Below are 54453 nucleotides of genomic sequence, written 5' to 3' on the forward strand. Positions count from 1 at the left end.
CCGAGCGCCTTGGCCCGTTCGGCTTTCTCGGCCGATCCGACCGTGCCGATCAGCTTGGCCCCCAGCGCCTTGGCCCACTGGCAGGCCAGCGAGCCGACGCCGCCGGCAGCGGCATGGAACAGCACGAAGTCACCGGGCTGCACGGCGTAGGTCTGCTTGAGCAGGTACTGGGTGGTGAGCCCTTTTAGCATCACCGCGGCCGCCTGTTCGAAGCTGATGCTCTCGGGCAGCTTCACCAGGTTGGCCTGGGGCAGCGTGTGGTACTCGCCGTAGGCGCCCAGCGGCCCGCCTGCGTAGGCGACACGGTCGCCCACGCTCAGGCGGGTCACCCCCTCGCCTACTGCGTCGACCACACCCGCGCCTTCGGTGCCCAGGCCGGACGGCAGCGACGGCGGCGCGTAGAGCCCGCCACGGAAATAGGTGTCGATGAAGTTCAGGCCGATCGCCTGGTTGCGTACCCGCACTTGGCCGGCGCCCGGTGGGGCCGGGTCGAACTCCACCCACCGCAGGACTTCCGGGCCGCCATGCTGGCTGAACTCGATTCGCTTGGCCATCGCACACTCCTGTCATGATCGTCGCAAGGCCCTCCATCGGACGCCTTTGCTTGACGGCCGTCAACTGCGGCGTAGCGTTGCCCGATGGTATGCTACGCCGTCCATGCCACCCTGCCCCTTCCAGGTGAACCGATGACCAGCCGTACCGAGGCCGTGAAGGCCTACCTGCTCGACCTGCAAGACCGCATCTGCGCTGCCCTCCAAGCCGAAGACGGCGGCGCCCGCTTCGTCGAGGACGCCTGGGTACGCGAGGCCGGTGGCGGTGGCCGCACGCGGGTGGTCGGCGATGGCCAGGTGATCGAGAAAGGCGGCGTGAATTTTTCCCATGTGTTCGGGGCCGGGCTGCCGCCTTCGGCCAGCGCCCATCGTCCGGAACTGGCCGGGCGCGGCTTCCAGGCGCTGGGCGTGTCGCTGGTGATCCACCCGCACAACCCGCATGTGCCGACGTCCCACGCCAACGTGCGCTTCTTCAGCGCCGAGAAGGAAGGCGAAGAGCCAGTGTGGTGGTTCGGGGGCGGCTTCGACCTCACGCCCTACTACGGCAACGAAGAAGACTGCATCCACTGGCACCGCGTGGCCGAGCAGGCCTGCGCGCCGTTCGGCGCGGACGTCTACCCACGCTACAAGGCCTGGTGCGACCGCTATTTCCACCTCAAGCACCGCGGCGAGCCACGGGGTATCGGCGGGCTGTTCTTCGACGACCTGAACGAATGGGACTTCGACACCTGTTTCGCCTTCATCCGCGCCATCGGGGACGCCTACATCGACGCCTACCTGCCCATCGTGCAGCGGCGCAAGGCGCTGCCCTGGACGCCCGAACAACGTGAGTTCCAGGAGTTTCGTCGGGGCCGCTACGTGGAGTTCAACCTGGTCTATGACCGTGGCACCCTGTTCGGCCTGCAATCGGGCGGGCGTACCGAGTCGATCCTGATGTCGCTGCCACCGCAGGTGCGCTGGGGCTACGACTGGAAGCCGGCGCCCGGCAGCGAGGAAGCGCGGCTGACCGACTATTTCCTGCAAGACCGCGACTGGCTCGGCCAGGCACATTGTGGATAAGCGAGGACAGCCCATGGACCAGTACGTGGTATTCGGCAATCCCATCGGCCACAGCAAGTCGCCGTTGATCCACCGCCTGTTCGCCGACCAGACCGGCCAGGCCCTGGAGTACAGCACCTTGCTGGCGCCGCTGGATGAATTCAGCGACTGCGCGCGAGGCTTCTTCAAGCAGGGCAGCGGCGCCAACGTCACCGTGCCGTTCAAGGAAGAGGCCTATCGCCTGTGCGACAGCCTCACGCCCCGGGCGCAGCGCGCGGGCGCGGTGAACACGCTGAGCAAGTTGGCCGATGGCCGCCTGCTGGGCGACAACACCGACGGCGCGGGCCTGGTGCGCGACCTCACGGTCAACGCGGGGGCAAGCCTGGCCGGTAAACGCGTGCTCATCCTGGGCGCTGGTGGGGCTGTGCGCGGCGTGCTGGAGCCGATTCTCGTCCATCGCCCGCAGTCGCTGGTCATCGCCAACCGCACGGTGGAAAAGGCCGAGCAGCTGGCCCGTGAGTTCGATGAGCTCGGCCCGGTGGTCGCCAGCGGTTTCGCCTGGCTGCAGGAGCCGGTGGACGTGATCGTCAACGCGACCTCGGCGAGCCTGGCCGGCGAGCTGCCACCGATTGCCGAGAGCCTGATCGAAGCCGGCCGCACCGTGTGCTACGACATGATGTACGGCAAGCAGCCCACGCCGTTCTGCCGCTGGGCGAGCGACCTGGGTGCGGCCCAGGTGCTGGACGGGCTGGGCATGCTCGCCGAACAGGCGGCCGAGGCCTTTCACCTCTGGCGCGGCGTTCGCCCCGATACCGTCCCCGTGCTGGACGAGTTGCGCAGGCAGTTGGCCCGCGGCTGAGCGCAGGCGGGGCGTCAGTCTTGGAAGTGGATCGGGCAGCCCGACGCGCCTTCGAGCTTCTCCAGTTCTTCCCGGACCTGGGGCCGGGCACCGCGCAGGGTCAGGCTGGCGCCGCTGCGCGCCAGGCGCCGCGCCTCGCGGTGGAGCATGTCCACGCCGGAATAATCGATGAAGTTGATCTGCCGCGCGTCGATCACCACCTGCGGCCCTTCGCAGCGTTGCAGACGCACTTGCAGGTAGTGGGCCGCGCCGAAGAAGATCGAGCCGCCCACCCGCAGCACGTCCGCCTGCCCTTCGCGGCTCTGCACCACCCGGGGGCGCGAGGTGCGCTTGAGGTAGAAGAACAGCGAGGCCAGCACGCCAGCATAGATGGCGGTCTGCAACTCCAGCAGCAGCGTCGCCGTGGCGGTCAGCGCCATGACCGCGAATTCGGCGCGGCTCACCCGGAACAAGGCGCCGATCGCGCGCCGATCCACCAGCCCCCAGCAGATCAGCAGAATGCTGCCGGCCATCGCAGGGATGGGCAGGTGCGCGATCAGGCCGGCGCCCAGTACGGCGAACAGCGCCAGCCACAGCGCCGAGAACACCCCGGCCATCGGCGAGCGGGCCCCGGCCTCGAAGTTCAGCCCCGAGCGGGTGAACGAGCCCGATGACAGGTAGCCCGAAAACAGCGCACCAGCCATGTTCGACAGGCCCTGGGCGCGGATCTCCTGGTCGGCGTCGATCAACTGCTCGGAGCGCGCCGACAGCGAGCGGGCGATGGAAAGGCTGGTGACCAGCCCGAGCATGCCCACCGCCACGGCACTGGGCAGCAGGCGAAGGACGAGTTCGACGTCCAGCAGCGGCAAGGGGCTCAGCGGCGGCAGTCGTCCAATGAAGGCCGGTACGCGTGGCACGTGGGCGAAGTAGCCTGGCAGCGCCCAGGCCACCAGGCTCACCAGCGCCAGGCTGAGCAACAGCGCTGGCCAGCGTGGGCGCCACAGTTTGAGGGCGACACCGAACGCCAGTGTCGACAGGCCCAGGACCAGCGACGGCAGATCGACTTCGCGCAGGTGCTCGAACAGGTCCAGTGCGGTCTTGAGCGCCGTCGCCTGGCTGGGCAGGTGCATGCCCATCAGGCTGGGCAACTGACCGAGGGCGATGACGATGGCAGCGCCGAGGGTGAAGCCCAGCACCACGGAATGGGAGACGAAGTTCACCAGGGTGCCGAAGCGCAACAGGCCCAGCAGCCACTGGAACACGCCGCCCAGGAAAGTCAGCAGCAACACCAGGGTGATGTAGTCGTCACTGCCGGCCACTGCCAGCGGGCTGATACTGGCGTATAGCACGATGGAAATGGCGGCGGTGGGGCCGCAGATCAGGTGCCAGGAGGAACCCCACAGACACGCGATCAGCACCGGAACGATGGCTGCGTAAAGGCCGTACTCGGCGGGCAGCCCTGCGATCAGCGCATAGGCGATCGACTGCGGCAGCGCCAGGATCGCTCCACTGAGCCCCACCAGCAGGTCCTGACGCAGGCTGCGACCGCTCAGCCGAGGCAGCCAGGCCAGAAACGGCAGAAAAAGGCTCAAGCGACGCATGGCATATCGGCAACTCCGAAGTTTCGTTGACGCCTGCACGAACGACAGACGCTACAGTATTCCCGCTTTCACCGCCTCCAGTGCCGCACCGCCGTCCTTGCGGCTCACGCCGGCGAGCCAGGCGTCGAGCACCTCAGGGTGCGCCTTCACCCAGTGCTTGGCGGCCTGGTCGAAGCTGATCTTCTTGTCCACCACCTCGGCCATGATCGCGTTTTCCATGTCCAGGGTGAAACTGAGGTTCGTCAGCAGCTTCGCTGCATTCGGGCACGCCTGTGGATAACCATTGCGCACCAGTGTGAAGACTTCGCCATCGTTGCCGAACCATTTCTCGCCGCCGGTCAGGTAGTGCATCTTGAGCTTCACGTTCATCGGGTGAGGCGTCCAGCCGAGAAACACGATGAACTTGTCATTCTTCACCGCCCTGTCGACCTGGGCCAGCATGCCTTGCTCGCTGGATTCGACCAGTTTCCACTGACCCAGGTCGAAGGCGTTCTGTTCGATGATTTCCTTGAGCGACAGGTTGGCCGGCGCGCCCGCGGAGATGCCGTAGAGTTTCCTGTCGAACTGCGCGGCGTGTGCGTTCAGGTCGGCGAAATCCTTTACGCCCGCCTTGTACACGTAGTCGGGTACGGCGAGGGTGAACTGGGTGCCTTCGAGATTGCGCGCCCACCGTTTCACCTCGCCGCTGGCGACGAATTTGTCATGGAAGCCCTGCTGGGCCGGCATCCAGTTACCCAGGAACGCGTCTATCTTGCCGTCCTTGAGCCCCCCGTAGATGATCGGCACCGCCAGGCTCTCGATCTTCACGGCATAGCCCAACGGCTCGAACAGCAGGCGAGCGATGGCGTTGGTGGAGGCGATGTCGCTCCAGCCGGGATCGGCCAGGCGCACGGTGCTGCATTGGGCATCGGAGTCTGCCGCCTGGGCGGTCAGGGGGCCCAGGCTCAGGGCTAGGGCGAGCATGGCGGGGGAGAACATCTGCATGGCGGCCTCTTGTCTCAATCCAGGGGGGCGGGTTGTGGATAACGTGCCTTGCGCTCGAGGTCGTCGAGATCGATGTGGTTGCGCATGTACTGTTGGCTGGCATCGACCACCGGCTGATGGTCCCAGCTTTCCAGCTTGCCGATGGCCAGCGCCCTGGACACCAGGCGGCGGCGGCGCTGGCTGGCCAGCACCTGTTGGCGCAGGGTGGGAATGTCCCAGCGCCGACGCGCTTCATCGACCAATGCCTGCAGCAGCGCCTGGTGATCCGGGCTGCCGGCGAGGTTCTCCCGCTCGTGCGGGTCGTGGCTCAGGTCATAGAGTAGACACGGGTCGTCTTCGCTGTACACGAACTTGTAGGCGCCGCGGCGAATCATCATCAGCGGTCCGACCGTGCCTTCGGCCATGTATTCGCCGATCACCTCGTCATGGCCGCCCTGCCCTTGCAAATGGCCGAGCAGCGAACGGCCATCCAGGTGCAGCTGGTTGTCCACAGCACCACCGGCCAGCTCGACCAGGGTAGGCAGCAGGTCGCAGGTGGACACGCTGGCGCTCACCCGCGCCGCCGCGAAGCGTGCCGGTGCGTGCACCAGCAGCGGCACCCGCGCCGCCATCTCGAACCAGTGCATCTTGTACCAGAGGCCACGCTCGCCGAGCATGTCGCCGTGATCGCCCGAGAAGATGATCACCGTGTCCTCGGCCAGCCCGCATTCTTCCAGGGTATGCAGCAGCTTGCCGATGTTGTCGTCGATGTAGCTGCACGCGCCGAAGTAGGCACGACGGGCATCGCGGATCTTGTCCACAGGCAGGGGTCTGTCCCACAGGTCGTAGACCTTTAGCAGGCGCTGGGCGTGTGGGTCCTGCTCGTGCTGGGCGTACACGTCGCGAGGCATGGGGATATCCACACCCTCGTAGCGATCCCAGTAGGCCTTGGGAATGGTGTAGGGGTCGTGGGGGTGGGTCATCGATACGGTCAGGCAGAACGGGCGGTCATCGTCCTCGCGCACGTGGTCGTAGAGATACTGACGCGCCTTGAACACCACCTCTTCGTCGAAATCAAGCTGGTTGGTGCGCACGCATGGTCCGGCTTGCAGCACCGAAGACATGTTGTGGTACCAGCTGGGACGCTCGTCAGGGGCGTCCCAGTTCACCGCCCAGCCGTAGTCGGCGGGGTAGATGTCGCTGGTCAGGCGCTCCTCGTAGCCGTGCAACTGGTCCGGCCCGCAGAAATGCATCTTGCCCGACAGCGCCGTGCGATAGCCGAGGCGACGCAGGTAGTGAGCGTAGGTGGGCACGTCGGCCGGAAAGTTCGCCGCGTTATCGTAGGCGCCGATACGGCTGGGCAACTGGCCGCTGACCAGGGTGAAGCGCGACGGTGCACACAATGGACTGTTGCAGTAGGCGGAATCGAATACCACGGCCTGCTCGGCCAGGCGCACCAGGTTGGGCATCTTGATCGGCGACGGGCCATGGATCGGCAGCAAGGGGGCTGCCATCTGGTCGGCCATGATGAAGAGGATGTTGGGTCGTTTCATGGGCGCTTCCATCGTTGAACGTTATGTGTAAGCTCTTCGATAGAGAGTGGGATCCTGCCCACGCTGGGTAAACCCCATGGCGCACAATGACTGGGATTAGCTGAGCTTATGTTCGAGCACCTCGCTGGACTGACCCTGGAAAGCCTTCGCGTATTCGAGGCCGCCGCGCGCCTGGGCGGTTTCACTGCGGCGGCGCTGGAGCTGGGCACCACGCAACCGGCCGTGAGCCAGCAGATCAAGCGGCTCGAAGGGCAGATCGGTGCAAGGCTGTTCGACCGCATCTACCGCGGCATCGAGCTGACTGAAGCAGGTCGCACGCTGTTCGAGCAGACTCACCTGGCGCTTCAGGCCATGGACGATGGGGTGGCCGAGGCCAGTGGGCGCCGACAACGCGAAGTGTTGCAGGTGGCCACCGACTTCGCCTTCGCCTCGTTCTGGCTGATGCCTCGGCTGCAACGCTTCCACGCCCTTTATCCACAGGTAGACGTGAGCCTGGTGACGGGTGAGCGTGGCCTGGCGATGCTGCGTCCGGACATCGATGTGGCGGTGCTGTTCGGCGATGGGCGCTTGCCTCAGGGCGAAAGCCGCCGACTGTTCGACGAAGAAGTGTTCCCCGTGTGCAGTCCACGTCTCGTGCCGGATGGCCCGCAGGGGGTCGAGGCGCTGCAGCATCTGCCCTTGCTGCATCTGCGCGGTGAGCAGACCAGCCGCTGGTTCGACTGGACCGGTGTTTTCCAGGGCCTGGGCCTGACCAGCCCGCCCCCGCCCGGGCAGCTGCGTTTCGACAACTACACCCTGCTGGTCCAGGCGGCCATCGCCGGCCAGGGCGTTGCGATCGGCTGGAGCCATCTGGTCGATGACCTGGTGGAACAAGGGTTGCTGTGCCGACCGTGGACCGCAACCCTGCGCTCGACACGCGGGTACCACTTGATGCTGCCGCCGCGCAAACGGCGCGGGGCACTGATCGAACGCTTCGTGCAGTGGGTGCAAGCCGAGCTCGGCAGCGGCGAGCCGCTTGCCGACGAAGCGGCCTCGCCACTTTCGGGGCTGGGGTTCGGTCAGTAGCCCCACGACGCCGTCACTTGCGTCCCGAAATACTCAGCGCCCCGCCCTTGGCGTCCTGATACCGGCAGATGACGGACTTGTCGCCTTCCCGGGAGTTTTGCAGCGTCAGGGTTTCGAGCTGGATTTCCTTGGTGCCCTGGTCATCGGCGTTGGGCGCGAAGCCTTTCCACTTACCTTTGTCGGCGCTGTACTCGTAACCCTCGAAGCCATCCTGGGTGCTTTGCTGCGCAGCCTCCTGAATGTCCTTGGGTTCCGGGCAGGTAGCAGCCAGTGCCGAGCCAGACATGAGCAGAGCCAGCAGTGCGGATGAGATAAGACGCATGGCAGCGGTTCCTTTGACGAGATGGACATTCATCGTGCAAAAGACGCGGCCGGAGTGCTACTGGCAGAATTGTCAGTAAGCGACCCCGGCCCCGCAGCAAGCCTTGGCTCACCTCAGCGCCGAGCGCCGCGCACGCCATCGGCCAGCGCCGAGCACAGACTCAACACTTCGCTGACGGCCTGACCCGGGTGCTTGGCCTGGGCGATCTTGTCGACCAGCGCCGAACCCACCACCACGCCATCGGCCAGCCTGGCGATGGCTGCTGCCTGCTCGGGGGTACGGATGCCGAAGCCGACACTGATCGGCAGGTCGGTATGGCGACGCAGACGGGCGATGGCGTCCTGCACGTGCTCGGTGGTCGCCGAGCCGGCACCGGTCACACCGGCCACCGACACGTAGTAGACGAAGCCGGAGCTGCGTTCGAGTACGCGAGGCAGGCGTGCGTCGTCGGTGGTGGGCGTGGTCAGGCGAATGAAGTCGATGCCGGCGGCCTGGGCCGGGGAGGCCAGTTCGGTGTCGTGCTCCGGGGGCAGGTCGACGATGATCAGGCCGTCGACGCCGGCGGCCTGGGCCTGGGCCACGAACTGCTCGACGCCATAGCGGTGGATGGGGTTGTAATAGCCCATCAGCACGATCGGCGTGGTCTGGTCGCCGATGCGGAACTCGCGGACCATCTGCAAGGTTTTCGCCAGGGTCTGCCCGGCCTCCAAAGCGCGCAGGGTCGCGAGCTGGATCGCCACGCCGTCGGCCATGGGGTCGGTGAACGGCATGCCCAGCTCGATGACATCGGCCCCGGCAGCCGGCAGGCCCTTGAGGATTTCCAGCGAGGCGTCGTAGCCAGGGTCGCCTGCAGTGACGAAGGTGACCAGTGCCGCGCGACCTTCGGCCTGGAGTTCGGCGAAGCGGTGTTGAAGACGGCTCATGCCTGTTTCTCCTGGGCGGCCATGTGGTTCATCACGGTGTGCATGTCCTTGTCGCCTCGGCCCGAGAGGCAGACCACCATCAGGTGATCCTTGGGCAGGGACGGCGCGCGCTTGAGCGCTTCGGCCAGGGCGTGGGCACTTTCCAGGGCCGGAATGATGCCCTCCAGGCGGCAGGTGGCGTGGAACGCGTCCAGCGCCTCGTCGTCGGTGATGCTCACGTATTCGACGCGTTTGACCTCATGCAGGTAGGCATGCTCGGGACCGATGCCCGGGTAGTCCAGGCCCGCCGAGATGGAGTGGGCGTCGGTGATCTGGCCGTCGTCGTCCTGCAGCAGGTAGGTGCGGTTGCCGTGCAGCACGCCAGGCACACCGCCGTTCAGGCTGGCAGCGTGCTTGTCGGTGTGCACGCCGTGACCGCCGGCCTCCACGCCGATGATCTGCACGCTGGCATCCTGGAGGAAGTCGTGGAACAGGCCCATGGCATTGGAGCCGCCACCCACGCAGGCCACCAGGCTGTCGGGCAGGCGCCCTTCCTTCTCCTGCAGCTGGGCGCGGGTTTCCTTGCCGATGATCGACTGGAAGTCGCGGACCATAGCTGGGTACGGATGCGGGCCAGCGACGGTGCCAATCAGGTAGAAGGTGTCCTCGACATTGGTGACCCAGTCGCGCAGGGCCTCGTTCATGGCATCCTTGAGCGTGCCGGTTCCGGCCGTGACCGGGACGATCTCGGCGCCCAGCAGCTTCATGCGGAACACGTTGGCCTGTTGGCGTTCGATGTCGGTGGCGCCCATGTAGATCACGCATGGCAGACCGAAACGTGCGGCCACGGTGGCCGTGGCCACGCCGTGCATGCCGGCGCCGGTTTCGGCGATCAGGCGCTTCTTGCCCATGCGCTTGGCCAGCAGCACCTGGCCGATGCAGTTGTTCACCTTGTGCGCGCCGGTGTGGTTGAGCTCTTCGCGCTTGAGGAAGATCTTCGCGCCCCCGCAGTGTTCGGTCAGGCGCTCGGCGAAGTACAGCGGGTTTGGTCGACCGATGTAGTCGCGCTGAAAGTACGCCAGCTGTTCGAGAAATTCGGGGTCGGCCTTGGCCGCTTCGTACTCGCGGGCCAGGTCCAGCACCAGGGGCATCAGGGTTTCGGCCACGTAGCGGCCGCCGAACGAGCCGAACAGGCCGTTGGCGTCGGGGCCGGGGCGGTAGTGGGACTGGGTCATGGGACGCTCCGCAGGCAAGTGAAGGGTGGGATCGGGCAAGCGCCGCGCTGGCCGTCGATCGATGGAGCTACTCTACCCAGCGCAACGGTGGATGAAAACCGATAAGATTGCGCCAACATGTCAGGAAAACTCACTCATCATGTCCTTGGACCTGCCACCGCTCAATGCCCTGCGCGCCTTCGAGGCCACTGCTCGACTCAACAGTGTCAGTCAGGCGGCCGAGCAGCTGCACGTCACTCATGGCGCCGTCAGCCGGCAGATCAAGGTGCTGGAGACGCATCTTGGAGTGGCGTTGTTCGTCAAGGATGGACGAGGCGTCAAACTCACAGATGCCGGGGTCCGGCTGCGTGACGCCAGCGTCGATGCCTTCGACCGGTTGCGCAGCGTCTGCGGCGAGCTCGCGCGCGACCTCGACCAGGCGCCATTCGTGCTGGGTTGCTCCGGCAGCCTGCTGGCACGTTGGTTCATTCCGCGCCTAGGCCGGCTGCAGGCTGACCTGCCTGAACTGCGCCTGCACCTGTCGGCCGGCGAAGGTGACCTGGACCCACGACGCCCGGGGCTCGATGCGCTGCTGGTCTACGCCGAGCCACCCTGGCCGGCCGACATGCAAGTGCACGTGCTGGCGCAAGAATCGATCGGCCCCGTGGTGAGCCCGCATTTCCCAAGTTTCCAGCGGCTGCGTGAAGCGCCCGTGCATGCCTTGTGCGAGGAGCGGCTGCTGGGCACGGCGTCGCGACCTCAGGCCTGGCCCACCTGGGCGACTGAAAATGCCGTGCAGCCGGACGACCTGAGCTACGGCCAGACGTTCGAGCACCTGTACTATCTGTTGGAGGCAGCGGCGGCAGGTCTGGGGGTGGCCATCGCCCCGCAGCACCTGGTGGCGGACGACCTCGAGGCGGGACGCCTGGCGGCGCCGTGGGGCTTCACGCCCACCTCGGCGACGCTGGCGCTCTGGGTGCCGCGCCGCTCCGCTGATGGGCGCGCCGAGCAGCTGGCGCAGTGGCTGCGCCAGGAATTACGAAGAAGCGATTAGTTGCGACGGCACAGCAGAACGGCGGCCAGCAGGCCCAGCGCACCGACAGCCACGCCAGCGGTGGTCCACGGGTGCTCTTGGGCATAGTCGCGGGTGGCGATGCCGGTTTCCTTGGTGCGGGTCTTCACTTCCTCGTAGGCATCGGAAATCAGGCTACGAGAGTGCTTCAGCGCGTTCTGGGCGTTGCCGCGCAGGGCCTTCATGGTTTTCTGGGTTTCTTCCGAAGCGTCACCCTTGAGCTCTTCCAGGGTCTTGAGCAGGCTCTCGATCTCCGCTTCCATGCTTTCCAGGGAAGTCTTGCGCAGTGAATTACGGGCCATGTGGCGTCTCCTTCATGGGTAGGGATGATAACTGTGCGACTGCAACGCAGCGGGAAAGTGCGATCGAACTTTTCGACGTGTTGACCCCTCGCAGGTAGACCAGGCCGGGGTGTTCACCTCGGCCATACCTTTGATTCGAGGAGAGCTTCCATGTCCGAGCACCACACCTACAAGAAGGTCGAAATCGTCGGTTCCTCGACCACCAGCATCGAAGACGCCATCAACAATGCCTTGGCCGAAGCTTCCCAGAGCATCCAGCACATGCAGTGGTTCGAAGTCGTCGAAACCCGTGGCCACATCGAGAATGCCAAGGTGGCGCACTACCAGGTCACCTTGAAGGTCGGTTTTCGCATCGCGAACAGTTGAAACAGCACGGCGCTAGCATCGAACGGCGCCGTGAGGTATGTATTTCCAGGGGCACCCACTCACCGGGTTGCCCTACCCTGCTTTTTTGATCCGCACAAGGAACGATGACGATGAAGAAAGTGTTTCTGGCCGCAGGCCTGATGATGTTCGCTGGCGTCACCCTCGCAGCAGGCAAGCCCTGTGAAGAGCTCAAGAGCGAGATTGCGAGCAAGCTCGATGCCAAGGGCGTTCAGGGCTATACCCTGGATGTCGTCGACCGGAACGATTCGGCTGGCAAGGAAGTGGGCACCTGCGAAGGTGGCACCAAGAAGATCGTCTATACCCGCCATTGATCTGGCCGGGCCAAGTGCCGATGCGGGTCCCGACCCATAGCAGTTCATGAAAAGGCCGCTACGCCCTCGTAGCGGCCTTTTCAATTGCGCCCTGTTCAGCCTTTGAGCGCGTGAGCCAACAGCTCGTACGAACGCAGCCGGTCGCTGTGCTCGTACAGGTCGCAGGTGAAGATCAGCTCGTGCGCCCCGGTCTGCTCCAGCAGAACCTCCACCTTGGCCCTGACCTTCTCGGGGCTGCCGATCATCGCCAGGCCCAGGAAATTGCCCACTGCGTCGCGCTCGTGTGGCAGCCACAGGCCATCCATGCTGGCAACGGGCGGTCGCTGCATCAGGCTCTGCCCGCGCATCAGCGCCAGAATGCGCTGGTACACCGAGGTGGCCAGGTAGTCGGCCTGCTCGTCGGTGTCCGCCACTACCATGGGCACACCCAGCATCACATAAGGCTTGTCCAGGGTGGTCGAGGGCTTGAAGTGGTCACGGTAGACCCGTATGGCCTGGTGCATGTAGTGAGGGGCGAAGTGCGACGCGAACGCGTAGGGCATGCCGCGCATGCCTGCGAGCTGGGCACTGAACAGGCTCGAACCGAGCAGCCACAGGGGCACGTCGGTGTCGTGACCCGGCACGGCGATGACCTTCTGGTCATCGGTGCGTGGGCCCAGATAGCGTGACAGCTCCTCGACGTCGTCGGGGAAGTCGTCGGCGCTGCCGGAGCGTTCGCGGCGCAGCGCACGGGCGGTCATCTGGTCGGAGCCCGGCGCACGGCCCAGGCCCAGGTCGATCCGACCGGGGTAGAGGCTGGCCAGGGTGCCGAACTGTTCGGCGATCACCAGCGGTGCATGGTTGGGCAGCATCACGCCACCGGAGCCGATGCGGATGCGTGAAGTACCGCCGGCCAGGTAGCCGATCAACACGGCAGTCGCCGAACTGGCGATGCCGTCCATGTTGTGGTGCTCGGCGACCCAGAAGCGGTGATAGCCCAGGCGTTCGACATGTTGGGCGAGGTCGAGCGAGTTGCGCAGGGACTGGGCCGGGCCGCTGTCGGCGCGTACCGGTACCAGGTCGAGGGTGGAGATTTTCAGGTCGTGCAACTGCGTCATCGCAACCTCCGCAGGCAGTGGGTTGGCCCTGGGGCCTTGAGGTCTCTGTATGGGCGAAGCGCTGGAGATTCAATGGCAGCCGTCGGATTGCTCTGAACTTGCCGTAGAGCCAAGCCTCAGAAAATCTGTAGACCTTAACCGTACGACCAGGAGGCAACATGAAAAAGACAGCATCGGCGATCTGGGAAGGTGGTATCAAGGATGGCAAGGGCCGACTGTCCACCGAGAGTGGTGCGCTCAAGCAGAACCCCTACGGTTTCAACACGCGTTTCGAGGGTTCGCCCGGTACCAACCCCGAAGAACTGATCGGTGCCGCACACGCCGGCTGCTTCTCCATGGCGCTGTCGATGATGCTGGGCCAGGAAAACCTCACTCCCGAGCGCATCGACACCATCGCCGAAGTGACGCTGGACAAGCAGGGCGATGGCTTCGCGATCACCGCCGTGCACCTGACGCTCAAGGCCAAGGTGCCGGGCGCCACTGAAGAGCAGTTCAAGGAAATCGCCAACAAGGCCAAGGCCGGTTGTCCGGTATCCAAGGTGTTGAATGCCGACATCACCCTGGACGCGACGCTGCTCTCGTAACACGGTCTTTGCAGTAAACTGAAGGGGTCGGCAGATTGCCTGCCCTTTCAGGAGTCTCACCATGATCCGCGTAGCATCCGTCGTTCTGGGCTCGGTGCTGGCCACCTCGGTCGTCGCTGAGCCCCTGCCCTGCGAAAAGCTCAAGGCCGAAATCGAAGCCAAGATCCAGGCCGCTGCCGTCCCTTCCTACACCCTGGAAATCGTAGCCAATCAGGATGTCACCGACCAGAACATGGTCGTGGGTAGTTGCGACAACGGCTCGCGCAAGATCATCTATCAGAAGAACGACCAGTAGCGATCTGGTTCAGCTGCCTGCCAAGCCTTGCAGGCCTTACGGAATGCAGAAGACGTTGCTGGGTTCGTCGACCAGCACTGCGCGCCTGGCGTCATAGAGGTGGACCTGTGGCTGCATGGCCGGCGCCCTCGCCTCCAGGCGGTAATGTCCGCCAGCTTCGAAATGATCGAAGCGCACGGTCAGGTAGCAGGTGCGATCGGTTGGGCTGGTGGTGAACAGGCCAGCGGTGAGCTCATAGTCGAAGCGCACCACCAGTTCGTGTGCACCCGGGCTGACCTGGAAGTAGCGCCCATCGTCCAGCCGCTCGCCGTCCAGCTTGTCGGCCATGATCACCCGACCTGGGGTGACGGTATAGAGGTCGACCCACGCCTGGGCCGGATCTTTTGGAGGCAAGGGGCTGGCGCAGGCCCCCAGTGCACTGAGGGCGATCAGCATCATGGGCTGGCGCATAGGGAACTCCACTGGCCTTTTCAAGGCTCAAGCATAGCGTCGATCAGCTGTGCTGGCACCCTGCTGGCTCTCCTTGGCTCATGAGTTTTCGCTGTTCGTCGTACAGCTTCACCCAGGGCCTGAAGCCGATGGTCCCGGCCTGCAGGCTGTAGCGTTGACCGGCGTTGAAATCCTTGAAGCTGAGGTTGAGCTGGCAATCTCGCCACAGCGGTTCGTCCACTGCGCCAATGTTGCTGGGTGCCACGGGGAAACGGTAGCGCACGGTCAATTCATGGTTGCCTGGAGGCACTTCGAAATAGCGCTCGTCGGCCCAGTCACGCTCGTCCACCTGCACCGCGTGCAGGGAGGTGGCGTCGCCGGGCGCGAGGTCCACCCACGCCTGGCTGGGGTCCGGGTCGGGCAAGGTGGAACAGGCAGCGAGCAGTGCGCAGGCGCCTAGGGCGAGCAGTGTACGCATGGCGAAGGGGTCCTCTGGCAAGATAGTCTTGGTACGCACTTGGCCCTGCGCAGGATGAACAGCCCTGATGATTCGACGTTTTCGTATACAGCGCTCAGGCCACGCGCCTCTGGACCGCATTTTCACGGTCTTTGTTCCCCTGCTGGCTGTCGTGCTGCTCGGTGGTTGCAGCACGCTCGGCTACTATGGCCAGCTCGCCGAAGGGCAATGGCAGCTGCTGCGCTCGCGCCAGCCGGTCGCCCAGGTACTGGACGATCCTGCCACCGATCCGCAACTGCGCCAGCGCTTGCAACGGGCCGAGCGCGCTCGCGCGTTCGCCAGCACGCAGTTGAAGCTTCCGGACAACCGCAGCTACCGGCTCTACGCCGAACTTGGCCGTCCCTATGTGGTGTGGAACCTGTTCGCCACCCCGGCATTGTCCCTGCAACCAGTTACCCACTGTTTTCCCATCGCCGGATGCGTGGCGTATCGCGGTTACTACCGCCAGGGCGATGCACGAGGTGCGGCGGCGCTGATGCGAGCACAGGGGCTGGATGTCTATGTCAGTGGCGTAGAGGCCTACTCGACGCTGGGCTGGTTCGACGATCCCATTCTGTCGTCCATGCTCGGCTGGAGCGATGAGCGCCTGGCCACGCTGATCTTTCACGAACTGGCGCACCAGCGGTTCTACGTGAAGGATGACACGGCCTTCAACGAGTCATTCGCCACCTTCGTCGAGCAGGAGGGGACGCGCCAGTGGCGGGCAGCGCGTGGGCTGCCCGTGCTGCACGAAGCAGGGGCTGGGCAGCGCGAGCAGTTCGTGAACCTGGTGCTGGCCACTCGTGAACGGTTGCAGGCCGTGTACGCCGGGCCGCTGAGCCCTGCCGACAAGCTCAGGGCCAAACAGGCGCAATTCCAGCGGATGCGCGAAGACTACCGGCAGCTGCGCGACACCCAGTGGGCGGGCGACCGACGCTACGACGCCTGGATGTACAGCCCGATGAGCAACGCCAAGCTGCTGCCTTTCGGCCTTTACGACCAGTGGGTACCTGCATTCGCGGCGCTGTATCGCGAAGTGGGTGGAGACTGGGACGCGTTCTATGCGCGGGTCGAGGCATTGGGGCATCTGCCTGCGGAGCGGCGACACGCGGCGTTGCAGCGGCTGCTGTAACGCGAGCGCCAGAACGCGCTCGGGTCATCACGCCAACTCGAACGCCCGATGCAGACTGGCCACGGTGTCGAAGTGAAACGCCGGCGCCTGGGCCTTCAGTTCCTCGCGGCTGCCGAACCCGTAGCCCACCGCGACCGCCTGCAAGCCGTTGCTGTGGGCGCCGATCAGGTCGTGCTTGCGGTCGCCGATCATCAGCGTCTGGGTCGGATCCAGGCGTTCCTCGTGCAGCAAGTGGGCGATCAGTTCGACCTTGTTGGTCCGGGTGCCATCCAGTTCGCTGCCATAGATCACCTTGAAATAGCGGTCGAAGGCAAAATGCCGGGCGATTTCACGGGCGAACTCCCAGGGCTTGGAAGTGGCGACGTACAAGGTACGGCCCTGCTCGTTCAAGGCCTGGAGCAATGCCGGAATGCCCTCGAACACCTGGTTCTCGTACAGCCCGGTCACCCGGAACCGTTCGCGGTAGAAGTTCACCGCCTGCCAGGCTTTGGCTTCGTCGAAACCATAGAACTGCATGAAGGCTTGCAGCAGGGGTGGACCGATGAAGTGCTCGAGGCGGGTCAGATCCGGCTCGTCGATGCCCAGCTTGGCCAGGGCGTACTGGATCGAGCGGGTGATGCCAAGGCGCGGGTCGGTGAGGGTGCCGTCGAGGTCGAAGAGGATGGTGCTCTGATGCATGGGGAAGTCCGTTGGGCAGTGGGGCGCGCGAGGCGCTCATTCGGGGCGGTCGTAGCCTTCGGCCAGGTGCTGGTCCTTGAGCTTCACGTAGTTGCCCGCGCTGTAGGCGAAGAAGGCGCGTTCCCTGTCGGTGAGCGGGCGCACCTGTTTCACCGGGCTGCCGACGTACAGGTAGCCGCTGGTCAGGCGCTTGCCCGGCGGCACCAGGCTGCCGGCGCCGATGATCACCTCGTCCTCGACGATGGCGCCATCCATGAGCGTGCTGCCCATCCCGACCAGAATGCGGTTGCCCAGGGTGCAGCCGTGCAACAGGACCTTGTGGCCGAGGGTCACCTCGTCGCCGATGGTCAGGGCGAAACCCTCCGGGTTGAACGGCCCGGCATGGGTGATGTGCAGCACGCTGCCGTCCTGCACGCTGGTGCGTGCACCGATGCGGATGCGGTGCATGTCGCCACGGATCACCGTGAGCGGCCAGACCGAGCTGTCCTCGCCGATAGTCACGTCGCCGATGACCACCGCCGAACGGTCGACGAAGGCGCGCGGGCCGAGGCTCGGCGTGTGCTCGCCGAAGGTGCGGATGGCCATGATCGTGTTCCTCTACTGTGCCGATAGGCGGGCTGCCTGCTGCGGTCGGCGTCGATTGTAATTAAGATGGTCAGGTGTTTCTCCTGCCAAGGTATCCAAACCGTGAGTGCGAACAACCCGCTTCTGCAGTCCCATGACCTGCCACCCTTCTCCGCGATCCGTGCCGAACACGTGCTGCCGGCGGTCGAGCAGATCCTGGCCGACAACCGCAAGGCCATCGCCGATATCCTCGAGCAGCAGGGCAAGAACCCCTCCTGGGCCGGCCTGGTGCTGGCGATGGACGAACTCAATGATCGCCTGGGTGCCGCCTGGAGCCCGGTGAGCCACCTCAACGCGGTGTGCAACAGCCAGGCGCTGCGCGAGGCCTACGAGTCGTGCCTGCCGGCCCTGAGCGCCTACTCCACCGAACTGGGCCAGAACCGTGCGCTGTTCGAAGCTTACCAGGCACTGGCCGCCAGCCCTGAAGCGGCGAGCTTCGACGTGGCGCAGAAGACCCTCCTCGAACACGCCCTGCGCGACTTCCGCCTCTCGGGCATCGACCTGCCGGCCGATCAGCAGCAGCGCTACGCCGAGGTGCAGAGCCGCCTGAGCGAGTTGGGCAGCCGATTCTCCAACCAGCTGCTCGATGCGACCCAGGCTTGGACCAAGCACGTCACCGACGAGGCCGCGCTGGATGGCCTGACCGATTCGGCCAAGGCGCAGATGGCCGCAGCCGCCCAGGCCAAGGGCCTCGACGGTTGGCTGATCACCCTGGAGTTCCCCAGCTACTACGCGGTGATGACCTATGCCAACGACCGCGCCCTGCGCGAAGAGCTCTACGCCGCCTACTGCACGCGGGCATCCGACCAAGGCCCGAATGCCGGCCAGTTCGACAATGGCCCGATCATGGCCGAGATTCTCGACCTGCGTCAGGAACTGGCTGCCCTGCTGGGCTATGCCAACTACGCTGAGCTGAGCCTGGCCACCAAGATGGCCGAATCGAGCGACCAGGTGCTGAGTTTCCTGCGCGACCTGGCCAGGCGCTCCAAGCCGTTCGCCGCTCAGGACCTGGCCCAGCTCAAGGCCTACGCCGCCGAGCAGGGCTGCCCCGAGCTGGCGAGCTGGGATGCCGGCTACTACGGCGAGAAGCTGCGCGAGCAGCGCTACAGCGTGTCCCAGGAAGCGCTGCGCGCCTACTTCCCGATCGACAAGGTGCTGGGTGGGCTGTTCAGCATCGTCCAGCGTCTGTACGGCATCGAGATCGCCGAGTTGCAGGGCTTCGATGCCTGGCACCCGGATGTGCGCCTGTTCGAGATCAAGGAGAACGGCCAGCACGTCGGGCGCTTCTTCTTCGACCTCTATGCCCGGGCCAACAAGCGCGGCGGTGCCTGGATGGACGGCGCTCGCGACCGTCGCCGCACCGCCAGCGGCGCGTTGCAGAGCCCGGTGGCCAACCTGGTGTGCAACTTCACCCCGGCTGCGCCCGGCAAGCCGGCGCTGCTGACCCATGATGAAGTCACCACCCTGTTCCACGAGTTCGGCCACGGTCTGCACCACCTGCTCACCCGGATCGAGCATGCGGGCGTTTCCGGCATCAATGGCGTGGCCTGGGATGCGGTGGAACTGCCGAGCCAGTTCATGGAGAACTGGTGCTGGGAGCCCGAAGGCCTGGCGCTGATGTCCGCCCATTACGAAACCGGCGAGCCGCTGCCACAGGACCTGCTGGACAAGATGCTGGCGGCGAAGAACTTCCAGTCCGGCATGATGATGGTGCGCCAGCTGGAGTTCTCGTTGTTCGACTTCGAGCTGCACGCCACCCATGGTGACGGCCGTAGCGTGCTGCAGGTGCTCGAAGGCGTTCGCGACGAAGTCACGGTGATGCGCCCGCCGGCCTACAACCGTTTCCCCAACAGCTTCGCGCACATCTTCGCTGGCGGTTATGCGGCGGGCTACTACAGCTACAAGTGGGCCGAAGTGCTGTCGGCCGACGCCTTCTCGCGCTTCGAGGAAGAAGGCGTGCTCAACGCCGAGACCGGTCGCGCCTTCCGCGAGGCGATCCTGGCCCGTGGCGGCTCGCGGGCGCCGATGGTGCTGTTCGTCGACTTCCGTGGTCGCGAGCCGTCCATTGACGCCTTGCTGCGTCACAGCGGCCTGAGCGAGGATGCTGCGGCATGAGCGACGACGCCGTGAGCAGAACCCGCAAGCGCTTCATCGCCGGGGCGGTATGCCCGGCGTGCAGCGAGCCGGACAAGCTGATGATGTGGAACGAGGACGGCGTCCCGCACCGCGAGTGCGTGGCCTGCGGTTTCACCGATACGCTCAATGAGCAGGGCCTTTCCGTGCCCAAGGAGCTCGGCACGCGGGTCAATCAGCCGGCGGTCAAGGCGCAGCCGGTCCAGGTGCAGACAGTGCAGTTCTTCCCCAACCCCAAGTTGAAGAAACCGCACTGAGGCAGCCTTCGTCCGTCTGACGGCACTGGTATTTGCGCCACACCCGGATTACTGTTCATGCATACAGTAATCCGGGTGATCCAGCATGAAACCAGCCCCCGTTCGTGGACGTGGCACCGTCGACAACCCGCACAACCGCTTCGCTCCGAGTCACTGCGTGGCCGAAGACGACGGCTGGCACCAGGAAGTCCCGTTGACCCAGGGCACCGAGGTACGGATCGAGACCGCCAGGACCATCATCGCCCGCAACACCTCGCCCGACCTGCCCTTCGATCGTTCGATCAATCCCTACCGCGGTTGCGAGCACGGCTGCATCTACTGCTATGCCCGGCCCAGCCACGCCTACTGGGACATGTCCCCTGGCCTGGATTTCGAGACTCGGCTGATCGCCAAGACCAATGCCGCCGAGGTGCTCGAGCAACAGTTGAGCAAGCCAGGCTACGTCTGTGCGCCCATCAACCTGGGCGCCAACACCGATCCCTACCAACCCATCGAGCGTGACTATCAACTGACGCGTCGGCTGCTCGAAGTACTGTTGCGCTACCGTCATCCGGTGACCATCGTCACCAAGGGCTCGCTCATCCTGCGCGACCTCGACCTGCTGCGCGAACTGGCCAGCCAGCGCCTGGCGCGCGTGATGATCAGCCTCACCACGCTGGACGACGAACTCAAGCGTACCCTGGAGCCCCGTGCCGCCGCCCCCAAGGCCAGGCTGCGGGCGATTCGCGTGCTGCGCGATGCCGGTGTGCCGACCGGCGTGCTGTGCTCGCCGATGATTCCGATGATCAACGACAGCGAGCTGGAACACCTGCTCCAGGCGGCCAGCGACGCCGGTGCCCAGAGCGCTGCCTACATGATGCTGCGCCTGCCGCTGGAGGTGGCACCGTTGTTCGAGCAATGGCTGCAGGATCATTACCCGCAACGGGCCGCGCATGTCCTGAGCCTGATCCGCCAGAGCCGCGGCGGCGAGCTGTACGACAGCCGCTTCGGGGTACGCATGCGTGGTGAAGGCGTGTTCGCCGAGCTGCTGGCGCAGCGTTTTCGCAAAGCGTCGCGGCAATTGGGCTTCGCCGAGCGCGAGGCCCTGGCCCTGGACTGCTCGGCGTTCTGTGTTCCCGGTGCGCAGATGGCGCTGTTCTGATCTTGGCGGGGCGGAGTCTATCCAGCAGTGTGGCTAATGACTGGTAATAATCGGGTTATGGGGTGTTGGCAGTTGATGTTTTTTTGCTATTATCGAAATGACCCCGCCATTATCTGGAACGCCCGTTCTAGAGCCGCTGAATTCAGTTTCAGTTAAGTTTTCTCCGCTAGCGTAGGAAGTCAGCCAATCACGGCTGTGATTTATTACCTGTGCGCGTCATCTAATTCCTCGCATAGCTTGAATCTTTCCTCGGTAGACTCCTGTCTACCGTCAAACCGTTTAGAGGATGAATCATGCCCGTCAAGGACCCATCCAAGCCCGTTGTGGCCGCTCCGGCCGAGAGCGCCGATGCCGCCCTGAAGCACATCGTCGACGGCTTCCTGAAGTTCCATCACGATGTCTTTCCCGAGCAGCAGGCACTGTTCAAGAAACTCGCCACCGCGCAGAAGCCGCGCGCGATGTTCATCACCTGTGCCGACTCGCGCATCGTGCCCGAGCTGATTACCCAGAGCTCGCCGGGCGACCTGTTCGTGACCCGTAACGTCGGCAACGTCGTTCCACCTTACGGCCAGATGAACGGCGGTGTGTCCAGCGCCATCGAATACGCCGTCATGGCCTTGGGCGTGCATCACATCATCGTCTGCGGCCACTCCGACTGCGGCGCCATGCGTGCAGTGCTCAATCCACAGTCGCTGGCCAAGATGCCTACCGTTTCCGCCTGGTTGCGCCATGCCGAAGTGGCCCGCACCGTGGTGGAGAACAACTGCACCTGCGACACCGAACATGAAAACATGCAGGTGCTGACCAAGGAAAACGTCATCGCCCAGTTGCATCACCTGCGCACCCATCCGTCGGTGGCCTCGCGTCTGGCGGCGGGCCAGCTGTACATTCATGGTTGGGTCTACGACATCGAAACCAGCCGCATCGAAGCCTACGATGCCGCCAGCGATGCCTTCCTGCCCCTGAGCGCCGGTGAGCCGGTGCCCTGCGCCACGCCTAGAGGCCGCTACTAAGCCGCCCGCGCCACACCTGTAAATACGTGATAGCCGGCTGCGCCCTACGGGCGCGGCAGGGCTTGTCTTTGCCTTGAATTTCCCTGAATGCCGTGCCGGCGATTGCGCTGGCGGCTCGCGGCTGCACGCGATTCAGGGTCGACCCGTGCCATCGGCCATTGGAGTGGCCGTCAATCAGAAAAGGAGCGATAGGGTGAACATGACACAGATCAAAGCGGCACTGCCGCGTGAGTTGCTGGCCTCGGTAGTGGTGTTCCTGGTGGCCCTGCCGCTGTGCATGGGCATTGCCATCGCCTCCGGCATGCCGCCGGCCAAAGGGCTGATCACTGGCATCATCGGCGGTATCGTGGTGGGCTTCCTGGCAGGCTCGCCGCTGCAGGTCAGCGGGCCCGCTGCGGGCCTCGCCGTGCTGGTGTTCGAGCTGGTGCGCCAGCATGGGGTGGCGATGCTCGGGCCCATCCTGCTGCTGGCCGGCGTGCTGCAATTGCTGGCCGGGCGGCTACGCTTGGGCTGCTGGTTCCGGGTCACCGCACCGGCCGTGGTGTACGGCATGTTGGCCGGGATCGGCGTGCTGATCGTGCTCTCCCAGGTGCATGTGATGTTCGATGCGGCGCCCCAGCCTTCGGGCGTCGATAACCTGCTGGGGTTCCCGGCCACCCTGGCCTCTGCACTGCCGTTGGAGCAGGCGGGCAGTGGCTGGCAGGCTGGCGCCCTGGGCCTGGGCACCATTGCCCTGATGTGGGGTTGGGACCGCTGGCGTCCCCAACGCCTGCGCTTCATTCCCGGTGCGCTGCTGGGCGTGGCGGCGATGACGGCGATCAGTGTGTGGCTGGCGCTGCCGGTCAATCGGGTGCAGGTGCCGACCGACCTGACGCAGGCCATCGACTGGCTGCGTCCGGACGACCTGCTGAAGCTGGCTGACCCCAATCTGCTGGTGGCAGCGTTCGCCCTGGCCTTCATCGCCAGTGCCGAAACCCTGTTGTCGGCGGCGGCGGTAGACCGCATGCACACTGGCCAGCGTTCGGACTTCGACCGTGAACTCTCGGCGCAGGGGCTGGGCAACATGCTCTGCGGCCTGCTCGGCGCCTTACCGATGACCGGGGTGATCGTGCGCAGCTCGGCCAACGTGCAAGCGGGCGCCCAGACTCGCGCTTCGGCCATCCTGCATGGGGTGTGGTTGCTCGGCTTCGTGGTGGTGCTGGGCAGCGTGCTGCAGCAGATCCCTGTGGCGAGCCTGGCTGGGGTGCTGGTCTACACCGGTATCAAGCTGGTGAACATCAAGGCGTTGCGCAACCTGGGGCGCTACGGGCGCATGCCGATGTACACCTACGCCGCGACTGCCCTGGCGATCGTGTTCACCGATCTGCTGACCGGCGTGCTGGTGGGCTTCGCCCTGACCCTGCTGAAACTGGCGTTCAAGGCCGCGCGACTGAAGATCAACCTGGTGTCGCTGGACGAGCCCGGGCATCTGGAACTGCGCCTGAGCGGCGCGGCGACCTTCCTCAAGGTGCCGGCACTGACCCAGGTGCTGGAAAGCGTGCCGGCCGGCTCCACCCTGCATGTGCCCCTGGGCAATCTGAGCTACATCGATCACGCCTGCCTGGAGCTGCTCGAGGACTGGAGCCGCAGCAACCAGGCCACCGGGTCGCAGCTGGTCATCGAACAACGACGCCTGAAGCGCCGCATCGAGGGCCGGTTGCGCACCACTGCCGGAGTCGGGGCCTGAGACAGGTTGCTGATGCCCCACAAGGGCATCGGCCCTTCGATGGAAGACTCAGCCCGAATGCCCCAGCTCCACCCCGAGCTGCCGCGAAAAGCACGGCCAGCGCTTCCACGCTTCACCCGTTGCGGGGCTGCGCAGGGTTTCGCGGTAGGCCTGTACCGATTCGACGGCGAAGCTTTCGTCGTCGAGCATTTCATCCACCGAGTGATGTACCACTTCGTCCAGCTGATTGGCGAAGGTTTCGCCGATCAGTTGATGAGCGATCAGGTTGGCCCCGGTGGTGTCCACGGGGATCAGTGGCTGCTGGAAATGGCGGATGTACAGGTCGTTGACCTCCTCGACCAGGCGATGGGCGAGATAGGCCTCATCGAGCAGGCAATCCAGGCCGGTGTGCCCTTCCACCACGCTGGGCGGTTGCAGGAAATAGGCCTCGGCGATCTTCAGCACAGGCTTGATCTGCGACTCGATGCCGGCGTCGCGGGCCACTTCATTGGCCGCGTCGAGCAACTCGGGGACCTGGTCGATGTAGGCGCTGACGAAGCGCGCCAGGGTGTCCCGGGCATCTTGCGCAGGCAGTTGAATGAGCGGGTGCAGGTGCGGCAGCTGTTGTTCGAGCCGTTGTCGCAATTGGCCGGTACGGCGCTCGAAAAGTTGGGCTTGATGGATCTGCTCGCGTACAGCTGCGGTGTTCATGACAACTCCAGGGACAGGGGGTTACAAACGGAAGACACTAAGGTAGCTCGGCTGCGTGAGGAGCTAAGACGCATTTGTTATATAACTAACGGGTTTACTCCTTACGGCTATATAAGTGCATCACCGCCGGGCCCGATGCCAATGTGCGTGCATTCGCCGCCTGTCATCTGGCTGCGCCTGGGGCGATACTGGCCGCCTTCCTTTTCTCCTGACTCGACTACCCAACCCATGACTCGAACTCAGAAAACCTTCCTGCTTTTCTTCGCCGTGGCCGCTCTGATACTGGGCTTGCTGGTTGCCAAGGCGCTCAGTGGACGTGGCGATGCCAGTCAGGCTCAGCTGATCGACGCGGGGATCATCCTCCTGCCGCAGAGCCGCAGCGTGCCGGCGGTGGGCATGATCGACCAGAACGGCCAGCCGTTCGCAGCGGACCAGCTCAAGGGGAAATGGTCGTTGGTGTTCTTCGGCTACACCTACTGCCCGGACATTTGTCCGACCACCTTGGCGCAACTGCGCCAGGTCAAGAGCCAGCTGCCCAAGGACACGCTCGAACGCCTGCAGGTGGTGCTGGTGAGCGTGGACCCGAACCGCGATACGCCCCAGCAGCTCAAGCAGTACCTGGTCTACTTCGACAAGGACTTCATCGGCCTTGCCGGCTCGATCGAGGATACCCAGACCCTGGCCAAGGCCTTGAGCATTCCATTCGTGCCGGCCGACACCCGTCAGCCCGGCTACACCGTCGATCACAGCGGCAACCTGGCCCTGCTGGGGCCGGACGGGCGCCAGCGCGGGTTCATTCGTGCACCGTTCGACAACGGCAAGCTGGTGGCGCAGTTGCCCAAGCTGGTGGCGCAGCCGTGAAGAGGGTCGCGTAGCGGCGGGTTGCGCCGCGCACCCAGGCCGAGCCACGACCGTGCGTCGTGGACGGCCCGGGATTCAGCGAATCAGAATGCAGGCACCACGGCGCCTTTGTATTTCTCGGTGATGAACTGCTTCACTTCAGGCGAATGCAGCGCCTGGACCAGCTTCTTCACCGCGTCGCTGTCCTTGTTGTCCTCGCGGGTCACCAGGATGTTGACGTAGGGCGAATCCTTGCCTTCGATGGCCAGGGCATCCTTCTCGGGATTGAGCTTGGCTTCCAGCGCATAGTTGGTGTTGATCAGCGCGGCATCCACCTGGGTCAGCACGCGTGGAATGGTAGCCGCCTCCAGTTCCCGGAACTTGATGTTCTTGGGATTGCCCACCACATCCTTGACGGTCGAGAGGATGTTGCCGTTGTCCTCGAGCTTTATCACGCCAGCCTTGTCCAGCAGCAGCAACGCCCGGCCACCGTTGGTGGCGTCGTTGGGGATGACCACGGTGGCGCCGGTGGGCAGTTCGTCGAGCTTCTTGAATTTGCTCGAGTAGACGCCCAGCGGTTCGATGTGCACGCCGGCGACGCTGACCAGGTGTGTGCCCTTGGCCTTGTTGAACTCATCCAGGTAGGGCTGGTGCTGGAAGAAGTTGGCGTCCAGTCGCTTTTCCGCCACTTGCACGTTGGGCTGGATGTAGTCGGTGAACTCCTTCACCTTCAGGTCCACACCCTCTTTTTCGAGGATCGGCTTGACCACGTTGAGGATCTCGGCGTGCGGTACGGGCGAGGCGGCCACGGTCAGGGTCTCGGCCGCTTGGGCCGAGAAGGCCGCGACGGCGGCGACGACAGCGAGCAGTTTCTTCATCAAATCACTCCTTGTGAGGGCCGGGACGACCCCCGAACGGGCCGGCACGCCGACCCAGTGGGATTACTTACGGGAAAAATGCACGACCAGCCTGTCGCCGAGGCTCTGCAGCACCTGAACCAGTACCAGCAGCAACACCACGGTGACGATCATCACGTCGGTCTGGAAGCGCTGGTAGCCGAAGCGGATCGCCAGATCCCCCAGGCCACCGGCGCCGACGACACCGGCCATCGCGGTATAGGACACCAGCGTGATGGCGGTGACGGTTATCGCTGCAAAAATACCCGGCCGGGCTTCGGGCAACAGCGCGTTGGTGATGATCTGCCGCGTGGTCGCGCCCATGGACTGGGTCGCCTCGATGATGCCGCGGTCCACTTCGCGCAGGGCGGTCTCCACCAGGCGCGCGAAGAACGGCGTGGCGCCGACCACCAGCGGTGGAATGGCACCAGCGACGCCCAGCGAGGTGCCGGTGATGAGCACCGTCACCGGGATCATCACGATCAGCAGGATGATGAACGGCAGCGAGCGCAGGATGTTCACCACCAGCGACAGCAGCGCGTAGACGCCTTTCTGCTCGAACATCTGGCGTGGGCCGCAGAGAAACAGCAGCACGCCCAGGGGCAGGCCGAGCAGCACGGTGAACAGCAACGAGCCGAACAGCATGATCAGGGTATCGCCGGTGGCCAGCCAGATTTCGGACCAGTCGACGTTGGCGAAGAAACTCAGGGCGTCCATCAGCGCAGGACCTCCATATGCACGTCTGCGGCCTGGAAGCGGGCGAACGCAGCGTCGATGTTGCCGCCGGTGACGGCAAGCGTGAGTTGGCCGTAAGGCACGTCCTTGATGCGGTCGATGCGTCCGGCGAGGATGCTGTAGTCCACCCCCGTTTCACGGGCCACCGTGCCCAGCAGCGGCGCGTAGGTCGCCTCGCCCTGGAAGGTCAGGCGCACGATGCGACCTGGCACGTGAGCGAAGTCATCGCGTTGCTCGTGCTCGTCGACCTGCTCGTCCTCCTGGACGAAGCGCTTGGTGGTGGTGTGCCGGGGATGCAGGAACACGTCTGCGACGGCGCCCTGCTCGACGATGACGCCGGCGTCCATCACCGCGACACGGTCGCAGACCCGGCGGATCACGTCCATCTCGTGGGTGATCAGCACGATGGTCAGCTTCAGTTCACGGTTGATCTCGGCCAGCAGTTGCAGCACCGAGGCGGTGGTCTGCGGGTCGAGGGCGCTGGTGGCTTCGTCGCACAGCAGGATCTTGGGGTTGGTGGACAGGGCGCGGGCGATGCCCACCCGCTGTTTCTGTCCGCCGGAAAGCTGCGCCGGGTATTTGCGAGCGTGGTCGGACAGGCCGACCCGCGCCAGCAACTGGTTCACCCGCTGGTCGATTTCGCTGCGCGACAACTCGCCCGCCAGCACCAGCGGCAGGGCGACGTTGTCGGCGACGGTCTTGGAGGCCAGCAGGTTGAAATGCTGGAAGATCATGCCGACCTGCTGGCGGAAACGCCGCAGTTGGCTGGCATCGAAGGCGGTGACTTCTTCGCCGTCGACGATGATCTTGCCACCGGACGGGGCCTCCAGGCGGTTGATCAGGCGCAGCAGGGTGCTCTTGCCGGCACCGGAGTGGCCGATCAGGCCGAACACCTGGCCATCTTCGATGGTCAGGCTGGTCGGGTGGAGGGCGGGGATGTCCCTACCGGCGACGCGGTAGGTCTTGTGCACATGTTGGAACTCGATCACGTAGCGAACCTTGTGGGGCGCATGGGAATGGGGTCAGCGGTGAGCTGGGGTGGCGCATTTTAGCCTTTTCGACTGGCAGTTCTTATCATTTATTTGCGCCGCGACCAACCGCGCGAGCATAACGCGACGGTCGGTAAATTCGATGGAACGTCTGGCGATGGCGCCAAGTCACTACCTGAACAAGCCCGGAACGGGCAGCCTGATGAGTGATGAGGAGAGTCAAGATGTCGAGCAACAGGACGGACGCGCCCAAGCAGAGCGAACTGGCTGGTACCCAGACCCCTGACCGCGCCAATACCAATGCCAAGTTGCAGAGCCTGGAGCAGGCGCGCAGCGATGCTACCGGCCAGGCGCTGCGGACCAACCAGGGCGTGCGTATCGCCGATAACCAGAACACGCTCAAGGCCGGATCGCGTGGGCCTTCGCTGCTCGAAGACTTCATCATGCGCGAGAAGATCACCCACTTCGACCACGAGCGCATTCCCGAGCGCATCGTGCACGCGCGCGGCACCGGCGCCCACGGCTATTTCCAGAGCTACGGCAACCACAGCGCACTGACCAAGGCCGGATTCCTGCAGGACCCCGAGAAGAAAACTCCGGTGTTCGTGCGCTTTTCCACCGTCCAGGGCCCGCGCGGCTCGGGTGACACGGTGCGTGACGTGCGCGGCTTCGCCGTGAAGTTCTACACCGACGAAGGCAACTTCGACCTGGTCGGCAACAACATGCCGGTGTTCTTCATTCAGGATGCGATCAAGTTCCCCGACTTCGTCCATGCGGTCAAACCCGAACCGCACAACGAGATTCCCACCGGCGGTTCGGCCCACGACACCTTCTGGGACTTCGTCTCCCTGGTGCCGGAATCGGCGCACATGGTCATCTGGGCGATGTCCGACCGCGCGATTCCTCGTAGCCTGCGCATGATGGAAGGCTTCGGCGTGCATACCTTCCGCTTCATCAACGCCGAAGGCAAAGCCACCTTCGTCAAGTTCCACTGGAAACCGCGCCAGGGCGTGCACTCCGTACTGTGGGACGAAGCGCAGAAACTTGCCGGCAAGGACACCGATTTCCACCGTCGCGACCTGTCCGAAGCCATCGAGACGGGCGACTATCCCGAATGGGAACTGGGCGTTCAGATCGTGGCCGAGGAAGACGAGCACAAGTTCGACTTCGACCTGCTCGATCCCACCAAGCTGATCCCCGAGGAACTGGTGCCGGTCACGCCGCTGGGCAAGATGGTGCTGGACCGTAACCCGGACAACTATTTCGCCGAGATCGAGCAGATCGCCTTCTGCCCAGGCCATATCGTGCCCGGCATCGATTTCACCAACGATCCGTTGTTGCAGGGTCGCCTCTTCTCCTACACCGACACCCAGATCAGCCGCCTGGGCGGGCCGAACTTCCACGAAATCCCGATCAACCGCCCGGTATCGCCGAATCACAACAACCAGCGCGATGCCATGCACCGCCAGACCATTCACAAGGGTCGCGCCTCTTACGAGCCGAACTCGATCGATGGCGGCTGGCCGAAGGAGACCCCGCCCGGTCCTCAGGATGGCGGCTTCGAGTCGTACCAGGAGCGCGTCGATGCGCACAAGGTTCGCGAGCGCAGCGAGTCGTTCAGCGATCACTTCTCCCAAGCGAGCCTGTTCTTCAAGAGCATGAGCCCTCACGAGCAGCAGCACATCATCAAGGCCTACAGCTTCGAATTGGGTAAGGTCGAGCGCGAGTACATCCGCGAGCGCCAGGTCAACGAGATCCTCGCCAACATCGACCTCGACCTGGCGGCCGCCGTGGCCGAGAACCTGGGGCTGCCGGCGCCCAAGGCTGGCACCGTCAAAACCAATGCCTCCAAGCTCAAGGCTTCCCCTGCCCTGAGCCAGGTGAATCATCCCGGCGATGTGGGGATCAAGGGTCGCAAGATCGCCCTGCTGGTGGCTAATGGGGTCGATGGCGCCAGCGTCGACCGGCTGGTCAAGGCCCTCGAAGCGCACAGCGCACGGCCGATGCTGCTGGGCCCGAGCTCGGCGCCGGTGAAGACGGCCGACGGCAAGTCGTTGCCCGTGGACGCTTCCATGGAAGGCATGCCTTCAGTGATGTTCGACGGCATCCTGGTGCCTGACGGCAAGGCGTCCCTCGACGCACTGGCGGCCAGCGGTCTGGCCAAGCACTTCCTGCTCGAGGGCTACAAGCACCTCAAGGCCATTGGCGTGGCTTCGCAGGGGAAATCGCTGCTGGACGGGCTGGGGCTGAAAGCCGACAAAGGACTGCTGCTGGGCGATGACCAGAAGACCGTCGAGGCCTTCGTCAAGGCGGTGCAAGCCCACCGCGTGTGGGAGCGCGAGGCGGCCGCCGAGGCCATCCCCGCCTGATCCCTGGCGTTGCGCTATCCGCTCCTCGTGCAGGAGCGGATCAGCGCTGGTGGGGGATCAACACGGCCTGTGCCGGCAATGCCCGCTGGATCTGGTGTTTCAGATCCAGTCGATAACCCGGGTCAAGCCGGGTCACCCGCTTCTGCAACAGGCTCTTCAGCCAAGGGGCATCCTGGGTGCGCGGCACCTGGAACACGACCTCGCACTGGTAATTCACTACATCGGCGGCGATATCGTCCAATTGGCGCCGCATCGCTTCGATGTCCGTGGTTTTCAGCGCAATCACCGTGCTGGGTGCAGCAGGATCGATGACTCGGGCCTGGGGCTTGGCCTCGACTGCCTTGAGCGCTGCTTCGGCCTGCTCCAGCTCGGCCTGGCGAGCCTGGGCCACGGCTTCCCCGCCGGTCAGTGCCGGGGCCTGGGGCATCAAGGCACGCGCTCGTGCCAGGGCGGTGGCAGCGGCATTGACGTCGCCTTTCTGCAGCACGATCTGGCTGCGCTGCAAATACGCCTCGGCCAACTGGCGCTGGTACTGTTCGATGCGCGAATCATTTGGCGACTGGGCTTGTAACGTGGCCAGTTGATCTTCGGCGGTGGCCAGCTCGTTGCTGGCGATGGTCTGCTGCAATTGCTGCCAGGCATCGGCGGGCTCGGGTGCGACGGGCGTCGGTGTCGGGGTCGACGAACAGGCGCCGAGCATCAGCGAAAATGCGGCAACAAGCAGATAACGGAAGGCGAACGGCTTCATTCCTGCGACTCTCTATTTGCGCAAAAAGCGAGCAAGTCTACACCCAGGTGTGCGCGCTCGAAAACACGTCTTACTGACCCTTTACCTTGGCAAAGGTTGCAGGGTGCGTCAGCGTCTGGGCAGTCCCAGGCTCAGCAAGAATAGCACTGCGGCACAGACCACGATCGATGGGCCGGCCGGGGTGTCCTTGAGCCAGGACATCGCCAGGCCCCCGCACACCGCCGCCACGCCCAGCAGGCTGGCGCCGATCGCCATCTGCTCGGGCGAGCGGGCGTGACGCTGCGCCGCAGCGGCAGGGATGATCAATAGCGAGGTGATCAACAGCACGCCGACGATCTTCATCGCCACGGCGATCACCACGGCGATCAGCAGCATCAGCGCCAGGCGCAGCCCGGCTACCGGCAGGCCCTCGACCCGCGCCAGTTCCTCGTGCACGGTCACCGCCAGCAGCGGTCGCCACAGCACCGCCAGCACCACTAGCACCAGCGCGCTGCCGCCCAGGATCCATGAAAGGTCGGTCGGGCTGATCGCCAGCAGGTCGCCGAACAGGTAGGCCATCAGGTCGATACGCACATCGTGCATGAAGCTCAGCACCACCAGTCCGAGAGACAGGGTGCTGGGCGCGAGGATGCCGAGCAGGGTATCCGAGGCCAGTGGCTGACGCTGTTGCAGTGTCACCAGAAGGATCGCCAGCAACAGGCAGCCGAGGGTCACCGCCAGCGTGGGGCTGACGTCCAGGGCCAGGCCCAGGGCAACGCCCAGCAGGGCGGCATGGGACAGGGTGTCGCCGAAGTAGGCCATGCGCCGCCACACCACGAAGGAACCGAGCGGACCTGCCACCACCGCCAGGGACAATCCGGCAAGCAAGGCGTACAGAAGAAAATCAGCCATGCTTGCACTGCTCTGCGTGGACATGGGTGCCCGGTGCGATCACGGCGCCGTGCAGGTCATGGCGATGATCGTGATGGTGGTGATAGACGGCCAGCGTCGGCGCGTTCTGGCCGAACAGTTCGACGAAGGCCGGATCGCCGCTGACCTGCTCCGGATGCCCCGAGCAGCACACGTGACGGTTCAGGCACACCACCTGGTCGGTGGTGCTCATCACCAGGTGCAGGTCGTGGGAGACCATCAGCACGCCGCAGCCATAACGGTCGCGCAGCCGGGTGATGAGCGCGTACAGCTCGCTCTGGCCCACCACGTCCACCCCCTGCACCGGCTCGTCGAGTACCAGCAATTCGGGTTCGCGCAACAGCGCGCGGGCCAGCAGTACCCGCTGCATCTCGCCGCCGGAGACGGTCTGCACCGGACTGTCGAGTACCTGTTCGGCGCCTACTTCCTGCAACGCTGCCAGCGCCCGGGCCCGGTCCACGCCGGGCACCATGCGCAGGAAACGCAGCACGGAAAGAGGCAGTGTGGGATCGACCTGAATCTTCTGCGGCATGTAGCCGATGCGCAGGCGCGGCTTGCGCCACACCACGCCCCGATGGGGCTTGAGCAGGCCGAGCACGGCGCGCACCAGGGTGGTCTTGCCGGCGCCGTTCGGTCCGATCAGGGTAACGATGCGTCCAGGCGCGACCGCCAGGTCGATGCTGTCCAGGACCGTCTCGCCGCCGTAGCTGACACCCACCTGCTCCAGGCGGATAAGAGCGTCGCTCATGCCGTGCCCCGGCAGTTCCCGCACAGCCCGACCACCTCGACGGTCTGCGACTCGACGGCGAAGTTCACCGCCTTGGCGCTGCTGACGATCGCCTCGCTGATGTTGTCCTGCTCCAGCTCGATGGCCACGTGGCAACTGCGACAGATGAGAAACTGGCCCTGGTGCTTGTGCTCGGGATGGCTGCAACCGATGAACGCGTTGAGCGAAGCGATGCGATGCACCAGGCCGTTTTCCAACAGGAAATCCAGTGCCCGATAGACGGTCGGCGGTGCCGCACGCCGGCCGTCCTGTTCGCTGAGCACGGCGAGGATGTCGTAGGCACCCAGTGGCTTGTGGCTCTGCCACACCAGCTCCAGCACCCGGCGGCGCAGCGCGGTCAGGCGCAGGCCCTGGCGGGCGCACAGGGTGTCGGCCTCGCTCAGTGCGCTGTGCACGCAGCGCGAGTGATCGTGGGGACGGTTGGCCAGCGGAGTGATAGACATGGGCGGCGACGATTATCGGCGGAGACGTTATTATGTTACCTGTTTCTGACGAGTCGAGTATTCACAGTGTCCCGATTCATAGCCTTTTTTGTCGCGTTCATCGCTTTTTCCGCCCAGGCCGACGTGCGTGTGCTCACCAGTATCAAGCCCTTGCAGCAGATCGCCGCAGCGGTTCAGGACGGCATCGGTGATCCCGAAGTACTGCTGCCCCCCGGCGCGTCGCCGCACAACTATGCGCTGCGCCCCTCTGACGTGCGCAAGGTCGCCGATGCCGACCTGCTGTACTGGATCGGACCGGACATGGAGAGCTTCCTGCCGCGTGTGCTGGGCAATCGCAGCAAGCCCACCGTGGCCGCGCAATCCCTGCCGGGGATGAAGTTGCGCCGCTTCGGCGAGGACAGCCATTCCCATGCGCAGGACCATGACGACCACGATCATGATCACCGTCCGGGCTCGCTGGATGCGCACCTGTGGCTGTCCTCGGTCAATGCCCGGGTGATCGCGGCGAAGATGGCGGCCGATCTGGCGCAGGTCGATCCGGCCAACGCGGCGCGTTACCAGGCCAACCAGCAGGCGTTCGTGCAACGGCTGGATGCGCTCGACCAGCGCCTGAAAACCCAGGTGGCGGGCATCGCCGGCAAGCCGTACTTCGTGTTCCATGAGGCGTTCGATTACTTCGAGGCCGAGTATGGCCTGCGCCATGCCGGGGTCTTCAGCGTGGCCGCCGAGGTGCAGCCGGGCGCTCAGCATGTGGCGGCGATGCGCAAGCGCTTGCAGGAAGTGGGGCCGACCTGCGTATTCAGCGAGCCCCCCCTGCGGCCGCGCCTGGCCGAAACCCTGGTGGCCGGGCTGCCGGTCACCCTGGCCGAGCTCGATGCACTGGGCGGTACCGACCCGGTCGACGGCCAGGGCTACGAGCGGCTGCTGGAGAAGCTAGGCACGGACCTCACCGGGTGCCTGGCGAAGCTGCCGGACGCCGCTGCGGCGCGCTAGGCTTTTCAGGCAGAGCCTAGTGTGGTGTATCACAAGTAAACGCTATAAATGCCGGCGCTTTTCATGCTCATGCGGCGTTGCCGCTCCTCGCCGTAGCTGGGCTACGACTCGTCGCGGCGCCTTGCCTGAGCATGAAAATCACTCGGCCTTTATCAGCGTTACTTGTGAAACACCACACTAGGGCCAGCAGCGGCTTGCCGGTTCAGAGAGCGAATGGCAGCTTCAGCGCGACCTGTCCACGCCTGGCCAGGCGCACCTCGAACTCGCGCGGGTCGTGGATGGTGACATCCATGCCGGCGAAGTCGCGCGCGGCGATCAGCCGCGACAGCCAGAACCGCACGCAACCGACACGCAGCATCACCGGCCACAGTTCGGCTTCGGCCGCAGTGAAGGGGCGCAGCGCGGCGTACGCGCCCAGCAGGGCCTGGGCGTGTGGCAGGTCGATACCGCCCTGTGCGTCCAGGCACCAGTCGTTGAGGGTGATGGCGATGTCGTACAGCATCGGACCGGAACAGGCATTGTAGAAGTCGATCAGGCCGCTCAGGTGCGTGCCTTCGAACATCACGTTGTCGCGGAACAGGTCGGCGTGCAGATTGGCCCTGGGCAGCGCCAGGATCTGCGCCTTGCAGCGAGCGATCTCATCCAGGGCCGAGCGCAGCAGCTGCGCCTGTTCGGCGCTCAGGCTCGGCAGCAGCGCTTCCCCCGCCTCGAGCATCCACTCCAGGCCTCGGTCGGTGCGCCGCTCGATGATGCGCTCGCGGGTGGCCAGGTGGATGTGCGCCAGCAGCTCGCCGACCTGGGCGCAGTGCTGGGCGTTGGGCGCCTTGACGTGTTTGCCCGAAAGCCTTGGTTGCAGCAGCGCCGGCTTGCCGCACAGCTGGCGCAGACCCTGGCCGTCGCGGTCGCGTATCGCATAGGGCACCGGCATGTCGGCTTCGTGCAGCACGTCGAGCAGTTCGACGAAGAACGGCAGGTCGGCGGCCGGCCCGCGTTCGATGAGCGTCAGGACGAACTCGCCCTTTTCCAGGCTGACGAAGAAGTTGCTGTTTTCGGTGCCCGCGGCGATGCCTTGGAAATCGAGCAAGCGACCCAGCTCGTACGGCGCCAGAAAAGTTTCCAGCTCGGGCCGGGACACGGGGGTGAAGACTGACATGTTGGAAAGCTGCCCATGCGGGCACTTTCAGCCGAAAGTGCCGGATTGATAAGTAAAGGTACGCGCCGCTACCCTACCACTCGAAGATCTTCCAGGACGGAATCAGCATGTCCGGCTGGTCGGATCGAATGAAGTTGCCGTCGGAGCCGTCGGCGCGTACCAGGAAATAAGGCTTGCCGTGTTTCGGCGTGACCTTGATCGCGTACAGGAAGCCGTTCTGGCGGTATTCCTGGATGGTGCGATCGCCTTCCGTGCGAATGGTCACATCGGGATCGGCCGATGGAGCGTCTTCCGCCGCCAGCGCCAGGGCCGGGGTGAAGGCCAGCAGGCTGAGCAGTAACAGGCGAATGGGTGTGCGCATGATAACCTAAGTCCTTTTGTCGTCACTGATCCGGCTATTCTAGCGCCGGACCCGTCGAAAAGGTTGATTCCTCTCATGAGCCAAGCGCCCCTCGTCCTGGTGGACGGTTCGTCCTACCTCTACCGCGCCTTTCACGCGCTGCCGCCGCTGACCACGTCCAAAGGCCTGCCCACCGGCGCGGTCAAGGGGGTGCTGAACATGCTCAAGAGCCTGCGTCGGCAGTACCCCGACGCCCTGTTCGCGGTGGTCTTCGACGCCAAGGGCGGAACCTTCCGCGACGCGATGTTCGCCGAATACAAGGCCAATCGCCCGAGCATGCCCGACGACCTGCGGGTGCAGGTCGAGCCGCTGCACGCCAGCGTCAAGGCGCTGGGCTATCCACTGCTGTGCGTGGAAGGGGTCGAGGCCGACGACGTGATCGGCACCCTGGCCCGCAGCAGTGCGTCCGCTGGCCGGCCGGTGATCATCTCCACCGGCGACAAGGACATGGCGCAGCTGGTGGACGGCCATATCACCCTGGTCAACACCATGACCGGCACGGTGCTGGACGTGGCAGGCGTGCACGAGAAGTTTGGCGTGGGTCCGGAGCACATCATCGATTTTCTCGCGCTGATGGGCGACAAGGTCGACAACATTCCTGGCGTTCCCGGCGTGGGCGAGAAAACCGCCGTGGGCCTGCTGACCGGCATCGGTGGTGGCTTGCGCGAGCTCTACGAGAACCTCGACAAGGTGCCGGGCCTGGCCATTCGCGGTGCCAAGGGCCTGCCGGCCAAGCTCGAGGAGCACCGCGACGCGGCGTTCCTGTCCTACGAGCTGGCCACCATCAAGATCGACGTACCGCTGGACATCGAGGTCGACGCGCTGGTGTGCGGCGAGCCCGACCGCGAGGCGCTGCTGGCGCTGTACAGCGAAATGGAGTTCAAGGGCTGGATCGCCGAGGTCCAGCGCGAGGCGGCGCGCGAAGGTACTGCGATCGCCCCAGTGCAAGAGCCTGCCGCCCCAGTCGAGGCCAGCTACGAAACGATTCTCGACCCGGGGCGTTTCGAGGCCTGGCTGGAGAAGCTGCGCCAGGCGCCGCTGTTCGCTTTCGACACCGAGACCACCGGCCTGGATGCCCAGCGCGCGCAGCTGGTGGGGTTGTCGTTCGCGGTCGAGCCCCATGAAGCGGCCTACGTGCCCCTGGCCCACGATTACGAAGGCGCGCCGCAGCAGCTGGATCGCGAGGCGGTGCTGCTGGCGCTCAAGCCGCTGCTCGAAGACCCGGCCAAGGCCAAGGTCGGGCAGAACGCCAAGTACGACATCAACATCCTGGCCAACGCCAGCCCGTCGATCGAGGTGCGTGGCGTGGCCTACGACACCCTGCTCGAATCCTACGTGTTCGACTCGACCGCCACTCGCCACGACATGGACAGCCTGGCGCAGAAGTACCTGAACCACAGCACCATCGCCTTCGAGGACATCGCCGGGCGTGGTGCCAAGCAGCTGACCTTCAATCAGATCCACCTGGACAAGGCCGGCCCCTACGCTGCCGAGGACGCCGACATCACCCTGCGCTTGCACCATGCGTTGCAGAAGCGCCTGGCCACCACGCCGAGCGTGCAGCCGGTGCTGATGGACATCGAGATGCCGCTGGTGCCGGTGCTGGCGCGCATCGAGCGCCAGGGGGCGCTGGTCGATGCCGCGTTGCTCAAGGTGCAGAGCGGCGAGCTGGGGGTGAAGCTGGCCGAGCTGGAACGCAAGGCGTTCGAACTGGCCGGCGAAGAGTTCAACCTCGGTTCGCCCAAGCAGCTGGGGAGCATCCTGTACGACAAGCTGGGCATGCCGGTGCTGAGCAAGACCGCCAAGGGCCAGGCGTCCACCGCCGAGGCGGTGCTCGCCGACCTGGCCGCCGAAGGCTACCCGCTGCCCACGGTGCTGATGGAATACCGCTCCCTGAGCAAGCTCAAGAGCACCTATACCGACAAGCTGCCCGAGCAGATCAACCCGCGCACCGGGCGCATCCACACCTCCTACCAGCAGGCCGTGGCGGCTACCGGCCGGCTGTCCTCCAGCGATCCGAACCTGCAGAACATCCCGGTGCGCACCCCCGAAGGCCGGCGCATCCGCCAGGCCTTCATCGCCAGCCCCGGCTACCGCCTGCTGGCCGCGGACTACTCGCAGATCGAGCTGCGCATCATGGCCCACCTGGCCAAGGACGAAAGCCTGCTGCATGCGTTTCGCAACGACCTGGACGTGCACCGTGCCACGGCCGCCGAGGTGTTCGGGGTGGCGCTGGAGGCGGTCACCCATGACCAGCGGCGCAGCGCCAAGGCCATCAACTTCGGGCTGATCTACGGGATGAGCGCCTTCGGCCTGGCCAAGCAGATCGGTGTCGACCGCAAGCAGTCCCAGGATTACATCGACCGCTACTTCACCCAGTACCCCGGCGTGCTGGCATACATGGAGCGCACCCGTACCCAGGCGGCCGAGCAAGGTTTCGTCGAGACCCTGTTCGGCCGTCGCCTGTACCTGCCGGACATCAATGCCAAGAATCCCGCCCTGCGTCGCGGCGCCGAGCGGACGGCGATCAACGCGCCGATGCAGGGCACGGCGGCCGATATCATCAAGCGGGCGATGGTCAACGTGAATCAGTGGCTCGACGACAGCGGCCTGGATGCGCGGGTGATCCTGCAGGTGCACGATGAACTGGTCCTGGAGGTGCGCGAGGACCTGGTCGAGCAGGTCAGCGCCGAGATTCGCCCGCACATGAGCCGTGCCGCCGAACTGGACGTGCCGCTGCTGGTGGAAGTGGGCGTCGGATCGAACTGGGACGAGGCGCACTGAGGCCAGTGCCTGCCGGCTGCGATCTAAGGTCGCAGCGGTGCAGGCGCGAAGATGAAACCTTGGCGATTAGTTTGCCGCGCTCAGGAACTTAATCGGTGAAGGTCGCTCAGAGTACCTGAATGGCTGGTGAAGCCTTTCGATGCTCCTATGTTGTGTTAAGTGTTGGCAGATAACCGGATCCCGCCCTGGCGGTCCGGACTTGAACCCCGAACTTCCCCCTCCCCATATGAAGTCCGGGGTTTTTTTTGCCTGTCGTTCGCCGCCGGGCGCACGACGGCGCCCTTCTCGCCTCAAGCCGCAGGCTTGTCCTCCAGCTCCATCCAGTCGGCCAGCACCCGGTATGCCTCTTCCAGCCCCTGGCGCTTGGGCGCCGAGAACAGCTGGATGGACGCCGCATCGCCCCACCCCTTGCGAATCTCGGACTGCACCTTGAGCAGGGTGTTCTTGCCCGCGCCGTGGGTGAGCTTGTCGGCCTTGGTCAGGAGGATGTGCATGGGCATGCCGCTGGCCTGGGCCCAGTCGAGCATCATCTTGTCGAAGTCGGTCATCGGATGGCGCACGTCCATCAGCAGGATCACCCCGCGCAGGCACTCGCGGCCACCAAGGTAGGCCTCCAGGTGCTTCTGCCAGTGCTGCTTGAGCGGAATCGGCACCTTGGCGTAGCCATAGCCGGGCAGGTCGACCAGGCGGCGGTCGTCGTCCAGGCTGAAGAAGTTCAGCAGCTGGGTGCGCCCTGGCGTCTTGGACGTGCGCGCCAGGCTGGCATGGGTCAGCGTGTTGAGGGCGCTGGATTTACCGGCGTTGGAGCGGCCGGCGAACGCCACCTCGTAGCCCAGGTCTTGCGGGCATTGTTCGACCTTGGCGGCGCTGAGGGCGAATTTGGCCTTCTGGCAGAGGCCGAGGATGGGGTTTTTGACGTGCATGGGGTATCCGAAGTGGGTTTTGCCTGATCCAGGCCAGATTTCCGTTTACGGGGTGCAAGTATATAATGCCCCAGTTTTTGTGTGCTCATTCCCCCTGAAGGGGAACGGGCAGGGGGTGTCGAACATCAGCTTGCGCATCAGAACGCAGCGCGGCCCCCAACCCTGTCAGGTCGTTGCGCATGGCGAGACGGCTGCTGGCGAACGCGAGGTTGCAGCGCTTTTCAGCGCACAGGCTACACAGGATTCCCAGGCGTTGCACAGCCGCTGCCGCGCGGCTGTCCAGGGAGCCAGATTCCGGGCGCGTTATGACCGGGCCGATGACGCACTTCGCTCAGGGTTTCAAGGCTATGCCGTCGCGTGGATTGTGCATGGACTGCGGTACCGAGGACTACCGATCGGTCATCCTTTGGATGAATGGCAGTCCCGATACATAACATTTCACCCTTAGCCGTGTTGGATTAGCTGATGAACAAACTTGTCGTGAGTCTGCTGTTGACCATGGGCATCGCAGGAGCGGCCGGTGCCGCTGGCCCGATCAAGGGCGATGCCGCCGCAGGCCAGGCGAAGACTGCGGTCTGCGGTGCCTGCCACAACCCCGACGGCAACAGCCTGGCGCCGAACTTCCCGAAACTGGCCGGCCAGGGCCAGCGCTACCTGGAAAAGCAACTGCACGATATCCAGTCCGGCAAACGCCCGGTGCTGGAAATGACCGGCATGCTGGCAGGGCTCGATGACCAGGACCTGGCCGACATCGCCGCCTACTTCGCCAGCCAGACCGCCAGCGTGGGGGCTGCCGACCCGAAGCTGGTAGAGCGCGGCCGCGCCCTGTTCAACGGCGGCGACCTGGACAAGGGCATGCCGGCCTGCACCGGCTGTCACTCGCCCAATGGCCAGGGCATCGCCCTGGCGGGCTTCCCGCACCTGGGCGGCCAGCATGCCCAGTACACGTCCAAGCAACTGAACGACTTCCGCGAGGGCAATCGCAGCAACGATGGCGACGCCATGATCATGCGCACCATCGCCGGCAAGCTGAGCAACAAGGATATCGAGGCACTGGCCAGTTATATCCAGGGCCTGCATTGAGCCTGTGTTAACGCTCGGTTAATCCCGCAGGCCCGAACATGCTGGCGCTGGATGTGGACTGTTCACGCAGACGCGTAGGTGCGTGAACGGGTTTGCGTGCGAAGGGCTGAACCGCGGTCCCTGCCAGGCCTCGCGCACAAACCCCCTATATTTTCCGCTTCCAGTCGTTACACTACAGAACTCGATCCCGCCGCTGCCTGTCTGAGCACAGGTCGCGTCGGGGCGACCCCAGATCGCTCAGGAGTAAAGCATGCGTAAACTGATTCTCAGCACCGCGCTGGTCGCTGCCAGCGTTTTCGGTATGGCCGCAGTCCAGGCTGCCGAACCTGCCACGGCAGGCAAGGAATATATCGAGCTGAGCAACCCGGTACCGGTTTCCGAGCCCGGCAAGATCGAGGTCGTCGAGCTGTTCTGGTATGGCTGCCCGCACTGCTATCACTTCGAACCGACCCTCAACCCCTGGGTCGAGAAATTGCCGAAGGACGTCCACTTCAAGCGCATTCCGGCCATGTTCGGCGGCCCCTGGGATGCTCACGGCCAGATGTTCCTGACCCTCGAAGCCATGGGCGTGGAGCCCAAGGTGCACGCTGCGGTGTTCGATGCCATCCAGAACCAGCGCAAGCGCCTGACCGATCCCGAGGACATGGCCGAGTTCCTCGCCACCCAGGGCGTGGACAAGGACAAGTTCCTGGCTACCTTCAACTCCTTCGCGATCAAGGGCCAGGTCAACCAGGCCAAGGAACTGGCGAAGAAATACGAGATCACCGGTGTGCCAAGCATGGTGATCGACGGCAAGTACCGCTTCGACCTGGGCACCGCCGGCGGGCCGGAAGGGGTGCTGAACGTCGCCGACCAGCTGATCGCCAAGGAGCGCGCCGCCAAGTAGGCGGCGTAGCCATGGCCCGTTTGCGTCAAACGCGAAGCGTCGGCCTGCACCAGCCGCGGGTCAACGAGCATCATCTGCAGGCCCCCGGCCTGCCGGAAGATGGTCGCCTGCGGCTGTTGAGCTTCAACATCCAGGTCGGCATCAGCACCGAGCGCTACCGTCATTACCTGACGCGCAGTTGGCAGCACCTGCTGCCGCACAACGGGCGGGCCGGCAACCTGCAGAAGATCGGCGAACTGCTCGGCGACTTCGACCTGGTGGCCCTGCAGGAAGCCGATGGCGGCAGCCTGCGCTCGGGCTACATCAATCAGGTCGAGCACCTGGCTCAGCTGGGCGCATTTCCCTACTGGTACCAGCAGCTCAATCGCAACCTCGGCCGGTTCGCCCAGCACAGCAACGGCGTGCTCAGCCGCCTGCGGCCTCATCAGCTGGAAGACCACCCGCTGCCTGGCCCGGCCGGTCGCGGGGCGATCCTGGTGCGCTTCGGCGAAGGCGAGGACGCGCTGATCGTGGTCATGATGCACCTGGCCCTGGGGGCCAAGACCCGCGCGCTGCAACTGGCCTACATCCGCGAGCTGATCGGCGGCTACCGTCATCAGGTGCTGATGGGCGACATGAACACCCATGCCAACGATCTGCTCGAGCGCTCGCCTTTGCGCGATCTGGGCCTCATCGCCCCGCAGGTCGAGGCGACCTTTCCCAGCTGGCGCCCGCAACGCTGCCTGGACCACATTCTGCTGAGCCCCAGCCTGACCCTGGAACGGGTTCAGGTGCTGTCCCAGCCCATCTCAGATCACCTGCCGGTGGCGGTGGAGATCCGATTGCCGGACGCCCTCACCCTGGATACCCTGCCGGCGGTGCGCTGAAGCGCTCAAGACTTCGCGTTCCACGCCGACATTCAGTAGTTACCTCCCCCTGCTGCCATCACCGTTGCGGATCCAGGCATGACCGACGAAGCCGAGCGCTGGAAAGAAAAATACCTGAAGAGCCTGGAGCAGCAGGAGAAGCTCGAGCGTCGCTGGGAAGCGCGGCTCGATCTGCTGCGGCGCGGCCTCGTGCGCAGCACGCTGGCGGCCGAGGGCAGCGACAAGGTGGTGGACCAGTGCATGAAGGAAATGCGCGAGGTGATCCGCGGCGACAGCATGGACGCCGGCCTGGCGGGGCTCATTCCGCGCCTGGAAACGGCGGTGCTGGAGTCCGAGCAGCGCCGTGAGACCCGCATGAACCAGGTCAGTGACGCGCTGACCTCGCTGGTCGCCCAGTTGCAGGCGCTGGAGTTGCCTGGTGAGGTTTCGCGGCCGCTGAAGAAGCTGGCCAAGCGGCTCGACGGCGGCGTCAGCCAGTCTCGTGAGCTGCCACCGCTGCTCGGCGAACTCAGTGGGTTGCAGGAGCAGGCGCTGTCGTCTCTGCGCAAATCCGGCGAAGACCACCGCCCCAATCTGTTCCAGCGGCTGTTCGGTGCCCGTGACGACAGCCCCCCGGCACCGGTTGAAGAGTCGCCGGAGCGCGAGGAGCAGGCCGTCGTGGAGCCCCCGCCGCCGCCCTCGCCTGCTTCCCCGCCCCCGGTAGCGGATGAAGCTGTGGTCGACGAGCCACAGCCGCCGTCCCAAGCCCCGGCCGTCCCGCCGGCGGTGGTGCCGGTCGGCGCCGAAGCGCTGCCTCAGGTGCAGCCGTCGCCCGTGGCGGCGCCGCCAGCCGATGTGGATGCCGAGCCCTCTGCTGCGCTCGCCGTCCAGGCCTCGGCCGAGATGTCGGAAGGCTCGTCGAGCGATGTGCCCGCTGCGCTGCCAGACCCCGCACCTGAACCGGTCGAGGCCGTCGAACAGGCTGTGCCCGATGACTCCGCGCAGGCACCCGAGACGGATGAACCACCGGCCGGCGAGCCTGCGCCCGAATCGGCCGAGCCCCCGGAGGGCGACTTCGCCCTGCCTACTGGGGGGGAGCCTCCTTACAGTCAAGTCGCCGAGCACATCGAGCAGACCCTGATCGGCCTGCTGGACGAACTGAGCCTGCCGGAGCGGCACCAGGCCCAGGCGCTGGACATGCGCCTGCGCGTCAGCCGAGGGTTGAACTGGTACGAACTGATCCCCGTGCTGGACGACCTGGCCGTGCTGATGCTGGCGATCAACGACAGCGGCCAGCACGAATTCGAAGCCTACCTGCAGCAGATCAACACGCGGCTGGCGAACTTCCAGAGCCATCTTCAGGAGGCCAGCGCAGGTCACGCCGACAACAGCGATGCCGCGCGTCAGCTCGATGACCGGTTGCGCGAACAGGTCGATGGCCTGCAGTCCAGCGTGCAGGGTGCGGTGGACCTGGAAAGCCTCAAGCACGTGCTGGATAACCGCCTGGAAGGCTTGCTGGGCACTCTGGATCAGCACCGGCTCGAGCGTGATCGCCGCGAGCAGGCGCTGGCCGCGCGGCTTCAGGGCCTGGCCGAGCGCGTCTCGAGCATGGAGCAGGAGGCGCAGGGCTACCGCGAGCATCTCGAGGAGCAGCGGCAGAAAGCCTTGCTCGACCCCCTCACTGGGCTGCCCAACCGCGCGGCCTGGGCCGAACAGGTAGACCGCGAGGTCGGCCGTTGGCAAACCGAAGGCGGGCATCTGGCGATGGCCATTCTCGACCTGGATCACTTCAAGCGCATCAACGACGGCTACGGCCACCTGGCGGGCGACAAGGTGTTGAAGATCGTCGCTGATCAGCTGCGCAAGCGCCTGCGCGGGCGCGACTTCATCGCGCGCTTCGGTGGCGAGGAGTTCGTCCTGCTGCTGCCGGATACGCCGCCCGCCCAGGCGGTCCGGCTGGTCGACGACCTGCGTGCCGCGGTGCAGGCCTGCCCATTTCACTTCAAGGGCGAGCGCGTGGTGATCACCACGTCCATCGGCGTCGCCGCCCTGCGCTCCGGCGAGCGTGGCGAGCAGGCGCTCAAGCGTGCCGACGAAGCGTTGTATCGGGCCAAGGACCAGGGCCGCAATCGCGTCGAGCACAGTGATTCCGGGCACAGGTGATAGCAGGTTACCGCAGGCGCCTGCGGCGCAAGCCAGAGACTGCGGGGTGTCGCCGAAGGGTCGGCGGCCGCAGATCGACCTGAAGCAGGAGCACGCGATGAAATTGACCCAATGCAGCATTGCACTCGTGGCCGGACTGGCCGTTCAAGCGGGCGCGATGGCCAGTGAAACGATCCACACGGCGCACATCGGCGAAGACGGCACGCTGTTGCGTCAATCGGGCGAATGGATCCGTGAGGTGAAGAAGACCCCGCTGGACAACTACTACACCGAATACAAGTTGATGCTGGCCGCCGGTGCCTTCGACAAGGACCCCAGCTTCTGCTCGGTGTCGCCCATCGATGCCAGCAGCGCTGACCGGCAAATGCACGGTCAAGCGAAGGTGATCGGTATACCGACCCTGGCCAAGGTCGATGTCATGACCCAGCTGGTGGACATGCAAGGCCCCAGTGGCGACAACTCGTTGGCATTTCTGCTGATGTGCGTCCACTGAGTCGACGTCGCAATCCTGGCAGGCACGTTATACTGTAGCGATTCACTCGACACATGACGTGCTTCCCTCCAATGAAAACCTTCGCTTGCGCCCTGCTCCTGCTGTTGCTTGCCGGCTGTTCCAGCGGCCTGCGCATTGACCGTAGCCATCCTTCGGCCAACCAGGACAGCCGCGCCCAATTCGTTATCCTGCATTACACCAACGCGTCCCTCGAGCGCTCGCTGGCGCTGCTGACCCATGGCGAGGTCAGCAGCCACTACCTGGTGGGAGACGGCAACGCCACGGTCTATCAGCTGGTGGACGAAAGTCGCCGAGCCTGGCACGCCGGCGAGAGCCAATGGCAGGGCCGGACCTGGCTGAACTCCAGCTCAATCGGCATCGAGATCGTCAACCCCGGTTACACCGATACTCCTTCCGGACGTGTCTGGCACCCCTACAGCGAAGCGCAGATCGAAGCGGTGATCGCCCTGGTCAAGGATATCGTCAAGCGCAATGGTATCTCGCCGCGCAACGTCATCGGCCATAGCGACATCGCGCCCCTGCGCAAGCTGGACCCGGGGCCGATGTTCCCCTGGAAGCGTCTGGCCGAGGCAGGGCTCGGGGTGTGGCCCAATGCAACGGCGGTGGCCAGGCAGCAAGTGTATTTCGACACCAATCCACCGTCCGCAGCGTGGTATCAGCAGCAACTGGCGCGCTTCGGCTACGCCGTCGAGCAGACCGGCGAGTTCGACCAGACCACGCGGCACGTGCTGGCAGCTTTCCAGATGCACTTCCGGGCGCAGCGCTTCGATGGCATGCCGGACGCGCAGACGGCGGCCCTGTTGCAGGTGCTCAACACCCAGCGCTGACCGGCTACCGTCCAGACGGCGCGCCAAGTCGTCATCCAGTTGCTATACCTTGACTATTCAATTGGATGCCGCACATGCCATCGCTCATTTCTCGGCTGCGTCAAATTCTCCACAGTGCCTGGCTGCCTGCGGTCGCAGTCACGCTGATCAGTGCTTGCGTACTGCTGGCTGTCAGCTGCGAGGTGGCGGTGCAGCGTGCCCGCGCACACGAAAGCGCGCAGATGAACGCCCGTGGCCAGCGCTTCCTGGAACGTCTGGAGCAAGTCTTCGGGCAGTTGCGCGAAGGCGTCGATCATCTGCAGGCCGTGCGCGAACGAACCTGCGACCCAGCGATGCTCGCGGCGCTGCGCGAGGTCGGGCTGAGTTATCGATTCGTCTATGAGGCTGCCTTCGTGGACCACGCATCGGCGTGTTCCAGTCGCGGTGGCCGCGAGGTGCTGCGCCCTGGCCGCGACCCGGACATCCACGGGCCGGTGTACAGCTACTGGCTCAACACCACCGCCGAGCCCAACGACAACCTGGCCGCGCTGGTGCTGGGTCGGGGTTCGTTTCTGGTGTCCACCTCACGCGGCCACCTCAGCGACGCCGTGGACCTGCCTGCCGGGGGCAGCCTGTTGGTGGTGCTCGACGGCGGTCGGCGCGCCATTCCCGTGCTCGGCCCGTCCCACCCCTGGCCGCCGGCACCCGACTGGCCACCCGCCTCGGAGCGGGCGCTGCTCGAATTCAGCGACCGTCTCGTCTACCGCATGCCCACGCAGTACCGGGACTATCAGTTGATGCTCATCGCACCCAGGCGCAGCCTGGCATTGCCTGGCAATACGCTGCTGTGGGCAATGATCGGCGCCAGCCTGTTCCTGGCCTCGGCGCTTGGCGCTGCGAGCCTGCGTCTGACCCGGTACCGGCGGTCGCTGGGTTTCAAGCTGCGCAAGGCACTGCATCGCGGCGAATTGCAGGTGTTGTATCAGCCGATCTTCACACTGCTGGAGCGCCGCTGTGTCGGGGCCGAAGCGCTGGTGCGCTGGCGCCGGGGCGATGGCAGCCTGACCAGCCCGGAGCTGTTCATCCCGCTGGCCGAAGACACCGGCCAGATCCGCCAGATCACCGATTTCGTGCTGCAGCGGGTGCTTCAGCAACTGGCCCCACTGCTGCGGGCTCACCCTCGGCTGTACGTGTCCATCAACCTTGCCGCCTGCGATGTCACACAGCCTCGGATCGGCGGCGTTGCCGCGCGGCTGCTGGCCCTGCACCGCCTTCCCGCCCGGCAGATCGCCTTCGAAGTGACCGAGCGCAGCCTGGTCGACGTGGATGCCGCGCGCGAAACGCTGCAGGCCTTGCGCGCGGCCGGGCACCAGATACTGATCGACGATTTCGGCACGGGCTATTCGAGCTTGTCGTATCTGCAGACACTGCCTGTCGATGGCCTGAAGATCGACAAGGCCTTCATCGAGGTCCTGGATCGGCAGGCCATCGACAACGCCATTGCCCCGCACATCATCCGCATGGCGCACGACCTGCATCTTCAGGTCATCGCCGAGGGCATCGAGTCGCAGGAACAGGCGATGCTGCTGGCCAGGGAGGGCGTGAATCATGGACAGGGCTGGCTGTTCGCCCATCCGCTGAGCGCGCAGGCGTTCGGCGAGCTCATCGAGCGCGGGGCGAAGGTGCCCGGCCGCTGACGCCTGTGCCCAGCAAGCGGCGACACGCCGAGGGCTGTTCAGGCTCGGCAAGCGTGCCGTGAGTCGCCGGCGGGCTTCAGACCGGCAGCGCCATGTAGAACTGCGTGCCCTGCCCGGGCCGGGAAAACACGCCCATGCGCCCACCATGCAGTTGCACGATTTCCTTGCACAGGGCCAGGCCCAGGCCGGCGCCACCCTTCTTGCGCCCCACCTGGACGAAAGGCTCGAAAATACGTCCTTGCTGGCCGTAGGCGATGCCCTCGCCGTCGTCCTCGACGCTGACGATGACACGCTCGGCATGACGTCGCGCATGCAGGCGAATATGGCCGCCGCTGGCGGTATGACGAATGGCGTTGTGCAAGAGGTTGTCCAGCACTCGATCCAGCTGCGCGATATCGGCCTGAATACGCGGCAAGGGCTGGTCCAGCTCGCTGACCAGTTCGATGTGCTTGTGCGCCGCCGATTCGGCGAAGCGGGCCAGGGCGCGTTCGAGCAGTTCGTCGATCGCACAGGGCGCCAGTTCCAGCTTCTGCAGGCCGCTCTGGTAACGGGAGAAATTGAGCAGGTCGTTGATCAACTGGGTCAGGCGCTGCATTTCCTCGCCGATGGTGTCGAGCAGGTCGTTCTCGCGGGCCTCGGGCGGGAACGAGATGCGCTCGCGCAGCAGGCCGAAGGCCATGTGCATGCCCGTCACGGGGGTACGCAGCTCGTGCGAGGCGCGCAGTACGAATTCGCTGCGTACCCGCTCGAAGGCGCGCTGCTCGGTGACGTCGTGCAGCACCATCACCGCCCCGAGGATCGGCCCCTGGGGGTGGCTGACCGGCGTGAGGCTGAAGGTCAGCAAGCGCGTCTCGTCATCGACCTCCAGGCTCAGGTCCTCGGGCGCGCGGTCCAGGCTGCCGCCGCGCAGCACCTGGCGCACCTGCTGCTCGAGCTCGGGGCGGTTGAGCGCTTCGGCCAGGCTGCTGCCGACCCGCGAAGCGTCCCAGCCCAGCTGGCGCTGCGCCACGGGATTGAGGTGTTCCAGGCAGCCTTGGCGGTCGATGATCACCAGGCCGTCGTCGATGCTGTCCAGGACCGCCTGGAGCCGCTGCTGCCCGGCCAGCAGCTCGTCGACGTTGGTGGCCTGGTGCTTGCGCAGCGCATCGGCCATGAGCCCGAAGCGGCGGGTCAGCAGGCTCAGCTCCGTGGCCTGGGTGATCGGCAGGGTGACCTCGAAGTTACCCTGGCCCACTTGGTCGGCGGCCTTGGCCAGCGCTTCGATCGGCTGGCCGAAACGGCGTGCCAGGGTGTGGGCGGTGATGAAGCCCAGCACTACCACGGCCAGCCCCATCAGGCCCAGCACACCGCTGACCAGCAAGGCGCTGTCGCGGGTGTGCTGCTCGCTTCGGGCGATCTGGTCCAGCGCCTGCCTGTGCGAGTCGATCAGGTCGGTACGGACCTGATTGAAGGCAGCACCCAGCGGTTCGTCCACGCCCAGGCTGCGCCAGGGCTCTGGGCTGTCGCGATAGGCCTGGAGAAAGGCTGGATAATGGCTTTGCGCCCTGCTGAAGCCGGTGCGCTCGCCGCCCTGTTCCAGACCGGTTTCAAGCAGGGCGGCAAAGGTGTCCTGCAGGCCCTTCAGGCGATGGGCATCGGTCTGTGGGTCGAGCATCAGGGTGAGTTGCTCGCCCAGGTTCTGCCGCAGTTTCAGACCGATCTCAAGGCTCTGGTTGGTTTCGCGGACCATTTCCTGTTGCACCGAAGCCATCTGCAATACGCTGATGAGCCCCAGCAACAAGCCGAGCAAGGCCACCGTGACCAGTGCCGACAGGCTTAGAAACAGCCGCGTGCGCAGCTTCATGTGCCACTTCACAGGTTGTACTGCTTGCGTTTGCGGTACAGCGTGGAGGCGTCGATGCCCAGGGTCTTGGCTGCCTGGTCGAGTGTGTCGCTGCCGGCCAGCACCGCTCCGATATGAGCCCGCTCCAGTTCGTCCAGGCTCAGCGCCGCCCCGACTCGCGGGGCGTTGCCGGCAGGTTGCTCGCCCATGCCCAGGTGGGTGATCTCGACCCGTTCCTGCGGACAGATGATGCTGGCGCGCTCGATCACGTTGCGCAGTTCGCGGATGTTGCCGGGCCAACGGTAGTTGAGCAATGCCGAGCGGGCTTCATCGCTGAAGCCGCGCGCCGGTCGCGAGTACTCCTTGACGAAGCGCGCCAGGAAACGGTCGGCGAGGGTGAGGATGTCCTCGCTGCGCTCGCGCAGGGGCGGCAGATGCAAGGTGATGACGTTCAAACGATACAGCAGGTCCTCACGGAAGCGGCTCTCGCGCACCATCTCTTCGAGGTTGAGGTTGGTGGCCGCGAGGATTCGCACGTCGGCGCGACGGGTGACCGGATCGCCGACCCGCTCGTATTCCTTGTCCTGAATGAAGCGCAGCAACTTGGGCTGCAGAGTCAGCGGGAAGTCGCCGATCTCGTCGAGGAACAGCGTGCCGCCATCGGCCTGGTTGACGCGGCCCAAGGTGCTCTCGCTGGCGCCGGTGAACGCGCCACGGGTGTGACCGAACAGCTCGCTTTCCATGAGCTCGGCGTTGAGCGATGGGCAGTTGATGGTCACGCAGGCCTTGCGTGCACGCTTGCTCCAGCCATGGATGGCGCGGGCCAGCTCGCCCTTGCCGGTGCCCGACTCACCGAGAATGAGAATGTTGGCATCGGTGGTGGCCACCTGCCGAGCGGTTTCCAGCACGGCCATCATCTGCGGGCTGTGCGAATCGAGGCCGTCCTTGGGCTTGCGCACCTCGCCTTCGAGGGCCTCCAGACGTGCCGAAAGCTGACGTACTTCCAGTTGCTTGGCAGTGGCCAGGCGCAGTTGGTCCGGGCTGCAGGGCTTGACCAGGTAGTCGGCGGCGCCGGCCTGGATGGCGTCCACGGCGGTGTCGATGGCCGAATGGGCAGTCACGATGACCACGCGCATCCACGGCGCCTGGACGCGCATCTGCGCCAGCACGTCCAGACCATTGTCTTCTCCCAGGCGCAGGTCGAGGAAGCACAGATCGAACACCTGGCGCTGGAGCAGTGTCTCTGCCTGAGCAGCGCTGTTGGCAGTGGCGACGCTGTAACCCTCGTCCTCGAGGCAGTAACGGAAGGTACGCAGGATCGCGGACTCGTCATCAACCAGCAGAATGCGGCCTTGATTATCCTGGGTTGATTCCATTTTTCCTGCGCTCCTGTGGGAATGGTCTGAGTTAGTGTCGGAAAAATCGGGCAAGTTGCATGGTCGATTCTGAACGATAGTGCCCACTGCACGCCAGGGATCTGGTCAAAATCAGCTAACTTATTGAAATAAATGGTTTTTAACTCTCCCGGCAGGTCGTAATGCCGACACCGGGAGGCCCGAGAATTGTCCTTAATAAAGGAGAGGCGCCATGTCTTGGTCTTCGTGCAGCACCTTCCTGACGGCCAGCCTGATGCTGACCGCTGTTCCTGCCTTCGCCGATCCCACCCAGGATGCCCGGCTCGAAGGCGCTGTACAGACAGCGGTATCACTGAACAGGCTGCTCAATCCCTACCGCATCGAGGTGCAGGTAAAGGAGGCTCACGCGCGCCTCAGTGGCGAGGTGGAGAATCCGGTCGAGCGCGACCTGGCCGAGCAGGTCGCCATGGCCACCCGCGGCATCGAGCAGGTGGACAACCAGTTGCAGATCAACGAGCACCTGGCCGAGGGGCCGCTGGAGCGGCGGGCCTACGCCCAGCGCCTGGAAGACGCCACGTTGACGTCCATCGTTCGTGCCCGCCTGTCGTGGAGTCAGGTGACCCAGCAAGCGCCGATCGAAGTGCAGAGCCAGCAGGGTGTGGTCACCTTGCGCGGGCGGGTCGACAGTGTCGAAGCCAAGGAACTGGCGGGTGTCATCGCCCGTACCAGCGAGGGCGTGTACCTGGTCAACAACCTGATCAGCCTGGATTCCTCTGCCCTGGCCAAGGCCCGCGAAAACGCGGCCACCGCCCCCAGCGGACCGCAGCCCAGCGATGCGTGGATCGTCGACAAGGTCCAGAGCAGCTTCGGTTTCAGCCGCAACCTGGACGGGCCGACCATCAAGGTCTCGAGCCAGGAGGGCATGGTGCGCTTGTCCGGGGAGGTGATGAGCGATGAACAGAAGACCATTGCAGCGCAAATCGCGGGTCAGATCCGCGGTGTGCGCGGGGTGGACGCCGATTTGTTGAAGGTGGCCAGGAAGGTGGAAGGGTGATCGTGCAAAACGCACGGGGCGCACGACGTCATCGTGCAGGATACGTTCCCCACTGTTTTTGATGTTTTACGTAACTAATTGATTTTTAAGGAATTATATTTATGTAAAAAGCTGGCATGCAGGCTGCAATAGCTCTTTCAAGCGTTGGATAACACGTATTGCAGGAGAAGCCGGCATGAACCGCCAAACCGTCAACCGTTCGCAGGTCGCCGCACTGTCCGTACACCCGATGGTCTACCTGGCGGTCGCCCTGGTGCTGACCCTGGCTGCCGGCCTCTTCTACCACAGCGTGCAGACTGCGCGTCTGGCCGATCAGGTGGCCGCGCAGACTGCATTGCTGGCGCAACTGCGCAGCTCCAGCAGCCACACCAATACGCTGGTACGGGCGGCTCAGCCGCTGCCCTCGAACACTACGTCTTCGCCGGCCACCGTCGAGCGGATCGTGCCACAGGAGCGTTGGGTGTTCTGAGCACGACGTTCATCAAACATTGGACAGGTTTCCCAAACGAAAGGAGTAACACCATGCTGAGCTGGGCTATCACATTCCTCATCATCGCCATCGTCGCTGCCGTCCTGGGCTTCGGTGGTATCGCCGGCGCCGCGACCGGTATCGCCAAGATCCTGTTCATCGTGTTCCTGGTGCTGTTCGTCGCTTCGTTCTTCTTCGGACGTGGACGTCGATGAAACCGATGCTGCGCACCGTTCTGGCCGCCGCCCTGATGATGGGTGGCGTGACCGGGGCACTGGCCGCCAACGACGGCCAGATGCGAGTCAGCCAGCTGCTGGGCTCCGACGGTGAATACCGCCAAAGTTGGAAGAAAGCCATTCAGGGCGAGGAACGTTTGCCCGAGTGGGTGATCAACCTCAGCGGCAGCTCCAACGAGCAGATGTCCGCCGTGACCGAAGACGGAGACAAGTATCTGGTCGGCCCGCTCTGCGAGTCGCAGGACAAGTGCAAGTACAAGCGTTTGATCGTCGCCTTCAGCTGGGACAAGGATGATGCGTACGCGATGCTGGTCGAGGTGCCCGAAGGGCTGCCCTCGGACAAGTCGCCTACCCGCCATGCCGACTACCGCTGGTTGGGCAAGCCGGACGAGGGTATGCAGAAGTTGCTCATGGAGCAGCTCAAGCGGGACCCCAACTGGTACTGACCCACGGTCGTCGAGCGTTATCAGGTGGAAGCTTTCGGCCTTCAGGCTGACCGCTTCCATCATGCACGGCTCCGATGAGGAGCTGTACATGACCAAGGGGCCGGGCTGTGCTGATCGTTTCAGGATCGGTGCGGCCTAGGGGTACAGGGAGTACCTCCAATCGTGGGCCGGGTCAGGCGAGACAGCATCGGAAGTTTCAGGTCAGCACCGCTCATCGCTGGGCGTATTCAGGCGGCCTGGCTTCCGAGGCGTCCATTCCAGATGATGGACGCACTGTGATCTATCCCTTCCATCGCCCGCCGTACATCGAAAATTTTTCAATTTCCGGCAGTGGTTTAGAAGCCTGGACTATCCATTCGGATTGTCGAACATCTCAATTTCTCTCTCCCGCCACATACTGACATATCTGCCGAATCCTGGCGGTTTGGTCGTGTTCGGAAAGCCGAACGCCGTGTCATTTCAGCGGCTGCATTGGCCGAAATAGCCTGTTCCGTTATGCCGATTCGGCATGGGGTAGTCATTTCAGGCATTAGACTGCCCTCCTCCACATCGCAATAGTTGCGCCTTTTTCGCAAGCCCGAGCGAGGTTCAGCTCGCAGGTGGTGACCATCCAAGCGGGTCGCCGAACGGAAGCCCATCGCTGGCCGTTTCATTGCCGAAGGCTCTGGGACGCGCATTTGCGTTGGACGACCCACGACCACTACAAAAAAGGTAATGACATGAAGAAGGCAAAACTGAGCCTCGCCTGGCAGATCGTCATCGGTCTGGTGCTGGGCGTTGCAGTCGGCGCGCTACTGAATCATTTCAGTGCAGAAAAGGCATGGTGGATCAGTAATGTCCTGCAGCCTGCCGGTGACATCTTCATTCGCCTGATCAAGATGATCGTCGTCCCGATCGTGATTTCGTCGCTGATCGTGGGCATCGCCGGGGTTGGCGACGCGAAGAAACTGGGCAGCATCGGCCTGAAGACCATTCTCTATTTCGAAGTCGTCACCACACTGGCCATCGTGGTCGGGCTGGTACTGGCCAACGTCTTCCACCCAGGTGCCGGCATCGACATGAGCACCCTGGGCACCGTCGACATTTCCAAGTACCAGGCCACCGCAGCCGAGGTCCAGCACGAGCACGCCTTCATCGAGACGCTGCTCAACCTGATCCCTTCCAACATCTTCGCGGCTTTGATGCGCGGTGAAATGCTGCCGATCATCTTCTTCTCGGTGATGTTCGGCCTGGGGCTGTCGTCGATCAACGCCGAATTGCGCGACCCGTTGGTACGCACTTTCCAGGGCGTGTCGGAGACCATGTTCAAGGTCACCCACATGATCATGAACTACGCACCGATCGGTGTGTTCGCCCTGATCGCCGCGACGGTCGCCAACTTCGGCTTCGCGTCCCTGCTGCCACTGGCCAAGCTGGTGCTGCTGGTGTACTTCGCCATCGCCTTCTTCGCGTTCATGGTGCTGGGGCTGGTCGCGCGGTTGTTCGGCTTCTCGATCATCAGGATCATGCGCATCATGAAGGACGAGCTGATCCTCGCCTACTCCACCTCCAGCTCCGAAACCGTGCTGCCGCGGGTGATCGAGAAAATGGAAAAGTACGGCGCGCCCAAGTCGATCTGCTCGTTCGTAGTGCCCACCGGCTATTCGTTCAATCTTGACGGCTCCACCCTGTACCAGAGCATCGCGGCGATCTTC

The 54453-nt window shown here is 64.6% G+C and carries 56 protein-coding genes and 1 pseudogene (2 of these 57 running past the window's edge); 31 read left to right on the forward strand and 26 right to left on the reverse strand.

Translation table 11 applies throughout. From position 1 onward, the window contains the following. Positions 1 to 554: the 5' portion of an NADPH:quinone reductase gene (locus tag IAE34_RS03620; protein ID WP_200137486.1), read on the reverse strand. 424 nt of this gene lie to the left of the window's left edge; only the first 554 of its 978 coding nucleotides appear in the window; its start codon is at positions 552 to 554; its stop codon lies off the left edge, out of view. Positions 555 to 686: 132 nt separating this feature from the next. Between IAE34_RS03620 and hemF the strand changes: the two genes are divergently transcribed. Together hemF and aroE are read left to right on the forward strand one after the other, a co-directional pair. Next, the gene (gene hemF / locus IAE34_RS03625) at positions 687 to 1610 is read left to right on the forward strand and encodes an oxygen-dependent coproporphyrinogen oxidase (protein WP_200137487.1); all 924 of its coding nucleotides are present in this window, start codon (positions 687 to 689) and stop codon (positions 1608 to 1610) included. Between the two features lie 13 nt (positions 1611 to 1623). After that, positions 1624 to 2448: a shikimate dehydrogenase gene (gene aroE / locus IAE34_RS03630; protein WP_200137488.1), complete on the forward strand. Its 825-nt coding sequence runs from the start codon at positions 1624 to 1626 to the stop codon at positions 2446 to 2448. Positions 2449 to 2462: 14 nt separating this feature from the next. On the opposite strand, the gene IAE34_RS03635 is transcribed toward aroE, so the two are convergent. Genes IAE34_RS03635 through betC form a run of 3 tightly spaced genes read right to left on the reverse strand, consistent with a single transcriptional unit; the run spans position 2463 to position 6544 of the window. After that, the gene (locus IAE34_RS03635) at positions 2463 to 4028 is read right to left on the reverse strand and encodes a SulP family inorganic anion transporter (RefSeq protein WP_200137489.1); all 1566 of its coding nucleotides are present in this window, start codon (positions 4026 to 4028) and stop codon (positions 2463 to 2465) included. Between the two features lie 51 nt (positions 4029 to 4079). Next, positions 4080 to 5012: a choline ABC transporter substrate-binding protein gene (gene choX, locus IAE34_RS03640; protein WP_200137490.1), complete on the reverse strand. Its 933-nt coding sequence runs from the start codon at positions 5010 to 5012 to the stop codon at positions 4080 to 4082. 14 nt (positions 5013 to 5026) lie between these two features. After that, positions 5027 to 6544, reverse strand: a complete 1518-nt coding sequence (gene betC / locus IAE34_RS03645) for a choline-sulfatase (RefSeq protein ID WP_200137491.1) — start codon at positions 6542 to 6544, stop codon at positions 5027 to 5029. A 108-nt stretch (positions 6545 to 6652) separates the two neighbouring features. On the opposite strand from betC, the gene IAE34_RS03650 reads away from it, so the two are divergent. Then, positions 6653 to 7609 carry a choline sulfate utilization transcriptional regulator gene (locus IAE34_RS03650; RefSeq protein WP_200137492.1) on the forward strand — a complete coding sequence of 319 codons (957 nt, stop codon included), beginning with the start codon at positions 6653 to 6655 and terminating at the stop codon, positions 7607 to 7609. Positions 7610 to 7622: 13 nt separating this feature from the next. Here IAE34_RS03650 and IAE34_RS03655 read toward each other — a convergent pair whose 3' ends face one another. The 3 genes from IAE34_RS03655 to trpB form a co-directional block, all read right to left on the reverse strand. After that, complete coding sequence (locus IAE34_RS03655; protein WP_200137493.1) at positions 7623 to 7931, reverse strand: hypothetical protein; 309 nt, start codon at positions 7929 to 7931, stop codon at positions 7623 to 7625. Between the two features lie 113 nt (positions 7932 to 8044). Beyond that, positions 8045 to 8854, reverse strand: coding sequence for a tryptophan synthase subunit alpha (trpA, locus tag IAE34_RS03660; protein ID WP_200137494.1), 810 nt, complete (start codon positions 8852 to 8854; stop codon positions 8045 to 8047). Further along, positions 8851 to 10068 (reverse strand): tryptophan synthase subunit beta, encoded by a 1218-nt coding sequence (gene trpB, locus IAE34_RS03665; RefSeq protein WP_200137495.1) that lies wholly within the window; start codon positions 10066 to 10068, stop codon positions 8851 to 8853. The genes trpA and trpB overlap by 4 nt, the downstream gene beginning before the upstream one ends. A gap of 91 nt (positions 10069 to 10159) precedes the next feature. Between trpB and IAE34_RS03670 the strand changes: the two genes are divergently transcribed. Continuing rightward, on the forward strand, positions 10160 to 11101 hold the full coding sequence (locus IAE34_RS03670; RefSeq protein ID WP_200137496.1) for a LysR family transcriptional regulator: 942 nt from the start codon (positions 10160 to 10162) through the stop codon (positions 11099 to 11101). Here IAE34_RS03670 and IAE34_RS03675 read toward each other — a convergent pair. Continuing rightward, positions 11098 to 11421: a DUF883 family protein gene (locus IAE34_RS03675; protein WP_200137497.1), complete on the reverse strand. Its 324-nt coding sequence runs from the start codon at positions 11419 to 11421 to the stop codon at positions 11098 to 11100. The two genes, IAE34_RS03670 and IAE34_RS03675, sit on opposite strands and share 4 nt — an antisense overlap. A 150-nt stretch (positions 11422 to 11571) precedes the next feature. Here IAE34_RS03675 and IAE34_RS03680 point away from each other — a divergent pair, with 150 nt between their 5' ends. Both IAE34_RS03680 and IAE34_RS03685 read left to right on the forward strand, forming a co-directional pair. After that, a complete protein-coding gene (locus IAE34_RS03680; RefSeq protein WP_200137498.1) occupies positions 11572 to 11787 on the forward strand; it encodes a dodecin in 216 nt (71 codons plus the stop codon). A gap of 110 nt (positions 11788 to 11897) precedes the next feature. Continuing rightward, a complete protein-coding gene (locus IAE34_RS03685) occupies positions 11898 to 12119 on the forward strand; it encodes a DUF1161 domain-containing protein (RefSeq protein ID WP_200137499.1) in 222 nt (73 codons plus the stop codon). 95 nt (positions 12120 to 12214) lie between these two features. Here IAE34_RS03685 and IAE34_RS03690 read toward each other — a convergent pair whose 3' ends face one another. After that, entirely contained in the window at positions 12215 to 13216 is a 1002-nt protein-coding gene (locus tag IAE34_RS03690; RefSeq protein WP_200137500.1) for an LLM class flavin-dependent oxidoreductase, read from the reverse strand. A gap of 158 nt (positions 13217 to 13374) precedes the next feature. Between IAE34_RS03690 and IAE34_RS03695 the strand changes: the two genes are divergently transcribed. Both IAE34_RS03695 and IAE34_RS03700 read left to right on the forward strand, forming a co-directional pair. Then, positions 13375 to 13800 (forward strand): OsmC family protein, encoded by a 426-nt coding sequence (locus tag IAE34_RS03695; protein WP_200137501.1) that lies wholly within the window; start codon positions 13375 to 13377, stop codon positions 13798 to 13800. A gap of 61 nt (positions 13801 to 13861) precedes the next feature. Next, complete coding sequence (locus IAE34_RS03700) at positions 13862 to 14095, forward strand: DUF1161 domain-containing protein (protein WP_200137502.1); 234 nt, start codon at positions 13862 to 13864, stop codon at positions 14093 to 14095. A 36-nt stretch (positions 14096 to 14131) separates the two neighbouring features. Here the strand turns inward: IAE34_RS03700 and IAE34_RS03705 are convergent, their stop codons facing one another. Both IAE34_RS03705 and IAE34_RS03710 read right to left on the reverse strand, forming a co-directional pair. Next, a complete protein-coding gene (locus IAE34_RS03705) occupies positions 14132 to 14545 on the reverse strand; it encodes a PA0061/PA0062 family lipoprotein (RefSeq protein WP_200137503.1) in 414 nt (137 codons plus the stop codon). Positions 14546 to 14588: 43 nt separating this feature from the next. Then, positions 14589 to 15002, reverse strand: coding sequence for a PA0061/PA0062 family lipoprotein (locus IAE34_RS03710; RefSeq protein WP_200137504.1), 414 nt, complete (start codon positions 15000 to 15002; stop codon positions 14589 to 14591). 85 nt (positions 15003 to 15087) lie between these two features. On the opposite strand from IAE34_RS03710, the gene IAE34_RS03715 reads away from it, so the two are divergent. Continuing rightward, entirely contained in the window at positions 15088 to 16152 is a 1065-nt protein-coding gene (locus IAE34_RS03715) for an aminopeptidase (RefSeq protein WP_200137665.1), read from the forward strand. Between the two features lie 27 nt (positions 16153 to 16179). Here IAE34_RS03715 and IAE34_RS03720 read toward each other — a convergent pair whose 3' ends face one another. Beyond that, positions 16180 to 16830: an HAD family hydrolase gene (locus tag IAE34_RS03720; protein WP_200137505.1), complete on the reverse strand. Its 651-nt coding sequence runs from the start codon at positions 16828 to 16830 to the stop codon at positions 16180 to 16182. Between the two features lie 36 nt (positions 16831 to 16866). After that, a complete protein-coding gene (locus IAE34_RS03725; protein ID WP_200137506.1) occupies positions 16867 to 17415 on the reverse strand; it encodes a gamma carbonic anhydrase family protein in 549 nt (182 codons plus the stop codon). Positions 17416 to 17481: 66 nt separating this feature from the next. On the opposite strand from IAE34_RS03725, the gene prlC reads away from it, so the two are divergent. From prlC to IAE34_RS03750, 5 genes are all read left to right on the forward strand, one after another. Continuing rightward, positions 17482 to 19569 carry an oligopeptidase A gene (prlC, locus tag IAE34_RS03730; RefSeq protein WP_200137507.1) on the forward strand — a complete coding sequence of 696 codons (2088 nt, stop codon included), beginning with the start codon at positions 17482 to 17484 and terminating at the stop codon, positions 19567 to 19569. Further along, entirely contained in the window at positions 19566 to 19844 is a 279-nt protein-coding gene (locus IAE34_RS03735; RefSeq protein WP_200137508.1) for a YheV family putative zinc ribbon protein, read from the forward strand. The genes prlC and IAE34_RS03735 overlap by 4 nt, the downstream gene beginning before the upstream one ends. A gap of 85 nt (positions 19845 to 19929) precedes the next feature. Further along, a complete protein-coding gene (locus IAE34_RS03740) occupies positions 19930 to 20985 on the forward strand; it encodes a PA0069 family radical SAM protein (RefSeq protein WP_200137509.1) in 1056 nt (351 codons plus the stop codon). 293 nt (positions 20986 to 21278) lie between these two features. Next, positions 21279 to 21998, forward strand: coding sequence for a carbonic anhydrase (locus tag IAE34_RS03745; RefSeq protein WP_200137510.1), 720 nt, complete (start codon positions 21279 to 21281; stop codon positions 21996 to 21998). A gap of 199 nt (positions 21999 to 22197) precedes the next feature. Continuing rightward, the gene (locus tag IAE34_RS03750) at positions 22198 to 23724 is read left to right on the forward strand and encodes a SulP family inorganic anion transporter (protein WP_233630921.1); all 1527 of its coding nucleotides are present in this window, start codon (positions 22198 to 22200) and stop codon (positions 23722 to 23724) included. A 48-nt stretch (positions 23725 to 23772) separates the two neighbouring features. Here the strand turns inward: IAE34_RS03750 and IAE34_RS03755 are convergent, their stop codons facing one another. Continuing rightward, complete coding sequence (locus IAE34_RS03755; protein ID WP_200137512.1) at positions 23773 to 24414, reverse strand: hypothetical protein; 642 nt, start codon at positions 24412 to 24414, stop codon at positions 23773 to 23775. A gap of 228 nt (positions 24415 to 24642) precedes the next feature. Here IAE34_RS03755 and IAE34_RS03760 point away from each other — a divergent pair, with 228 nt between their 5' ends. After that, positions 24643 to 25275 carry an SCO family protein gene (locus IAE34_RS03760; RefSeq protein ID WP_200137513.1) on the forward strand — a complete coding sequence of 211 codons (633 nt, stop codon included), beginning with the start codon at positions 24643 to 24645 and terminating at the stop codon, positions 25273 to 25275. Positions 25276 to 25358: 83 nt separating this feature from the next. On the opposite strand, the gene IAE34_RS03765 is transcribed toward IAE34_RS03760, so the two are convergent. From IAE34_RS03765 to IAE34_RS03775, 3 genes are all read right to left on the reverse strand, one after another. After that, positions 25359 to 26132, reverse strand: coding sequence for a MetQ/NlpA family ABC transporter substrate-binding protein (locus tag IAE34_RS03765; protein WP_200137514.1), 774 nt, complete (start codon positions 26130 to 26132; stop codon positions 25359 to 25361). A 63-nt stretch (positions 26133 to 26195) separates the two neighbouring features. Continuing rightward, positions 26196 to 26867 carry a methionine ABC transporter permease gene (locus IAE34_RS03770; RefSeq protein ID WP_200137515.1) on the reverse strand — a complete coding sequence of 224 codons (672 nt, stop codon included), beginning with the start codon at positions 26865 to 26867 and terminating at the stop codon, positions 26196 to 26198. After that, on the reverse strand, positions 26867 to 27874 hold the full coding sequence (locus IAE34_RS03775; protein WP_200137516.1) for a methionine ABC transporter ATP-binding protein: 1008 nt from the start codon (positions 27872 to 27874) through the stop codon (positions 26867 to 26869). The genes IAE34_RS03770 and IAE34_RS03775 overlap by 1 nt, the downstream gene beginning before the upstream one ends. A gap of 224 nt (positions 27875 to 28098) precedes the next feature. On the opposite strand from IAE34_RS03775, the gene katE reads away from it, so the two are divergent. Beyond that, complete coding sequence (katE, locus tag IAE34_RS03780) at positions 28099 to 30243, forward strand: catalase HPII (protein WP_200137517.1); 2145 nt, start codon at positions 28099 to 28101, stop codon at positions 30241 to 30243. A gap of 40 nt (positions 30244 to 30283) precedes the next feature. Here the strand turns inward: katE and IAE34_RS03785 are convergent, their stop codons facing one another. The 4 genes from IAE34_RS03785 to zur form a co-directional block, all read right to left on the reverse strand. Further along, entirely contained in the window at positions 30284 to 30991 is a 708-nt protein-coding gene (locus IAE34_RS03785; protein WP_200137518.1) for a PA5502 family lipoprotein, read from the reverse strand. 108 nt (positions 30992 to 31099) lie between these two features. Further along, positions 31100 to 31882, reverse strand: a complete 783-nt coding sequence (gene znuB, locus IAE34_RS03790) for a zinc ABC transporter permease subunit ZnuB (RefSeq protein ID WP_200137519.1) — start codon at positions 31880 to 31882, stop codon at positions 31100 to 31102. Then, complete coding sequence (gene znuC, locus IAE34_RS03795; RefSeq protein WP_200137520.1) at positions 31875 to 32648, reverse strand: zinc ABC transporter ATP-binding protein ZnuC; 774 nt, start codon at positions 32646 to 32648, stop codon at positions 31875 to 31877. Before znuC ends, znuB begins: the two co-directional genes overlap by 8 nt. Further along, entirely contained in the window at positions 32645 to 33130 is a 486-nt protein-coding gene (gene zur, locus IAE34_RS03800; protein WP_200137521.1) for a zinc uptake transcriptional repressor Zur, read from the reverse strand. The genes znuC and zur overlap by 4 nt, the downstream gene beginning before the upstream one ends. A gap of 66 nt (positions 33131 to 33196) precedes the next feature. On the opposite strand from zur, the gene IAE34_RS03805 reads away from it, so the two are divergent. Beyond that, positions 33197 to 34123 carry a zinc ABC transporter substrate-binding protein gene (locus IAE34_RS03805; RefSeq protein ID WP_200137522.1) on the forward strand — a complete coding sequence of 309 codons (927 nt, stop codon included), beginning with the start codon at positions 33197 to 33199 and terminating at the stop codon, positions 34121 to 34123. A gap of 202 nt (positions 34124 to 34325) precedes the next feature. On the opposite strand, the gene IAE34_RS03810 is transcribed toward IAE34_RS03805, so the two are convergent. Next, a complete protein-coding gene (locus IAE34_RS03810; RefSeq protein ID WP_200137523.1) occupies positions 34326 to 35276 on the reverse strand; it encodes a homoserine kinase in 951 nt (316 codons plus the stop codon). 73 nt (positions 35277 to 35349) lie between these two features. Then, positions 35350 to 35637 carry a DUF2782 domain-containing protein gene (locus IAE34_RS03815; RefSeq protein ID WP_200137524.1) on the reverse strand — a complete coding sequence of 96 codons (288 nt, stop codon included), beginning with the start codon at positions 35635 to 35637 and terminating at the stop codon, positions 35350 to 35352. A 75-nt stretch (positions 35638 to 35712) separates the two neighbouring features. On the opposite strand from IAE34_RS03815, the gene polA reads away from it, so the two are divergent. Further along, complete coding sequence (gene polA / locus IAE34_RS03820; RefSeq protein ID WP_200137525.1) at positions 35713 to 38460, forward strand: DNA polymerase I; 2748 nt, start codon at positions 35713 to 35715, stop codon at positions 38458 to 38460. A gap of 290 nt (positions 38461 to 38750) precedes the next feature. Here polA and yihA read toward each other — a convergent pair whose 3' ends face one another. Then, complete coding sequence (yihA, locus tag IAE34_RS03825; RefSeq protein ID WP_200137526.1) at positions 38751 to 39383, reverse strand: ribosome biogenesis GTP-binding protein YihA/YsxC; 633 nt, start codon at positions 39381 to 39383, stop codon at positions 38751 to 38753. A 323-nt stretch (positions 39384 to 39706) separates the two neighbouring features. Between yihA and IAE34_RS24650 the strand changes: the two are divergent. From IAE34_RS24650 to IAE34_RS03860, 8 genes and pseudogenes are all read left to right on the forward strand, one after another. After that, positions 39707 to 39817, forward strand: a pseudogene (locus tag IAE34_RS24650) (cytochrome C); the annotation flags it as partial. A gap of 31 nt (positions 39818 to 39848) precedes the next feature. Continuing rightward, positions 39849 to 40466 (forward strand): c-type cytochrome, encoded by a 618-nt coding sequence (locus tag IAE34_RS03830; protein WP_200137527.1) that lies wholly within the window; start codon positions 39849 to 39851, stop codon positions 40464 to 40466. A 250-nt stretch (positions 40467 to 40716) separates the two neighbouring features. Next, positions 40717 to 41352, forward strand: a complete 636-nt coding sequence (dsbA, locus tag IAE34_RS03835; protein WP_200137528.1) for a thiol:disulfide interchange protein DsbA — start codon at positions 40717 to 40719, stop codon at positions 41350 to 41352. A gap of 11 nt (positions 41353 to 41363) precedes the next feature. Then, entirely contained in the window at positions 41364 to 42218 is an 855-nt protein-coding gene (locus tag IAE34_RS03840; protein WP_200137529.1) for an endonuclease/exonuclease/phosphatase family protein, read from the forward strand. A gap of 78 nt (positions 42219 to 42296) precedes the next feature. Then, positions 42297 to 44360, forward strand: a complete 2064-nt coding sequence (locus IAE34_RS03845) for a GGDEF domain-containing protein (protein ID WP_200137530.1) — start codon at positions 42297 to 42299, stop codon at positions 44358 to 44360. 97 nt (positions 44361 to 44457) lie between these two features. Then, positions 44458 to 44853, forward strand: a complete 396-nt coding sequence (locus tag IAE34_RS03850; RefSeq protein ID WP_200137531.1) for a hypothetical protein — start codon at positions 44458 to 44460, stop codon at positions 44851 to 44853. 71 nt (positions 44854 to 44924) lie between these two features. Beyond that, positions 44925 to 45701, forward strand: a complete 777-nt coding sequence (locus IAE34_RS03855; protein ID WP_200137532.1) for an N-acetylmuramoyl-L-alanine amidase — start codon at positions 44925 to 44927, stop codon at positions 45699 to 45701. Between the two features lie 74 nt (positions 45702 to 45775). Then, positions 45776 to 47377, forward strand: a complete 1602-nt coding sequence (locus IAE34_RS03860) for an EAL domain-containing protein (RefSeq protein ID WP_200137533.1) — start codon at positions 45776 to 45778, stop codon at positions 47375 to 47377. 76 nt (positions 47378 to 47453) lie between these two features. Here the strand turns inward: IAE34_RS03860 and IAE34_RS03865 are convergent, their stop codons facing one another. Together IAE34_RS03865 and algB are read right to left on the reverse strand one after the other, a co-directional pair. Beyond that, a complete protein-coding gene (locus IAE34_RS03865) occupies positions 47454 to 49232 on the reverse strand; it encodes a KinB sensor domain-containing domain (protein ID WP_200137534.1) in 1779 nt (592 codons plus the stop codon). After that, positions 49229 to 50575: a sigma-54-dependent response regulator transcription factor AlgB gene (gene algB / locus IAE34_RS03870; protein ID WP_200137535.1), complete on the reverse strand. Its 1347-nt coding sequence runs from the start codon at positions 50573 to 50575 to the stop codon at positions 49229 to 49231. Before algB ends, IAE34_RS03865 begins: the two co-directional genes overlap by 4 nt. A 211-nt stretch (positions 50576 to 50786) precedes the next feature. On the opposite strand from algB, the gene IAE34_RS03875 reads away from it, so the two are divergent. The 5 genes from IAE34_RS03875 to gltP form a co-directional block, all read left to right on the forward strand. After that, a complete protein-coding gene (locus tag IAE34_RS03875) occupies positions 50787 to 51608 on the forward strand; it encodes a BON domain-containing protein (protein ID WP_200137536.1) in 822 nt (273 codons plus the stop codon). Positions 51609 to 51783: 175 nt separating this feature from the next. Next, positions 51784 to 52077 (forward strand): hypothetical protein, encoded by a 294-nt coding sequence (locus tag IAE34_RS03880; RefSeq protein WP_200137537.1) that lies wholly within the window; start codon positions 51784 to 51786, stop codon positions 52075 to 52077. A 53-nt stretch (positions 52078 to 52130) separates the two neighbouring features. Further along, a complete protein-coding gene (locus IAE34_RS03885; RefSeq protein WP_023532363.1) occupies positions 52131 to 52292 on the forward strand; it encodes a DUF1328 domain-containing protein in 162 nt (53 codons plus the stop codon). Then, positions 52289 to 52759, forward strand: coding sequence for an inhibitor of vertebrate lysozyme family protein (locus IAE34_RS03890; RefSeq protein ID WP_200137538.1), 471 nt, complete (start codon positions 52289 to 52291; stop codon positions 52757 to 52759). Before IAE34_RS03885 ends, IAE34_RS03890 begins: the two co-directional genes overlap by 4 nt. A 719-nt stretch (positions 52760 to 53478) precedes the next feature. After that, positions 53479 to 54453 carry the 5' portion of a glutamate/aspartate:proton symporter GltP gene (gene gltP, locus IAE34_RS03895; protein WP_200137539.1) on the forward strand. 360 nt of this gene lie beyond the right edge of the window, so only the first 975 of its 1335 coding nucleotides appear in the window; it begins with the start codon at positions 53479 to 53481; its stop codon lies beyond the right edge, outside the window.

Origin of the sequence: Pseudomonas sp. S30 (assembly GCF_016518545.1) — a bacterium.
Classification (GTDB): domain Bacteria; phylum Pseudomonadota; class Gammaproteobacteria; order Pseudomonadales; family Pseudomonadaceae; genus Aquipseudomonas.

Bases quoted from the DNA above. Each gene is read 5' to 3' on its own strand.
- IAE34_RS03855 (WP_200137532.1), top strand. From the start codon at position 44,925: ATGAAAACCTTCGCTTGCGCCCTGCTCCTGCTGTTGCTTGCCGGCTGT.
- dsbA (WP_200137528.1), top strand. From the start codon at position 40,717: ATGCGTAAACTGATTCTCAGCACCGCGCTGGTCGCTGCCAGCGTTTTC.
- IAE34_RS03885 (WP_023532363.1), top strand. From the start codon at position 52,131: ATGCTGAGCTGGGCTATCACATTCCTCATCATCGCCATCGTCGCTGCC.
- IAE34_RS03695 (WP_200137501.1), top strand. From the start codon at position 13,375: ATGAAAAAGACAGCATCGGCGATCTGGGAAGGTGGTATCAAGGATGGC.
- IAE34_RS03765 (WP_200137514.1), bottom strand. From the start codon at position 26,132: ATGAAGAAACTGCTCGCTGTCGTCGCCGCCGTCGCGGCCTTCTCGGCC.
- znuC (WP_200137520.1), bottom strand. From the start codon at position 32,648: ATGAGCGACGCTCTTATCCGCCTGGAGCAGGTGGGTGTCAGCTACGGC.
- IAE34_RS03745 (WP_200137510.1), top strand. From the start codon at position 21,279: ATGCCCGTCAAGGACCCATCCAAGCCCGTTGTGGCCGCTCCGGCCGAG.
- zur (WP_200137521.1), bottom strand. From the start codon at position 33,130: ATGTCTATCACTCCGCTGGCCAACCGTCCCCACGATCACTCGCGCTGC.
- IAE34_RS03655 (WP_200137493.1), bottom strand. From the start codon at position 7,931: ATGCGTCTTATCTCATCCGCACTGCTGGCTCTGCTCATGTCTGGCTCG.
- IAE34_RS03840 (WP_200137529.1), top strand. From the start codon at position 41,364: ATGGCCCGTTTGCGTCAAACGCGAAGCGTCGGCCTGCACCAGCCGCGG.
- algB (WP_200137535.1), bottom strand. From the start codon at position 50,575: ATGGAATCAACCCAGGATAATCAAGGCCGCATTCTGCTGGTTGATGAC.
- IAE34_RS03720 (WP_200137505.1), bottom strand. From the start codon at position 16,830: ATGCATCAGAGCACCATCCTCTTCGACCTCGACGGCACCCTCACCGAC.
- IAE34_RS03860 (WP_200137533.1), top strand. From the start codon at position 45,776: ATGCCATCGCTCATTTCTCGGCTGCGTCAAATTCTCCACAGTGCCTGG.
- hemF (WP_200137487.1), top strand. From the start codon at position 687: ATGACCAGCCGTACCGAGGCCGTGAAGGCCTACCTGCTCGACCTGCAA.
- trpB (WP_200137495.1), bottom strand. From the start codon at position 10,068: ATGACCCAGTCCCACTACCGCCCCGGCCCCGACGCCAACGGCCTGTTC.
- IAE34_RS03690 (WP_200137500.1), bottom strand. From the start codon at position 13,216: ATGACGCAGTTGCACGACCTGAAAATCTCCACCCTCGACCTGGTACCG.
- prlC (WP_200137507.1), top strand. From the start codon at position 17,482: ATGGTCAGGTGTTTCTCCTGCCAAGGTATCCAAACCGTGAGTGCGAAC.
- trpA (WP_200137494.1), bottom strand. From the start codon at position 8,854: ATGAGCCGTCTTCAACACCGCTTCGCCGAACTCCAGGCCGAAGGTCGC.
- IAE34_RS03740 (WP_200137509.1), top strand. From the start codon at position 19,930: ATGAAACCAGCCCCCGTTCGTGGACGTGGCACCGTCGACAACCCGCAC.
- IAE34_RS03705 (WP_200137503.1), bottom strand. From the start codon at position 14,545: ATGCGCCAGCCCATGATGCTGATCGCCCTCAGTGCACTGGGGGCCTGC.
- yihA (WP_200137526.1), bottom strand. From the start codon at position 39,383: ATGCACGTCAAAAACCCCATCCTCGGCCTCTGCCAGAAGGCCAAATTC.
- IAE34_RS03770 (WP_200137515.1), bottom strand. From the start codon at position 26,867: ATGGACGCCCTGAGTTTCTTCGCCAACGTCGACTGGTCCGAAATCTGG.
- IAE34_RS03810 (WP_200137523.1), bottom strand. From the start codon at position 35,276: ATGTCAGTCTTCACCCCCGTGTCCCGGCCCGAGCTGGAAACTTTTCTG.
- IAE34_RS03850 (WP_200137531.1), top strand. From the start codon at position 44,458: ATGAAATTGACCCAATGCAGCATTGCACTCGTGGCCGGACTGGCCGTT.
- IAE34_RS03760 (WP_200137513.1), top strand. From the start codon at position 24,643: ATGACTCGAACTCAGAAAACCTTCCTGCTTTTCTTCGCCGTGGCCGCT.
- IAE34_RS03675 (WP_200137497.1), bottom strand. From the start codon at position 11,421: ATGGCCCGTAATTCACTGCGCAAGACTTCCCTGGAAAGCATGGAAGCG.
- IAE34_RS03700 (WP_200137502.1), top strand. From the start codon at position 13,862: ATGATCCGCGTAGCATCCGTCGTTCTGGGCTCGGTGCTGGCCACCTCG.
- IAE34_RS03890 (WP_200137538.1), top strand. From the start codon at position 52,289: ATGAAACCGATGCTGCGCACCGTTCTGGCCGCCGCCCTGATGATGGGT.
- IAE34_RS03710 (WP_200137504.1), bottom strand. From the start codon at position 15,002: ATGCGTACACTGCTCGCCCTAGGCGCCTGCGCACTGCTCGCTGCCTGT.
- IAE34_RS03845 (WP_200137530.1), top strand. From the start codon at position 42,297: ATGACCGACGAAGCCGAGCGCTGGAAAGAAAAATACCTGAAGAGCCTG.
- IAE34_RS03725 (WP_200137506.1), bottom strand. From the start codon at position 17,415: ATGGCCATCCGCACCTTCGGCGAGCACACGCCGAGCCTCGGCCCGCGC.
- IAE34_RS03880 (WP_200137537.1), top strand. From the start codon at position 51,784: ATGAACCGCCAAACCGTCAACCGTTCGCAGGTCGCCGCACTGTCCGTA.
- IAE34_RS03635 (WP_200137489.1), bottom strand. From the start codon at position 4,028: ATGCGTCGCTTGAGCCTTTTTCTGCCGTTTCTGGCCTGGCTGCCTCGG.
- choX (WP_200137490.1), bottom strand. From the start codon at position 5,012: ATGCAGATGTTCTCCCCCGCCATGCTCGCCCTAGCCCTGAGCCTGGGC.
- IAE34_RS03735 (WP_200137508.1), top strand. From the start codon at position 19,566: ATGAGCGACGACGCCGTGAGCAGAACCCGCAAGCGCTTCATCGCCGGG.
- IAE34_RS03680 (WP_200137498.1), top strand. From the start codon at position 11,572: ATGTCCGAGCACCACACCTACAAGAAGGTCGAAATCGTCGGTTCCTCG.
- IAE34_RS03685 (WP_200137499.1), top strand. From the start codon at position 11,898: ATGAAGAAAGTGTTTCTGGCCGCAGGCCTGATGATGTTCGCTGGCGTC.
- polA (WP_200137525.1), top strand. From the start codon at position 35,713: ATGAGCCAAGCGCCCCTCGTCCTGGTGGACGGTTCGTCCTACCTCTAC.
- katE (WP_200137517.1), top strand. From the start codon at position 28,099: ATGTCGAGCAACAGGACGGACGCGCCCAAGCAGAGCGAACTGGCTGGT.
- IAE34_RS03785 (WP_200137518.1), bottom strand. From the start codon at position 30,991: ATGAAGCCGTTCGCCTTCCGTTATCTGCTTGTTGCCGCATTTTCGCTG.
- IAE34_RS03830 (WP_200137527.1), top strand. From the start codon at position 39,849: ATGAACAAACTTGTCGTGAGTCTGCTGTTGACCATGGGCATCGCAGGA.
- IAE34_RS03755 (WP_200137512.1), bottom strand. From the start codon at position 24,414: ATGAACACCGCAGCTGTACGCGAGCAGATCCATCAAGCCCAACTTTTC.
- IAE34_RS03670 (WP_200137496.1), top strand. From the start codon at position 10,160: ATGAAAACCGATAAGATTGCGCCAACATGTCAGGAAAACTCACTCATC.
- IAE34_RS03875 (WP_200137536.1), top strand. From the start codon at position 50,787: ATGTCTTGGTCTTCGTGCAGCACCTTCCTGACGGCCAGCCTGATGCTG.
- betC (WP_200137491.1), bottom strand. From the start codon at position 6,544: ATGAAACGACCCAACATCCTCTTCATCATGGCCGACCAGATGGCAGCC.
- IAE34_RS03750 (WP_233630921.1), top strand. From the start codon at position 22,198: ATGACACAGATCAAAGCGGCACTGCCGCGTGAGTTGCTGGCCTCGGTA.
- aroE (WP_200137488.1), top strand. From the start codon at position 1,624: ATGGACCAGTACGTGGTATTCGGCAATCCCATCGGCCACAGCAAGTCG.
- IAE34_RS03650 (WP_200137492.1), top strand. From the start codon at position 6,653: ATGTTCGAGCACCTCGCTGGACTGACCCTGGAAAGCCTTCGCGTATTC.
- znuB (WP_200137519.1), bottom strand. From the start codon at position 31,882: ATGGCTGATTTTCTTCTGTACGCCTTGCTTGCCGGATTGTCCCTGGCG.
- IAE34_RS03815 (WP_200137524.1), bottom strand. From the start codon at position 35,637: ATGCGCACACCCATTCGCCTGTTACTGCTCAGCCTGCTGGCCTTCACC.